At 62.8% G+C, this 57,441-nt stretch carries 50 protein-coding genes and 1 pseudogene (2 of these 51 cut by a window edge); 26 read left to right on the top strand and 25 right to left on the bottom strand.

Annotation, left to right across the window (positions count from 1 at the left end; genetic code table 11):
* Together C9I57_RS01730 and C9I57_RS01725 are read right to left on the bottom strand one after the other, a co-directional pair.
* Positions 1-192, bottom strand: partial view of a hypothetical protein gene (locus C9I57_RS01730; RefSeq protein WP_146166157.1) — the 5' portion only. The gene continues 180 nt to the left of window position 1, outside the view; only the first 192 of its 372 coding nucleotides appear in the window; the start codon lies at positions 190-192; the stop codon falls past the left edge of the window.
* Positions 193-308: 116 nt separating this feature from the next.
* Positions 309-2,327 carry an NPCBM/NEW2 domain-containing protein gene (locus tag C9I57_RS01725; protein WP_181321689.1) on the bottom strand — a complete coding sequence of 673 codons (2,019 nt, stop codon included), beginning with the start codon at positions 2,325-2,327 and terminating at the stop codon, positions 309-311.
* A 210-nt stretch (positions 2,328-2,537) separates the two neighbouring features.
* Here C9I57_RS01725 and C9I57_RS01720 point away from each other — a divergent pair, with 210 nt between their 5' ends.
* Positions 2,538-3,287 carry a hypothetical protein gene (locus C9I57_RS01720; protein WP_107148908.1) on the top strand — a complete coding sequence of 250 codons (750 nt, stop codon included), beginning with the start codon at positions 2,538-2,540 and terminating at the stop codon, positions 3,285-3,287.
* 124 nt (positions 3,288-3,411) lie between these two features.
* Here the strand turns inward: C9I57_RS01720 and C9I57_RS01715 are convergent, their stop codons facing one another.
* Positions 3,412-4,323 (bottom strand): AraC family transcriptional regulator, encoded by a 912-nt coding sequence (locus C9I57_RS01715; RefSeq protein ID WP_107148907.1) that lies wholly within the window; start codon positions 4,321-4,323, stop codon positions 3,412-3,414.
* 165 nt (positions 4,324-4,488) lie between these two features.
* On the opposite strand from C9I57_RS01715, the gene C9I57_RS01710 reads away from it, so the two are divergent.
* Together C9I57_RS01710 and C9I57_RS01705 are read left to right on the top strand one after the other, a co-directional pair.
* Positions 4,489-5,322 carry an oxidoreductase gene (locus C9I57_RS01710; protein WP_107148906.1) on the top strand — a complete coding sequence of 278 codons (834 nt, stop codon included), beginning with the start codon at positions 4,489-4,491 and terminating at the stop codon, positions 5,320-5,322.
* 129 nt (positions 5,323-5,451) lie between these two features.
* Positions 5,452-6,120, top strand: coding sequence for a VC0807 family protein (locus tag C9I57_RS01705; protein ID WP_107148905.1), 669 nt, complete (start codon positions 5,452-5,454; stop codon positions 6,118-6,120).
* Positions 6,121-6,127: 7 nt separating this feature from the next.
* Here the strand turns inward: C9I57_RS01705 and C9I57_RS01700 are convergent, their stop codons facing one another.
* The 3 genes from C9I57_RS01700 to C9I57_RS01685 all read right to left on the bottom strand — a co-directional run bounded on the left by C9I57_RS01700 (position 6,128) and on the right by C9I57_RS01685 (position 10,048).
* Positions 6,128-8,131 carry an SMP-30/gluconolactonase/LRE family protein gene (locus C9I57_RS01700; RefSeq protein WP_181321688.1) on the bottom strand — a complete coding sequence of 668 codons (2,004 nt, stop codon included), beginning with the start codon at positions 8,129-8,131 and terminating at the stop codon, positions 6,128-6,130.
* Positions 8,132-8,518: 387 nt separating this feature from the next.
* On the bottom strand, positions 8,519-9,112 hold the full coding sequence (locus C9I57_RS01690; RefSeq protein WP_107148904.1) for a DUF1326 domain-containing protein: 594 nt from the start codon (positions 9,110-9,112) through the stop codon (positions 8,519-8,521).
* 303 nt (positions 9,113-9,415) lie between these two features.
* Positions 9,416-10,048: a DUF1326 domain-containing protein gene (locus C9I57_RS01685; protein WP_107148903.1), complete on the bottom strand. Its 633-nt coding sequence runs from the start codon at positions 10,046-10,048 to the stop codon at positions 9,416-9,418.
* 414 nt (positions 10,049-10,462) lie between these two features.
* Between C9I57_RS01685 and C9I57_RS01680 the strand changes: the two genes are divergently transcribed.
* Positions 10,463-10,774 carry a DUF4148 domain-containing protein gene (locus C9I57_RS01680; protein WP_020566564.1) on the top strand — a complete coding sequence of 104 codons (312 nt, stop codon included), beginning with the start codon at positions 10,463-10,465 and terminating at the stop codon, positions 10,772-10,774.
* Between the two features lie 87 nt (positions 10,775-10,861).
* On the opposite strand, the gene C9I57_RS01675 is transcribed toward C9I57_RS01680, so the two are convergent.
* Positions 10,862-11,833 (bottom strand): helix-turn-helix domain-containing protein, encoded by a 972-nt coding sequence (locus C9I57_RS01675; protein WP_107148902.1) that lies wholly within the window; start codon positions 11,831-11,833, stop codon positions 10,862-10,864.
* Positions 11,834-11,931: 98 nt separating this feature from the next.
* On the opposite strand from C9I57_RS01675, the gene C9I57_RS01670 reads away from it, so the two are divergent.
* On the top strand, positions 11,932-13,173 hold the full coding sequence (locus C9I57_RS01670) for a DUF1479 domain-containing protein (RefSeq protein ID WP_107148901.1): 1,242 nt from the start codon (positions 11,932-11,934) through the stop codon (positions 13,171-13,173).
* Between the two features lie 120 nt (positions 13,174-13,293).
* Here C9I57_RS01670 and C9I57_RS01665 read toward each other — a convergent pair whose 3' ends face one another.
* Positions 13,294-13,701, bottom strand: coding sequence for a DoxX family protein (locus tag C9I57_RS01665; protein ID WP_107148900.1), 408 nt, complete (start codon positions 13,699-13,701; stop codon positions 13,294-13,296).
* A 190-nt stretch (positions 13,702-13,891) separates the two neighbouring features.
* Here C9I57_RS01665 and C9I57_RS01660 point away from each other — a divergent pair, with 190 nt between their 5' ends.
* The 4 genes from C9I57_RS01660 to C9I57_RS01645 all read left to right on the top strand — a co-directional run bounded on the left by C9I57_RS01660 (position 13,892) and on the right by C9I57_RS01645 (position 20,677).
* On the top strand, positions 13,892-14,785 hold the full coding sequence (locus tag C9I57_RS01660; protein WP_107148899.1) for a LysR family transcriptional regulator: 894 nt from the start codon (positions 13,892-13,894) through the stop codon (positions 14,783-14,785).
* Positions 14,786-14,956: 171 nt separating this feature from the next.
* On the top strand, positions 14,957-16,045 hold the full coding sequence (locus C9I57_RS01655; protein ID WP_107148898.1) for a porin: 1,089 nt from the start codon (positions 14,957-14,959) through the stop codon (positions 16,043-16,045).
* 286 nt (positions 16,046-16,331) lie between these two features.
* On the top strand, positions 16,332-19,853 hold the full coding sequence (locus C9I57_RS01650) for a bifunctional diguanylate cyclase/phosphodiesterase (RefSeq protein WP_107148897.1): 3,522 nt from the start codon (positions 16,332-16,334) through the stop codon (positions 19,851-19,853).
* Between the two features lie 14 nt (positions 19,854-19,867).
* A complete protein-coding gene (locus C9I57_RS01645) occupies positions 19,868-20,677 on the top strand; it encodes a glycine-rich domain-containing protein (RefSeq protein ID WP_258187447.1) in 810 nt (269 codons plus the stop codon).
* Here the strand turns inward: C9I57_RS01645 and C9I57_RS01640 are convergent.
* From C9I57_RS01640 to C9I57_RS01615, 6 genes are all read right to left on the bottom strand, one after another.
* Positions 20,674-21,084: a response regulator gene (locus C9I57_RS01640; RefSeq protein WP_107148896.1), complete on the bottom strand. Its 411-nt coding sequence runs from the start codon at positions 21,082-21,084 to the stop codon at positions 20,674-20,676. The two genes, C9I57_RS01645 and C9I57_RS01640, sit on opposite strands and share 4 nt — an antisense overlap.
* 158 nt (positions 21,085-21,242) lie before the next feature.
* Positions 21,243-21,893 (bottom strand): response regulator, encoded by a 651-nt coding sequence (locus C9I57_RS01635; protein WP_107148895.1) that lies wholly within the window; start codon positions 21,891-21,893, stop codon positions 21,243-21,245.
* The gene (locus tag C9I57_RS01630; RefSeq protein WP_107149237.1) at positions 21,890-24,037 is read right to left on the bottom strand and encodes a sensor histidine kinase; all 2,148 of its coding nucleotides are present in this window, start codon (positions 24,035-24,037) and stop codon (positions 21,890-21,892) included. The genes C9I57_RS01635 and C9I57_RS01630 overlap by 4 nt, the downstream gene beginning before the upstream one ends.
* 217 nt (positions 24,038-24,254) lie before the next feature.
* Positions 24,255-25,505, bottom strand: coding sequence for a phosphatidylserine decarboxylase family protein (locus tag C9I57_RS01625; RefSeq protein ID WP_107148894.1), 1,251 nt, complete (start codon positions 25,503-25,505; stop codon positions 24,255-24,257).
* 67 nt (positions 25,506-25,572) lie between these two features.
* Positions 25,573-25,977, bottom strand: coding sequence for a response regulator (locus C9I57_RS01620; RefSeq protein WP_107148893.1), 405 nt, complete (start codon positions 25,975-25,977; stop codon positions 25,573-25,575).
* 100 nt (positions 25,978-26,077) lie between these two features.
* The gene (locus tag C9I57_RS01615) at positions 26,078-26,926 is read right to left on the bottom strand and encodes a MipA/OmpV family protein (protein ID WP_107148892.1); all 849 of its coding nucleotides are present in this window, start codon (positions 26,924-26,926) and stop codon (positions 26,078-26,080) included.
* Positions 26,927-27,108: 182 nt separating this feature from the next.
* Between C9I57_RS01615 and C9I57_RS01610 the strand changes: the two genes are divergently transcribed.
* Both C9I57_RS01610 and C9I57_RS01605 read left to right on the top strand, forming a co-directional pair.
* On the top strand, positions 27,109-27,564 hold the full coding sequence (locus C9I57_RS01610; protein ID WP_258187446.1) for a response regulator: 456 nt from the start codon (positions 27,109-27,111) through the stop codon (positions 27,562-27,564).
* Between the two features lie 133 nt (positions 27,565-27,697).
* Positions 27,698-28,246 (top strand): hypothetical protein, encoded by a 549-nt coding sequence (locus C9I57_RS01605; protein WP_107148890.1) that lies wholly within the window; start codon positions 27,698-27,700, stop codon positions 28,244-28,246.
* 21 nt (positions 28,247-28,267) lie between these two features.
* Here C9I57_RS01605 and C9I57_RS01600 read toward each other — a convergent pair whose 3' ends face one another.
* Both C9I57_RS01600 and C9I57_RS01595 read right to left on the bottom strand, forming a co-directional pair.
* Positions 28,268-29,602 (bottom strand): cation:proton antiporter, encoded by a 1,335-nt coding sequence (locus C9I57_RS01600; RefSeq protein ID WP_107148889.1) that lies wholly within the window; start codon positions 29,600-29,602, stop codon positions 28,268-28,270.
* A 24-nt stretch (positions 29,603-29,626) separates the two neighbouring features.
* The gene (locus C9I57_RS01595; RefSeq protein WP_107149236.1) at positions 29,627-30,019 is read right to left on the bottom strand and encodes a DUF3175 domain-containing protein; all 393 of its coding nucleotides are present in this window, start codon (positions 30,017-30,019) and stop codon (positions 29,627-29,629) included.
* Positions 30,020-30,238: 219 nt separating this feature from the next.
* Between C9I57_RS01595 and C9I57_RS01590 the strand changes: the two genes are divergently transcribed.
* From C9I57_RS01590 to C9I57_RS01560, 7 genes and pseudogenes are all read left to right on the top strand, one after another.
* Positions 30,239-30,796, top strand: coding sequence for a ferritin-like domain-containing protein (locus C9I57_RS01590; RefSeq protein WP_107148888.1), 558 nt, complete (start codon positions 30,239-30,241; stop codon positions 30,794-30,796).
* Between the two features lie 111 nt (positions 30,797-30,907).
* A complete protein-coding gene (locus C9I57_RS01585) occupies positions 30,908-31,462 on the top strand; it encodes a type 1 glutamine amidotransferase domain-containing protein (protein ID WP_107148887.1) in 555 nt (184 codons plus the stop codon).
* Positions 31,463-31,534: 72 nt separating this feature from the next.
* On the top strand, positions 31,535-32,146 hold the full coding sequence (locus C9I57_RS01580) for a hypothetical protein (protein ID WP_107148886.1): 612 nt from the start codon (positions 31,535-31,537) through the stop codon (positions 32,144-32,146).
* Between the two features lie 195 nt (positions 32,147-32,341).
* Positions 32,342-32,500, top strand: coding sequence for a DUF1328 domain-containing protein (locus C9I57_RS01575; protein ID WP_107148885.1), 159 nt, complete (start codon positions 32,342-32,344; stop codon positions 32,498-32,500).
* A 160-nt stretch (positions 32,501-32,660) separates the two neighbouring features.
* Positions 32,661-33,476, top strand: a pseudogene (gene ku / locus C9I57_RS01570) (non-homologous end joining protein Ku); the annotation flags it as partial.
* A 40-nt stretch (positions 33,477-33,516) separates the two neighbouring features.
* Positions 33,517-36,288: a DNA ligase D gene (gene ligD, locus C9I57_RS01565; protein WP_107148883.1), complete on the top strand. Its 2,772-nt coding sequence runs from the start codon at positions 33,517-33,519 to the stop codon at positions 36,286-36,288.
* A 123-nt stretch (positions 36,289-36,411) separates the two neighbouring features.
* Positions 36,412-38,208: a thiamine pyrophosphate-requiring protein gene (locus C9I57_RS01560; protein WP_107148882.1), complete on the top strand. Its 1,797-nt coding sequence runs from the start codon at positions 36,412-36,414 to the stop codon at positions 38,206-38,208.
* Here C9I57_RS01560 and C9I57_RS01555 read toward each other — a convergent pair.
* On the bottom strand, positions 38,203-39,210 hold the full coding sequence (locus tag C9I57_RS01555) for an SDR family oxidoreductase (protein ID WP_107148881.1): 1,008 nt from the start codon (positions 39,208-39,210) through the stop codon (positions 38,203-38,205). The genes C9I57_RS01560 and C9I57_RS01555 overlap by 6 nt on opposite strands.
* A 249-nt stretch (positions 39,211-39,459) precedes the next feature.
* Between C9I57_RS01555 and C9I57_RS01550 the strand changes: the two genes are divergently transcribed.
* Positions 39,460-40,899 (top strand): cytochrome ubiquinol oxidase subunit I, encoded by a 1,440-nt coding sequence (locus C9I57_RS01550; RefSeq protein ID WP_440130167.1) that lies wholly within the window; start codon positions 39,460-39,462, stop codon positions 40,897-40,899.
* Positions 40,886-41,899, top strand: coding sequence for a cytochrome d ubiquinol oxidase subunit II (gene cydB / locus C9I57_RS01545; RefSeq protein ID WP_107148880.1), 1,014 nt, complete (start codon positions 40,886-40,888; stop codon positions 41,897-41,899). Before C9I57_RS01550 ends, cydB begins: the two co-directional genes overlap by 14 nt.
* Before the next feature lie 70 nt (positions 41,900-41,969).
* On the opposite strand, the gene C9I57_RS01540 is transcribed toward cydB, so the two are convergent.
* From C9I57_RS01540 to C9I57_RS01505, 8 genes are all read right to left on the bottom strand, one after another.
* The gene (locus C9I57_RS01540) at positions 41,970-42,557 is read right to left on the bottom strand and encodes a DUF3005 domain-containing protein (RefSeq protein WP_107148879.1); all 588 of its coding nucleotides are present in this window, start codon (positions 42,555-42,557) and stop codon (positions 41,970-41,972) included.
* Between the two features lie 80 nt (positions 42,558-42,637).
* Positions 42,638-44,284 (bottom strand): GMC family oxidoreductase, encoded by a 1,647-nt coding sequence (locus tag C9I57_RS01535; protein ID WP_107148878.1) that lies wholly within the window; start codon positions 44,282-44,284, stop codon positions 42,638-42,640.
* A complete protein-coding gene (locus tag C9I57_RS01530) occupies positions 44,274-44,960 on the bottom strand; it encodes a gluconate 2-dehydrogenase subunit 3 family protein (protein ID WP_107148877.1) in 687 nt (228 codons plus the stop codon). The genes C9I57_RS01535 and C9I57_RS01530 overlap by 11 nt, the downstream gene beginning before the upstream one ends.
* Positions 44,957-45,973, bottom strand: coding sequence for a hypothetical protein (locus C9I57_RS01525; RefSeq protein ID WP_107148876.1), 1,017 nt, complete (start codon positions 45,971-45,973; stop codon positions 44,957-44,959). Before C9I57_RS01525 ends, C9I57_RS01530 begins: the two co-directional genes overlap by 4 nt.
* A gap of 16 nt (positions 45,974-45,989) precedes the next feature.
* Positions 45,990-47,168: an enolase C-terminal domain-like protein gene (locus C9I57_RS01520; protein WP_258187445.1), complete on the bottom strand. Its 1,179-nt coding sequence runs from the start codon at positions 47,166-47,168 to the stop codon at positions 45,990-45,992.
* 74 nt (positions 47,169-47,242) lie between these two features.
* Positions 47,243-48,832: an efflux transporter outer membrane subunit gene (locus C9I57_RS01515; protein ID WP_107148875.1), complete on the bottom strand. Its 1,590-nt coding sequence runs from the start codon at positions 48,830-48,832 to the stop codon at positions 47,243-47,245.
* A gap of 3 nt (positions 48,833-48,835) precedes the next feature.
* The gene (locus C9I57_RS01510) at positions 48,836-50,398 is read right to left on the bottom strand and encodes a DHA2 family efflux MFS transporter permease subunit (protein ID WP_107148874.1); all 1,563 of its coding nucleotides are present in this window, start codon (positions 50,396-50,398) and stop codon (positions 48,836-48,838) included.
* Between the two features lie 30 nt (positions 50,399-50,428).
* Complete coding sequence (locus tag C9I57_RS01505; protein ID WP_107148873.1) at positions 50,429-51,592, bottom strand: HlyD family secretion protein; 1,164 nt, start codon at positions 51,590-51,592, stop codon at positions 50,429-50,431.
* A gap of 274 nt (positions 51,593-51,866) precedes the next feature.
* Between C9I57_RS01505 and C9I57_RS01500 the strand changes: the two genes are divergently transcribed.
* The 6 genes in view from C9I57_RS01500 to C9I57_RS01475 are tightly spaced (at most 41 nt apart) and all read left to right on the top strand, a layout consistent with a single transcriptional unit that may run on beyond the window.
* Positions 51,867-52,115 carry a hypothetical protein gene (locus C9I57_RS01500; protein ID WP_107148872.1) on the top strand — a complete coding sequence of 83 codons (249 nt, stop codon included), beginning with the start codon at positions 51,867-51,869 and terminating at the stop codon, positions 52,113-52,115.
* Positions 52,112-53,065: a cytochrome c oxidase subunit II gene (gene coxB, locus C9I57_RS01495; RefSeq protein WP_107148871.1), complete on the top strand. Its 954-nt coding sequence runs from the start codon at positions 52,112-52,114 to the stop codon at positions 53,063-53,065. The genes C9I57_RS01500 and coxB overlap by 4 nt, the downstream gene beginning before the upstream one ends.
* A gap of 15 nt (positions 53,066-53,080) precedes the next feature.
* Positions 53,081-55,087, top strand: coding sequence for a cytochrome c oxidase subunit I (gene ctaD, locus C9I57_RS01490; RefSeq protein ID WP_107148870.1), 2,007 nt, complete (start codon positions 53,081-53,083; stop codon positions 55,085-55,087).
* A gap of 2 nt (positions 55,088-55,089) precedes the next feature.
* Positions 55,090-55,710: a cytochrome c oxidase subunit 3 gene (locus tag C9I57_RS01485; RefSeq protein ID WP_107148869.1), complete on the top strand. Its 621-nt coding sequence runs from the start codon at positions 55,090-55,092 to the stop codon at positions 55,708-55,710.
* A gap of 41 nt (positions 55,711-55,751) precedes the next feature.
* The gene (locus tag C9I57_RS01480) at positions 55,752-56,162 is read left to right on the top strand and encodes a hypothetical protein (RefSeq protein ID WP_107148868.1); all 411 of its coding nucleotides are present in this window, start codon (positions 55,752-55,754) and stop codon (positions 56,160-56,162) included.
* 26 nt (positions 56,163-56,188) lie between these two features.
* A protein-coding gene (locus C9I57_RS01475) for a c-type cytochrome (RefSeq protein ID WP_107149233.1) crosses the window boundary here: on the top strand, positions 56,189-57,441 show its 5' portion. It continues 115 nt past the right edge of the window; only the first 1,253 of its 1,368 coding nucleotides appear in the window; its start codon is at positions 56,189-56,191; its stop codon lies beyond the right edge, outside the window.

The following is a 57,441-nucleotide window of genomic DNA, read 5'->3' as shown; positions in this document are numbered from 1 at the left end:
ATAAACGATCAGGGCGGGAACGCTACACATCAGTACCTGGACCGGACCGTCGCAATCGATTCCGCCTGATCCCATCGCCTCATATTCGTTGGGGAATGACAGCATTCCAAGCAGGGCAAGGGGCGCGAATACGACGATTAGAACGAGGACGAGCCATTCGCGACGGGTCGGCCTAAATGAAGAGCTGGTCATAATCAGCTGAGCCGGAGTGGCACCATCGGATCTCCCTCTTTACGACGTATGCACAACGCTGAGCGCAAATAGCGCTGATCGACGGCAAGCAGGCCAAGCGGGAGCACTGGCCAAAGTCACCGACAGAGCAGCCGTGGTGATGCCCAGTCCGCCGTATCAAATGCACTTTGCCCTCCCGAACGACCGGTCTGGTTCTGAATCTGTCCGCCCGTGCGGCCGAGGACGATCAGGCGCAGCATTCCCACATTGCTTACGTCAACGGAGACGCTTTGTGCTGGCGAGCCCTGTTGCATGATACCGCTGTCAAATAACATCTCGCCATCTCCCCAGACCTGAAAGCTTACCGCGCCAGGCACGGGGCCGCTGTCGTCGACTCCGGTCTTGGCCGTGAATTTCGAGCATCGCCTGTCGAGGTGGTAAGCAATTTGCGCGGGAGCGCCGAGTATGCCGAAGCCTTCCGCGTAACTGGCGCCGGCGATTTTTAGCGGACCCGATAAGGGTGGCGCATGCAGATCGTTTGCGACGACGGCATCCGTGGAGACGGGCGCAGAATAAACGGTCGCGCGTGAGGGCGGTGGCGCAGCGTCGAGCGCGATGTTCGACGTGTAGGGTGAAGTGTCGATCCGGTTGAACGCCGCATACGCCCAGTGGAGCGCACCAAGGCGTACCGAGCCAGACAACGCCGGCTCTTGTCCCTGGATCACCAGCAGACTCGTTCCGTGCGGCGCAACCGTCGCCTCATAGGAAGACGAGAAGACGCCCAGGTCTTTGTGTGCCCAGACATCCCGGACGGAGGCGGGACTTTTCGCGAGGCCTAGATCGGCGAATTTCACTTTGATTCTGGCCTCGATATCGCCCTCGTTCAGGAGCGCGACAGCACGAGAGCCGGTGCGGCTTAGCGGTTTCGCCAGTACGTGTGTGTCGCCTTGGGGGCCAGGCCTCAACGCAATTTCGGATGCGGCGAAATGCAAAGGGTCCTGATCGATTGCAATCACCTCTCGATTGGTAAGTAGTCCGAGCGCTCCGTTATCGAGCGTCAGGTCATTCCCGGCGATGAGCGGCGCCGACATCATGGCCCAGATCGACATATGGGTTTGTGCCTCGGCGGGCGTGAGAGAGCCGTTGCCGATTTCGAGCGAATCCATATCGATGACAAAACCGGGCTCGACATACGCCGGCGCCAGAACTCGGGCGATGTCGATGTTGTGTCGGATGCTGGCCCAATTCGCCCGCACATCAGAAGCGATGCGCGCGGAATCGCCAATGTCCATTGCGGCCCAGCTATCAGGTGTGTGGATGAATTGATCAAGTCGGGTAACGTAGGGGACGCTGAGATAGACCGTCTTGCCGGAATCGCGCGCGAAGGAGTCGAGGGCGTTACGAATCGCGTCGAAACTTCCCGAAGTGCCATCACAGTCGTCGTATTTGATCAGATCGACGCCCCACGACGTAACGGTTCTTACGTCCTGAGCCTCATGCCCCAAACTGCCCGTGTACAATACGCCACCGCCACCACGGCCGATACAGGTGACCGTGTAATTGGCAAGGTAAATGCCGAGCTTCAGGCCCTTGGCGTGAATGTAATCGGCGAGGGCCTTCATTCCATCCGGAAACTTCCGCGGATCAGCCTGAATGTTGCCCTGCGGATCGCGGCCTTTCATCCAGCCGTCGTCGATGTTCACATACTGGTAGCCGGCGTCTTTCATTCCGTTCGAGACCATCGCATCGGCGATTGCCTTGACTAGACTCTGATTGACTTCCCCGCCATACCTGTTCCAGCTGCTCCACCCCATTGGAGCAGCGTTGAACCGGATTCGACCAGCCATGCCCTTGGGGGCGTTGTCCAGTTGCATGGGAGAGTTCGAGGAATCGAGCGGCTGCTCGATGAGAGAGGCATCTCTGGTATTAGCGACGTTTTCAGGCTTGTGCGTGAAAGCCGCGGGTGGGCGAAATACCGGGGATGCGCATGCTGTCATCAGGAGTGCGGCGAACACCCAAGCAATGAAATATGCCTTCGGAAGGTCGGCCGGTGGAGCGGTGCCGGCAAGTCGCGCGCCGATCGCGTCCATTTGGATCGTCTGCAGCGATGAAAATTTTCGATGCATTGAGGTATCCACCGTTTCTCGCCATGACATCGAGCACGCCTTCGCCGTCCGGTCAATCGCGCTGATCGCTTGGAGCCCCAGACTATAAGCATCATGCGGCCCGCAATGGGCTTCATTATTGCCGAATGCGCGCATCCCACCGCATACTAATTAACTTGCTCGCCGCTGCTTGCGAATGTCGCCATCGAAATCACAGGACAGTAGTCGATCGAGGGGCCAAAAATGACCACACGGAGTTTCATGCGGACGCTCAGAGTTGACGAATCGCCGGTGCAGCTTCAAGGACAAGACGTGATCATCCGCCCGGAGCCTTGGCTGAATGTCGCCCGCGCAGCTACGAGGCGCTTGGCTGCGCTTGCCCGCATCCGGTATTCATTTCTCATGCGCTTCGAGATCGCCGCATTAGGTCTGCTCCTGCTGCTCATACCGTTCTCAGCCCGCGCAGCGGACGTCGAGATCGTCAGTGGCTCGTACGATGGCGGCATGCTAATCGGTTTCGACCGGGCCACAGGCGTCGTCACCGGCTACTTCAGCGAACAAACCGGCGAAGGGCAGTTTAGCTGCATCTTCTACCTGACCGGCAAATTGCGGGGTTCGGAAGCCCCAATTTCGACCTATTTTCCGGAAGCCCCGACCGAGGATTTAATCAAAGGTCAACTGGTACTGGGTACACGCGGAGAGTTTCAGGTCCGACTGCCATCCGAGCACGGCGGCTGTTGGAACGTGGAGCATTTCGCCGACGCAAGCCAACCGGCCGATTTCACACTTGATGCCGCATACCCATGGATCGCCGTCGCCGTCGTGAAGCGCGACAGAGCCTATTTCTTCGATACGCCGGCCAGCGCCGTCCATCGCAAGGGATATGTCGTAAAAGGCGACGGCGTTGGCGTGCGCGCCACTCAGCCAGGGTGGCTGCAGGTCGATTTCGTCGGCAATGGCAAGCCGGTCTCGGGTTGGATCAGGCAATCAGACGTCTATCCGACTCGCTAGGTTGGTGAGCGACTTAGTTCGCTCGTACCCGATCTCTCGGAAAATGTTCCGCCTGCCATTTGGTATCCGATCGGGTACGGCGTGCGCTCGTGGAAGCAGCTCTCGCACGAGGGGCTGGCCGCCTTCAATGCGACGAGACGTAATCCGGGCTTCCATGCGCTGGAGGTATCGCAAAACTCTCCTGCATCCGTTTCGTCTCCGCCGCCGGCGGCAGGCCAAAAAGCCGCTTGAATTCACGATTGAATTGCGACGCGCTCGCATAGCCTACTGCATGGCAGGCTGCCTCCGCAGTCATGTCCTGACGCACCATCAGCAAACGCGCTTGGTGGAGTCGTATGGACTTCACATACTGCATTGGCGATGTCCGCGTAATCGCCTTGAAGTGGGCGTGAAATGTAGGCACGCTCATGCCCGCCTCTTCGGCCAACTGTGAGAGATCGAGTGGCTCTGCGTAACCGGCGTGAATCCGGCGCAGCGCCTTGCCGATCTTGCCGAACTGTCCTTGCATCGCCAAGGCCGCGCGCATCGCATGGCCTTGCGCGCCCGTCAACACGCGGAAATATAACTCGCGCACGAGCGCAGGCCCGAGAATCGCGGCGTCGAGAGGGTGATTCATCGCTTCCAGGAAGCGCAACACGGACGTACGCAGTGCGGAATCCATCGGACTCGACATCATGCTCTGCGGCTGGTCCGTTCGCACGGAGATGTCATGGCGATCCAGCTCGATCATCAACTCCGCGGCCGCCTGAAAGTTCAGATGCATGTAGATGGCCAGGAGTGGGCGGTCCGGCGTCGCGTCGGTTTCCATTGTGAAGGGCACCGGTACAGCGACTGCCAGATAGTGCTGCTCGTCGTACAGATAGAGCTGGTCGCCGAAATAGCCCCGTTTGCTTCCCTGACAGACGATCACAATGCCGGGATCGTAGAGCACCGGCGTGCGCGACAACGCGTGGTCCGAGCGGAGGATGCGCACGTCGGGCACCGCGGTGAGGTTGTATCCCTCGTCGGGTGCCAGCTTCCGAAGCAGCTCCACCATGCGCTGCCGGTCACTCGAGGACGAGTTCGAGTCGTGGGTCCTCTTTTTCATCGCGTGCTGGCTCGTCTCATAGGAATAGGCAATACGAACAGAATATTCGACGTAAAAACACTCCGGCTGAAAGAATACTATGCAAACTTCCTTGATTGCTCTGGAGTGACTCGCATGCCATCCCCCAAAATTCTGCTCATCACCGGCGTCAGCAGCGGCTTTGGCCGAGCGCTGGCCCGTGAAGCGCTCGCCGATGGCCATCGTGTGGTCGGCACGGTCCGCAGCGAAGACGCCAAGAAGGACTTCGAAGCACTCGATCCGGCCAAGGCCGTGGGTCGCCTGCTCGATGTGACAGACTTCGATGCCATCGATCGCGTCGTCGCCGAAATCGAGGCGTCGGTCGGTCCACTGGATGTCGTCGTCAATAACGCCGGATATGGCCATGAGGGAGTAATGGAGGAGTCCCCGCTCGCGGAAATGCGGCGGCAGTTCGACGTCAACGTATTTGGAGCGGTCGCCGTGATGAAGGCCGTGTTGCCTTACATGCGAGCACGCCGGCGCGGGCACATACTCAACATCACTTCCATGGGTGGCTTCATCACGATGCCGGGCATCGCCTACTATTGCGGCAGCAAGTTCGCGCTCGAAGGCATCTCCGAGGCGCTCGGCAAGGAGGTCGAACCGTTCGGCATCGCTGTTACCGCGGTTGCGCCCGGTTCATTCCGCACCGATTGGGCGGGCCGATCGATGACGCGCACGCCTCGCTCCATTCCCGACTATGACGCGATCTTCGATCCTATCCGCAAGGCCCGCGAGGAAAAGAGCGGCAGGCAGTTGGGCGATCCGGTAAAAGCCGCGCGCGCGATGCTGGCTGTCATCGACAGTGAGGCGCCGCCGCCGCACCTACTCCTCGGGAGCGACGCTCTCGCACTCGTACGGGAAAAGCTCTCGGCGCTCGCTGGTGAGATCGAGACGTGGGAGGCGCTCACGCGCACGACTGACGGATAAGAGGAGGCAAGCCATTCGGATGGCGACGGGTTTCAAGAGAGACCAAAGGCCGGCGAGTGCGCGATCTTCTATACTTCGGTTGACTTCGTCCCTGTTGTGAAGGACGCAACGAACCGTTCCCCGCTCGTCATGAAAATCAAGGCTGCCGGCTTAGCGCTCGAACTTGCCGTCAATCTCTTGCTGCCCTGGCTAATGTATCGCCTGGCGCTGCCTTATGTCGGCCGCACCGGCGCTCTCTATGCATCGGCGGTGCCGCCGCTCGTCTGGAGCCTCGCAGGATTTGCAAGATCCAGGCGCGTCGACGCGCTTAGCGTCCTCGTCTTGGTGGGGATTGCGCTGTCTATCGCGATGATGGCGCTCGGGGGGAGTCCGCGGATCCTTCTCGTTCGTGAATCGCTCGTTTCAGGCGTGATCGGCGTCGTCTTCCTGCTCTCGCTCCTCCTCGATCGGCCTCTCACTTTCTATCTCGCTCGCGCCACCGTCGCTCGCGAGAACGGAAGCGGCGCAGCACGCTTCGAGACACTCTGGTGCGAACGTCCTCCCCTTCGCGCGTCGATCCGCCTGATGACGCTGGTGTGGGGCGCGGGGCTCACTGCAGAGGCTTTGTTGCGCTGCTGGCTAGCATGGCAGTGGCCCGTCGAGCGCTGTCTCGTCGTGTTGCCATTTGTCAGTTACTCGATCTATGGCGGTCTGATGCTCTGGACCTTCTGGTTCCGAGGCCGATTGAGAGAGCGCGAACGGTCGTCGAGTGGCAGTGTGGCGGGGCACCCTGACGGGACGTCGATACCCCGCGGTTAGCGCGTCGTTATAAGTGAAAACGATAGACGACGATACTCGAGTCGTTGAAATTATCCTTGGTCACCACATACTCCCCGGTTCCTTCACTGAAGTAGGACCTGAGGCTGTACATCGAATCGACGTCACCGCCGACGCTCACGGCATTCGGATTCGAGTTGTTCAGCGTGGCGTCTAGTGTGCCCGTGGTGAGATTGAACGCATCGATGTCTTGGAGCACGTCGCGGTTCGGCACCGATTGCCCCGAGTACACGTATCCGACGAAGAGATAGTTGGCCGACGCGGTGATCGACCGCGGCGTTGCACGGGTGATGTTAATGACTGGATTCGGCGAGGACGTATTGCCTGCTCGCCAGCCGTGATACACCTCGATCCTCGTTCCCATCTGCGACCAGTCCGCGCTACCGGCCACACCTTGCGCGAGGATCATCGTATCGCTCTCGGGCAGGTAGATGATTCTGGTCAACGGTTGTACGGACGTCGGCACGGCTGTCGGAACGCCTGCTCCCCAAATCGGCGTGCCGTCAGCTTTGAAGCCGGTCAGCGAGTAGTGCCAGATCTGGTTCGTGCCATCCAGGCCGGCCCAAACGTCCCCGTTGGAGTCCAGGCAGAATCCTCCGGTGACCAGCGCTGTCGTCTTGAAGGTGTTGAAAGCGCCTGTATTCGGGAGTGCGCCATCGGGTATGGCGATATAACCGTTCGCTTTGTTGAAGTGATAAAAGAAGAAGTGGGCTGGGCTTTGGCCGGATGCCACGAGAATGCGATTGAGCGGTTTGCCAGGGCGGCCGATAAATGCCATCTGCGCGAAGTTCTCGTCGCGGTCGCCCGTCGTGCTGGTGAGGCGGGGATCCGATGGGTAAGCAATCGGATCGACCATGTTCGCTACGAATGTGCCTCCGGCCGTGCCGGTGTAGATGTTGCTGCTCGAGTAGAAATATTGCCCGTAGGTGATCGCGTCCGGGACAGGGTCGGGACTCGGGCCTGGTACGCCGTTCACTTCGAATCCGAGCGATTGAAGCTTCCATATCGGGTTGCCGGATGGGTCGAACGCGTGAAGGTCGGTGCCGCCGTGGCGCGCGAGGTCCCAGGTTCCCCCCCATGGATTAGTGAGCACGTATAGATTGCCAGTGGAGTCTTTGCCGATGCCGACTACGCGCGTGAAGCGCTTGTCGCCAACCTGGCCTTTGACGCCGTCCCTCGTATCGAGGTAGCCGCCTCGAACGCCGAACGTGCCCGCCAGGGTTGGCCTGTGCGTGATGTGGTAGTACTTGATGTTCATGTCGGGCCCTTCGTCGCCCACCCACAGATCTTGAGTCGGTGCGTCGTAGTAGAGCGCGGACGGTCGGGACGTGGATGCCATCCTGATGGTGTCGAGGAGCGCACCGGTCGGACTGAATTTTCTGATCATGCCTCTGTCCTTCTGCGCGACCCAGAGATTGCCTGCCCCATCGACGGCGAGGGCGCCGGGGCTCGACACAGGAATGTCGAGCTGCGACGCTCCATCGAGCGTATAGACCCGAACGCGGTTTCCAGGGAAATCGCTCGCGTAAAGGAGCGAGCCCGAAGTCGCGAGTCCAGTGACGACATCCGCCCGCTGTTCGGACGTATCGGCACTCACCGGAATGACCAGATCGCGTGTTTGCGTGCTGCGGTTGAAGCGTCCCACGAATCCGCTACCGCCGATCGCGCTGTTGAATTGCAGCGCGGCGAAGACAAAAGTGGCATTGCCTGTAATGGCACTGCCCTGAAACTCGTTATGAAGCCCGATAGAGCCTTTGTTTTCTCCGCCCTGATAGATCGCAACGCCACCTTCGCGCTCGTCCCACATCGACGCCGTATAGATCGTCCCCTCGGGGGCGACCCACATAGACCGCGCTGCGTTGCCGACATGGGCGGCGTCGGTTCCGAACGTATTGGCCACCCAGTCGGTCGTGTATTGCGTTTGCGCCAGGCAGGGGGACGCGTTCGCCGCGGTCAACACTGCCGCGACAAGTAGGGCATGAATTGTCTTCATTGGGCACCGGGAGCAGGCTGTGGGGAGGGCTGCTGTCCGCCAAGTCGGCATCAAGCTGAATCAGCTTAATTAACCGTTACGCATAAAAAAAGAAAATATATTGCCAACCCCACTGCTTGACGGCGCCCGTCCCTGAGCCGATGCTCGAGCCGTCGGACATTGAGCAGATGGCCGCGCCTCTGTTGCATTGCGTGCTAGCGGCGCAATGGAATAATGACGTTCACAATTCGGCTTCGATTGCCGCCTTGTCGATGACCGACCATACCTGTGTAATGTTTCCGTCACGAAACGCGTAAACACGACTGCGGACGCGCACATGATGACGCGTCCGCAGTTTTGCATCGGTAGGAACGCCGCTACTATGCGGTTGGCTCGGTTCGGTCGCCGTTATGAGCTCCAGTCGAACTCGGTAATCTCCGCATGGCCCAGGCTTTCCCATTGCCGCATGTCGGGATCACGCCAGGAACTGCCTTTGCCGTTCGCGAGCCCGATATCATCGCGGAATGCGGCTGCGCCGTGTAGCAGGCGCGTTATCTCGCCAGTGGCACCGCGCAACGGTTTGGCGATCGCCACGCCGATTTTTCCCACTGTGATTCGCGTTTCATCCTGGCTGCTCTGGATGTCGATCGGCGCATCCACGGTCGGCAGCCATTCCTTGACGAGTTGCCCGACTACTTCATAGACGCCGCCCCGCTCGCCCTTGAACAGTGGCTCGAGCGCGGCCCGCTGCGCGGCCGAAACCGAGGAATCGAAGTAGATGCGTCCAACGCCCTCACCGCCGAGGAAACCTTTCGGCCAATCGGCAACCCACGCCAGTTTGGCGCCGCTCACGTCGACGCCGTCGACATCTCCACTGCCAATGTCGACCCACTGGCCGCCAGAGCACCAGACCTGATCGCCCTCCAACTCACCTAGCACGCAAGGACATCCCACCTTGCAACTGCATGGCGCATAGTAAGTTCCGACAATATGCCAGGCCATAGCATGCCTCCTTTTGTTCGCTGGTTATCGAACGCGACACAGCACCCGTTCTCGTGCCATATCGCCGCCGCCGCTTCCGGCTACGGAACGCTGTCGAGCCAAGGCATCGCCAGTATCGCGAGGCCGCCCGCTAGAGAACAGCGCCCAGAAAGGGCTCTCCCGCTTGGCCAGGATTGCCCATACGACCCAGCCGATCGGAAGGACACCTCGACATGGCGTTCTCTTCGTCGTCGCTTATGCGGGCATCGATGGCTGGGGCACACCTGCAGGCGATTTCAGGGATTCGGGTGTCGCACTGGAGCCTCAGGCATTACTCCAGTCGAACTCATTGAGCTGAGCGTAGGTGTTCTTGTGGCGCATGGCGAGCGGCTCCGGTGCCGTTACCTCCAGGCGCGCCACGCTGGCCATCTCCGCCTTCTTGTACTCGAAGCCGTTCGGCAGTTCGATGCGTGCGCGATGTTCCTCGCCGGTGACCGGATTCTTGATCGGTTCGATATCGCACTCGGCGAGCCCGGAAATGCGGAGCGCGCCGGTGCGGCGTTCGCGATCGACCTGCAGCTCGATCGTGGCGAATGCCGGCTCGAGCGTGTGTGGGCACACGCTCGCGAGGATCTCAAAGTATGTTCCGCCTTCTTCACCACTCTGGATGGCCGCCAGCGCTTGCCGCTGCTCGGGAGATGCCTGCTCGTCGATGATCCATTGACGGGTGCCGTTACCTTCATGGATCGCGCCGGGCCAACGCACGATCTGAGCGAAGCGCAGGCCGTCGAGACGAGTGGCGCCGTACTCGCCCGCACGGATTTCGTAACCGATGACCGCCTCGCAATGACCCGTGGTAGGCAGCGCGTTGAACTGACATGGACAGCCCCATGCGCAGTTGCAGCTCGCCACTTCTTCACCGGCCATGCGCCAATTCACCTTGGTCGAGCTCTCCATGGTTCATTCCCCTACCAGTACTATCTTCAGTCGATCGCCAGGGCCGATCCGCCGGGCGATCGTCGACAGTAGGACGCCTTGATCGTTTAGCTGACTCGAGGATTAGTAATTAAGTCGTTATAGCGAGTCCGCCGGAGTCCATCTTTCATTTGGTAAAGGTTAGATGCCGCGCGATGCGAAATCTAGCCGATTGTGCGCTCTGGTGACTTGCCGAAACCAACGTGACGCCTACCCTTGCGACAGCGAGACCGGAACAACGCTTGCTGTGTGCCTAAGGCATCAAAGCGACGAGCGGTGCTGAGGCGTAAGCACACGCTCGGCAAAAAGGGACGCAGGGCTTGACGCGGAGATGCCTGTCGCGGTTAGACGCCAGTGGCCGTGGCTGGCGCGATAGAAGCGAAGCACACACGTACTATGAGAAGGCCGTCTGGAACACAGCCGATACTTGCCGCTTTGGCGATTTTGCTCGCTGGGTGTGCCGCCGGCGGCATGCCGTATACGGGGCGGCACCTGACTCCAACGGAGTGCCGTGACCTGGCGGCGCTGAAGACCAACGCGCCGCCTACAATGGCGCAACACCATAGCGAACTCACTGCGCTGAGGAAAGCCGGCTATGACCCATCGCCCTGGTATGACGATCCGTACTACCCGGACGATCTACAGGCGGCACAGCGCCTTGTCGACTATTGGTTCCAAACGGAGTGCCAGCAATCTCAACCCCGCTGAAGAGCCCGTTCGACGTTGCACTGCATAGCGCGCCACGGGCGACAGTCGGAGCGATGTCAGGCCCGCTGGCTCGCATCAGACAGCGCATCATGAAGCGAGCGCTTTTGCGTTAGACCGAGTACTGCTTGCCGCCTTCCGCTTGACTTCGAGAGATGGCGAGCGCTCCGTAAGTGGCGGTGATGAATCGAACCGCGAGCCTTTGAACTGCTGCCGGTATGCCGCGGGTGTCATCTCCTTCGTCGCTTTGAACTGCCTGTTGAAGTTGGCTACGCTGTGAAAACCTGACCGAGCGGCGACAACGGATATCGGCATCTCCGTATCGGTCAACATGCGGCAGGCGTGACCGATTCGGACGCGGGCGATGTACTGCCCGACGCTTTCGCCCAAGTGCCGCGTGAAGTGTCTCGTCAGCGTGCGTTCCGACAATCCCGCCGCCTTCGCGAGTGCGGAGAGTTTCAATGGCCGCGCGAACTGGGTGTCGATCAATGAAAGGACTCGGTTGAGCTGTTCCGGCTCGTAACCGCGAACAGTACCGACGCGCGTTTCGAAAGCGCTCGGCGACGCCAGAGGTTCGGCGGGCAAGTCCGACAACCAGACGAGGATGTCCAGCACTGCCGCCAGCCTCTCTCGCGCATCGGTGGAAAGCAGCCGATCGAGTTGCGTGCGCATCCGGGTACCGGCACCTTCGGGGAAGACCAAGCCGCATGCGGCTCGTCGCAGCAGGTTGCGCAGGTCTGCGTATTCCGGGCACAAATCAGCCAGTCGCCGCACCCATGAGCCGCCAAACCATACGACGATGGCGACTTGCGGCTCCGCCGGATCGATAGAGCGATTCGACGACCAAGTATGTGGGAGATCCGGTGGAACCAGCACCAGGTCGTCATCGCCGTAGCCCGCGACGGAATCGCCTATGTAACGCTTCCCACGGCTGTTCATCGTCAGGGTTAGCTCGTACTCCGGGTGGTGATGCCACTCGAACGGAATCCGCGTCAGGCGCCGATGGTAAACCCTGACCGAACAGCTTTCGCCGAATTGGACGTGCTCGTAGGCGGCTTTCATGTCCGGAATTGCAAAAGGATTGGCTCGATCGTATCACTATCCGAGGCATCGCCGTCGTACGCTTTTCGGGTCAGCAATCACGATATGGAGACGATGCGATGGCCCTGCAAATCGACGACCTCTCGGCTGCAATCAGGCGGACGAAGCGCGAACTGCGTGAGCAGTTACCCAACTTTAAAGAAGTCTTCGCAGACATCGAGGCGGCGATGATCGATGAGGCCGAGCGCATTGCGACACTTCGCGATGAAGGTGAAGCCGTCATTCCCGAAATCCGGTTCGACGACATCGTTCACAATCGCGTAACCGCGGACGAGATCGCGCTTGTCAAGGCGCGGGGCGCCTGCGTTATTCGCAATGTCTTCGACCGCTCGCTCGTCGAGCAGTGGGACGACGACATCGCCCGATATGTCGAGCAAAACAATCTCGATGCGAAGCTGCTCAACCGAGCAGAGGACAGGTATTTCGGTCAGCTGGCGTCGAGCAAGCCGCAGATTTACGGCGTGTATTGGTCGAAACCGCAAGTGATGGCACGCCAGTCCGAGGCGCTCACTCTGGCGCGCGTGTTCCTGAACAGGTTATGGAAGGCGGAAAGTGAAGACCGCGTTCACTTCGACCCGAATCATGTTCCCGTTTACGCCGACCGGTTGCGCCGCCGGCCGCCGGGCTCGGAATCGCTCGGGCTCTCCGCGCATTGCGACGGCGGTTCGGTCGAGCGCTGGATCGAGCCCAATTTCCGCAAGGTCTACCGGCACGTGTTCTCCGGCAACTGGCGCGACTACGACCCGTTCGACGCGGCATGGCGAACCGAGGTCGAAGAGATTCCTTCGCCGGCGGTCTGCTCGATGTTCCGGACTTTCCAGGGATGGACCGCACTCACTCCGCAAGGCCCTGGCGACGGCACGCTTCAACTGGTGCCTATCGCGAACTCGATGGTCTACATTCTCATGCGCGCGCTGCAAGACGACGTCGCCGATGACGACCTGTGCGGCGCGATGCCGGGCAGGGCGCTCTCTCTCAAGGAGGAATATCACGCTCCGTTGTTTCGCGCCCTCTCGTCCATTCCCCCGATGCAGGCGGGCGACACCGTCTTCTGGCACAGTGACGTCATCCATGCCGTCGAAGATGCGCATCGCGGCAAAGGCTACAGCAATGTCATGTACATCGCTTCGCTGCCGTCGTGCGCTAAAAACGACGCATACCTCGAGCGCCAATTGCCGAGCTTCCTTGAAGGGAAGAGTCCGCCCGACTTTCCGGCCGACCATTTCGAAACCGACTTCGTCGGTCGCGCAACGGCCGAGGACCTAACTGCCTTGGGCCGCTCGCAAATGGGCTTGGACTGAGTCGGCCTCATCCGCGCCAGATGCAAGGCGAGCGGCTGCAATCCGAAATGTTCTTTGCGGCGCTCAAAAGAACGATTGGGGCGTCGTGACGTAGAAGCTGATGTACACCCCGCCGGTACGCTACCCCTTGCTCGGAGCCGGCCGCAGCGCATAAGCGCCATCGCCGAGCAGGAAAAGCACGACGAGCGCGACGGCCCAAAATGCCGGATATTCCCATCCGCCGCCCTTGTTCGTGAAGAGCCACCCATTCGCGCCGTGCACCATCACGATGGTGCCGAGCATTTCAGCCGCGAGCGGCAGCGCGATCCACGACGCATAAATACCGAGAATCAAGGCGATGCCGCCGACGACCTCGAGCACGATCGTCAAGTAAGCCGCAATCGCGGGCAAGCCCAGCGATGCGAAGAAGCCGACGAAACCGGGGATCGAGAACACGAACAGCTTCAGGCCGACGTGTGCGAGGAAGAGGATGCCGAGGCTCACGCGCAATAGCAGCGAGGCGAACGGTGCGGTCTTTGGGTTGATCATGGCGATACCGACGCTTGAAGCAATGGAGTTCGAGAAAGACGACGGCACCGAATCGCGTCATAAGCAGAAAAACACTAAGGACACCGAATAAAACGCATGCCGTCGAAGCCAGCGCAAACGATACGGTCGCCGGAATGATCAATCAACTCGGCTATGATTGATCCATCATTTACTGCTGGTTGACGATTGGATGGATACCCTCACGAGCATGCAGGTGTTTCGTCTCGCGGTCGAGCTGAAGAGCTTTGCCGCCGCGGCCCGCAGGCTCGACATGTCGCCGGCGATGGCCAGCAAGCACGTCATGCATCTCGAGCAGCGCCTCGGCACGCTGCTGCTCAATCGGACGAGCCGGCACCTGAGCCTCACTGAGCCGGGCGCCGTCTATTTCGAGCATGCGCGACAAATGCTCGATGATCTGGAGGACATCGAATCGGCCGTGGCGAAGGCAAGCGCCGCGCCGCGCGGCACGTTGCGCGTCAGCGCGCCGGTCTGGATGGCGAATCCGGGCTTCATAGGCATCCTGAACGAGTATCGCCAGCGTTACCCCGGCGTGCGGCTCGACGTCGATCTGTCCGGTCGGTTTGTGAACTTGGTCGAGGAGGGCGTCGATCTGGCACTGCGTGCGACGAACCCGGGCTCTTTGAGCCAGACGCTCATTGCGCGGCCGATCGCACCGGTCACCTTCCATGTCGTTGCGGCGCCCGACTATCTGCGCCGGGCGGGACGCCCCACGCGCGCCACGGAGCTCGGCGATCACGCGGTGCTCTCGTATTCGCTGCTGCCGGCCGGCAACGGCTTCGACGTGGAAGGTCCTGACGGTGTGGAAACGGTCAAATTCGAGCCGGTCCTCCAAAGCAACAACGAATCGCTGCTGAGACTCGCCGCCCTCGAAGGCATGGGTGTCGCGTTCTTGCCTAAGTGCCTCGTCGCGCGCGACCTCGAGGCGGGCCGCCTGGAGGTGCTGATGCCCGACTATCGGCTCTTCGGCACCCAGCTATATGGCGTCTACCAGAATCGAAAATACTTGTCGTCGAAAGTCAGAACCTTCCTCGATTTCATTTGCGATAAGCCTTCCATAGCATAGGCGTGTGAACTGGAACTGATTCCTGCTGACTCGTGAGGCAGGCTTTTTTTTTTGACAATTGTCAATTTCAGCACGGGTGAGAATCGCCTATGCTTAACGCCAAGCGTGCGTGACGTCCGGCTGCAATGGCGCCGCTCGAAAACGAACAACAGCACGACTTGGGGGTCGGTCATGAAGCAGTGGACGATCTGTGCCATGCTTTGCGCGTCGACAAGCTATGCTCACGCCGAGGATTTGCTTCAGATTTACGGCATTGTCGACGGCGGTGTTGCTTATGCCACGAACATAGCCGGTGCTCATAGCTGGTTTCAGACGAGTGGTGTCGCGCAGTCGGACCGCTGGGGCTTACGCGGTTCGGAAGAACTCGGAGGCGGAAACCGCGCGATATTCCGGCTTGAAAACGGTTTCACTCTCAATGATGGCCGATTTTCACAAGGCGGACTCGAATTCGGCCGGCAGGCGTTCGTGGGGATCGCAAGCGATCGCTTCGGAACGTTGACACTCGGCCGGCAGTACGATTTTATGACAACCAACCTGACGGTTTTTTCGTCGGGAACGTTGACGCCGTCCGTCTTCGCGTTTCATCTGGGCGATCTCGATCGTCTAGGTGCGGAGCGTATCGATAACGCCGTCCGATATGTCACGCCGGAATTTGCCGGCTTTCAGCTCGGCGCACTCTACGCATTGGGCGGACAGCCCGGTAATTTCTCCTCGCATAGCGCGGCCGCTTTCGGCGCATCCTATGTCATGGGCGCATTCAGAGCCGGCGCAGCTTATACCGAAATTCACGACTACACGGCGGTATTCGGAATCGGCACGACGGTGCTCGGGGCGCCGCTCGTCGGAACGTCGTCGCAAGGATTGCTTCGGCGTTTCCAGACGTTCGACAAGCTGACGGGATCGGGTATCGGCGCCAGTTATCAACTCGGGCCGGCCCTCGTTCACGCGCTCTATACGATGGTCGATCTGCGCCAAAACGGTGCAAGCGCAACGCTGCGAACGGCCGAAGGCGGTGTCAGATATTCGATCAATTACGCGCTCTCGCTTGCGGGAAGCTATGCGCACTCCACACTGGCAGGCAAAGGATGGAACCAGTTCGTGGGCGGCGCCGACTATTTGCTCTCGAAGCGAACGGATATTTATCTGAACGCAGTCTATTTACACGCGAGTTCAGGGGTGCAGGCCGAGCTGTTCGGGGTGCCCGCCTCGTCGTCGAACAGCCAGACGGTCGTTACGCTGGGGATGAGGCACGCGTTTTAGCGGCGTTGCAGCACGGCAGTCGAATTGGATATCCGCGACTTTTTTGATCTAGGTTAACTTTCAAATCCGATTGATACGATATTTTCGGGTTTGCGTTGATAGGGTTTTGCTAGGTTGAAAGGGTACGCGAAAACGTTATCCTCAGAACATACGGATTTGGTTGCTTTTCGAGCTCTCCGGCGCATCATGTGCGGCGAGTCGAGGGGGGTTTGTTGTAAAAAATACGCGCAATTATTTTTGCTGAAACCGGTTTTTTTCATGCCGGATTTCAAATGATGGGCCGAAAATGGTTTCCTGGGCAAACGAGCATCTGCTGCGCGGTATCGAGCGATTTGGCTCAGTGCACACTTTTATGACGACCGATTCCGGTCGTCGCTTCGCGGCGCGATGGCATCGCGTGCAGACTGGAGTGCGCGCGAGCATCGACCTAATTCGACGTTTGCTCGGCCAATACTACGCGGGTGGGTTGGCATTGGCCGCTCTGCTGCTCGGTCTTGCCGCGACGCTGACGGTTCATTCGCTGCTTGGCGGATTCGTCGAGCGTGAGGCGCGGCTTCGTTTTGAAAACGATTCGCGCAGCGTCGAGCAGCAGATTGCGACGCGTGTTCGACTTTATTCGGACGTGCTCGTGACGATGCGTGCATTGATGAGCGCCGACAACGAGGTGAAAAGGAGCGAATTCCGCGACTTCGTGTCTGGGCTCGATTTGCCGGGGCGGTATCCGGGCTTTCAGACGCTCAATTGCGCGTTCTATCTGCGCGACACCGATCTGGACGCATTTGTCGCGCGGCAGCGTATCGATCCAGCGTTGCAAAGCGCGGGAGTCGAATTCACCGTGCATCCGCGCGCTCAGCGCGCGATGCACGAAATACTGACTTACGTCGAGCCGCTCGACCGTAACACGGCGTCGCTCGGGGTCGATCTGGATGCACTGCCGGATCGCGGCAACGCTTTACAAACATTGCGCGATACGGGTGAAGCGGTCAGCAGCGGTCGCTTGATCTACGCCGAGCGCGGCGCCGAGTACGTCGGTCTTGCGATGCGTCTGCCCGTCTACCGCAGGGGGATGCCGACGGCAACGGTGGACGAGCGTCGCCGCGCCTATGTCGGCTCGGTCGGTGCCGGCATCAGAGTGAACGACATGATGGCTGGGCTCTTGAGCGCCGAGACGTTACTCGCGCTGAGATACCGCATTTACGATGCAGGAAGCGTCTACGGCCGCCAGGTCGAACCTTCGAATTCCCGCATGCTTTACGACAGCGTCGGCGGAGTATCGGTGAGCTCTGCTGCCGCGGCGAGCGGAGGCGAAACACACGTCGATTCCGAGAGGCGCAACGGCAATGGTGGGCGGCGTGCAGCCGTTCGCGGTGCATCGACGAGCCCACCGTTCACACGCAGCACGATGCAGCAATTCGCGGGGCGGCGCTGGGTCATCGTATTTTCAGCGCAGCCTGCGGCATTGATGGGCTCGCAGCGCTATCTGCCGAACGTCGCTCTGCTCTCCGGGCTGGTCATTAGTCTGCTGTTGGCGAGTCTCGCGTACGCGCTGTCCAGCTCGCGCTCGCGTGCGCTGAAAGTGGCCGCCGATATGACGGCCGGTTTGCGTGAAAGCGAAAGGGCGCGAGCCGAAGCGCAACGGATCGCGCATTTGGGAGACTGGCGTGTCAATCTAGGCAACGGCGCCGCACATGTTTCCAACGAGATGGCGCGCCTCGTCGGTTTGAGACGCGGGTCACCCACCGTGAAGATGCTGGCACGGGCGATCGAATGCGTCGATCGCCCCGCGCTACTGAGTCACCTCAAGCGGACACTCGAGACGCGGGAGCCGTTCGAGCTCGAATGCCGCTACCGGTCGTTACGCGGCAGGCGCGGGTGGCTGCGCATCATCGGTCATGCGTGCGGCGAGCCGGGCAGCGGTTGGCTGCGCGGCACCGCCCTGGAGGTAACGAAGCAGAAATCGATCGACCGCGCTCGCGAGCTGGAGCACGCGTTCACGCTTCAACTCGCCACCGCCACCAACGACACGGACGTATTCGCCGGGCTCGTCACGTTGTTGACGAGCGGCATGAATTGGGACGCGGGCGGGTTCTGGCCGACGCAGGGGGGCCGTCAGCAGTTGCTCCATCCCGTGTACTCGACATCCGTCGCTGCGCTCGAACAGCGTCTGCGCGCGCAGAGCCTCAAGCCGCTGATCGACGACGCGCCCATCGCTCCGCGCTGGTCCACGTCACGCGCCACTTCGCCGCGGCTTCCCGCGTCCGGGATTGTCACGACGTTCTCGTTCCCGCTGCATACGGGCAAGGAACTGCTCGGCGTGGCGGAATTCTATTCGCGCGAACGGCGCCACGTCGAGCCTCAGGCGCTTGCGATGGCAAGCTCCATCGCAAGCCAGATGAGCCATTTCCTGCAACGCCGCATGGCCGAATGCAATCTGCAGTTTCTCGCCAACCATGACGCGCTCACGGGATTGCCCAACAGGCTGATGTTCAAGTCGCACCTCGAGGATTCACTGTCGCGCGCTCATGCGGAAAAGACGGCGCTTCACGTGCTCTTCATCGACCTCGACCGCTTCAAGGACATCAACGACTCGCTAGGCCACAACATCGGCGATCAGATGCTGCGCGCCGTCGCCGAGCGTCTCGGCGAGCGCGTGCCGGAAGCCAATATGATCGCGCGCCTCGGCGGCGACGAATTCATCGTGCTCCTCGAGGACCGTGGCGATGGCGCGGCGCATTTGCGGCAGACCATCGACGTCATTCAGGCCGCGCTGGCGGACCCGTTCTCCGTATGCGGGATGCAGTTGCAGGCGAGTGCAAGCATCGGCGTGAGTTCGTTCCCGGAGGATGGCAGCGATGCGCAGACGCTGCTGAAGAACGCCGATCTCGCGATGTACGGCGCGAAACAGCGGGGCAAGAACACGTTCCAGAGGTACGCGCGCCAAATGAGCATGTCGCTGCAGCAACGCGTCGAAATGGAGTCGTGTCTGCGGCAGGCTGTCGAGAACCACGAGTTCACGCTGTTCTATCAGCCACGCGTGGATTTGCGCACGAATCACTGCACCGGCGCGGAAGCGCTCATTCGCTGGAACAGTCCGAAGCTGGGACTCGTCATGCCGGCCGATTTCATTCCGCTCGCCGAAGAGACCGGAGACATCGTATCGATCGGCGCATGGGTGCTGCGCGAAGCGTGCCGCCAGGCGGCGGAATGGCGAGCAGGCGGGCTCGGCGACATTCACGTGGCCGTCAATCTTTCGGCCCGGCAGTTCGCCGATACGCGCCTGCGCGAGACTATTCTCGAAGCGCTCGAAGACGCGCGGCTGCCGGGCCACCTGCTCGAGCTCGAGCTGACCGAGAGCGTGATTATGCGCCATCCCGAGCAGGCGGTTCACTTGCTCTCCGCGATCAAGAAGACGGGCGGGCGCCTTTCGATCGACGACTTCGGCACCGGTTACTCGTCCCTCGCGTACTTGAACCGATTCCCGATCGATATCGTGAAGATCGATCGCTCGTTCATTCGGCATCTGCCCGAAAGCCATAGCGATGCGCAGATCACGAGCGCTGTCATTGCACTGGGACACAGCCTCGGGCTGACAGTCATTGCTGAAGGCGCCGAAACACAGTCGCATATCGACTTCCTTCGCAAGGAGGGGTGCGATGAGGTACAGGGGTACTTTTTCAGCCGCCCCTTATCCGCCGGCGATATGAGGATCTTCCTCGATCGACCGGTTCAACCGGGGCGCGGCGCGGCGTCGCTGCCTCATTGCACGGATGTGCGGGGTTCGGGCTCCGGACATTCGATTCATAGCTGAGACGGAGACGGACCATGCAGGAAAGAAAAAACGACACGACGGCCATGTGGAATGCCATCGAGGAACTGGACTTCGAGAGGATCAAATCGAAGCTGCTCCACAAGCATCGCGGGGCGGTGACGGAACACGACATCGCGCGTGCCGAGGCGGGCTATCGACAATTTCTGAAGATCATCGCCAAATATCCCGACGCGCCGGTCGTTCCGAGCGAGGCCGTCGACGAATTCTGGCATATGCATATCCTCGATACGCAGCGCTATGGCGCCGACTGTGAGCGAATCTTCGGCTATATGGTGCATCACGACCCGTATATCGGGATCGACGGGCCGCAAGACGAAGCGCGTCTTGCGGACGCGGCGCGGAGCAGCCATGCGCTTTTCATGCGTGAGTTCGGTACGGCCGCCGAGGCGCCCGCATATTGCATTCGGTCCGCGGAAGGCGCGACGGCCGCCTACTGCATTCGCGCCGAGGAGAACGGCGCGTCGGCGGCATATTGCATTCGACAAACGGTGGATGCGGCCTCGGCGGCCTATTGCATCAAGCAAGCGGCGGATATGTCGTCCGCGGCATATTGCATCAAGCAAACGGCGGATGCGTCCTCGGCGGGGTATTGCATCAAGCAAACAGCGGATATGTCGTCTGCAGCGTATTGCATCAAGCAAATGGCGGATATGTCGGCAGCGGCCTATTGCATCAAGCAGACGACGGATATGTCGTCAGCCGCATATTGCATCAGGCAAGCGGTTGGGCCATCGCCAGCGGCCTACTGCATTCGATCCGGACGGCCTGCGCCGACGGCCGCCGCGTATTGCATTCGAGCCTAACCGGGCTCTCCTTCGCGCTTTTCGCGCGCAAGGCGGGCGATCGTCTCCATCGCGAGATCGAATTCGGTTGTTTTATCGAAGAAATAATCGGCGCCCGCCGAGAAGCTCGCCTTGCGGAACACAGCGGTCGCGTAGTTCGTGAGCACGATCGTGACGATCGAATCGGTCCGGTCGCGCAGCGCATGGAGCAGGTCGATGCCGTGGCAGCCCGTAAGCCGCAAGTCGACGATGACCACCTCAGGTTCGCTGGCCTCGATGCCACGCAATGCCGTTTCGACGTCTTCCGCTTCGCCGACGACGAGCGCTTCGCCCGCCGGCGGTTCGATGCGGGCGGCAAGGCGCTGGCGGACGAGCGTGGAATCGTCGACGACGAAAACCCTCAACAGGGACGAGATGGGCGAACTCATGCGCTGAGTATCATCATCGCCCGGCTTCGTGAATATCGGACCGCACACGAAAATTACGTAGGCGTTGGAGAAGCGCCTTGTAGGGCGTTTCCTACAGCCTCCAGGCGCTCAGCGCCGGGCGGTCCTGGGCCTGGACGAGTGATACGCCGCCGTCCCGTCTAGACCTGATCGCCGTCGTCGAAGAGCTTATGCTGGATCGCATAGCGGACCAGCGCCGCCTCATGTGGCATCTGCATCTTTTCGAGAATCCGCGTTTTGTATGTGCTTACCGTTTTGGCGCTCACGCAGAGCTCGTTCGCGATTTCCGTAATCGTCTGGCCGGAGGCGATGCGCCGGAACACTTCGAACTCGCGATCGGACAACCGCTGATGCGGCGCCATATCGGTCGGCTCATTGAGGCTTTGAGCAAGCCGCTCGGCCATCGACAGGCTGACGTACACGCCACCCGCCGCGACCTTTGTTACGGCGGAGACCAGCTCGGTGCTCGCGCTTTCCTTTGTCAAATATCCCGATGCCCCCGCCTTGAACGCGCGCACGGCATATTGCTGTTCGGCATGCATCGTGAGGACGAGAATCCGTAATGTGGGGATCTCGTCCTTGATCTGCTTGAGGAGCTCGACGCCGTTGCGCGGTCCCGGCATCGAAAGATCGAGCACGAGCACGTCCGCCGGCGTGCCTCGCACGAGCGCGACCGTGCTTGGTCCGTCGTGGGCTTCCCCGGCGACCTCGAAGCCGCTCGTGCCTTGCAGGATGTGCCGCAGACCATCGCGCACGAGCGTGTGGTCGTCAGCCAATAGCACTTTGGTCATGGCAAGGCCTCTTCCTGTTGTATTGCCGCAAGCGGCAGCGTGACGGTGAGGATGAAACCGCGGTGGGCGGCCGTTTCGATCGATACCGTGCCGCCCAATAAGTGAACCCGTTCCCGAATGCCAAGGAGTCCGAAGGAATTTCCCGCGCGTCCTTCGACTTCCTCCGTCGTTGCGCCGCGCCCGTCGTCCGCCACCCGCAATAAGCATCGGTCGCTTTCGACGGCAAGGGCGACGCTGACGTGCTTCGCTTCCGCATGCAGCGCGACGTTCGTCAGCGCTTCCTGGACGATGCGAAAGAGCGCCGTCGCGCCCTCGCGCGAAAAGTCGACGGCGGCCGGCTCGATCCGGCGCTCGACTTCGATACCGTAGCGTGTCGTGAAATCGTTGATCAACCATTCGATCGCGGGGCGCAGTCCGAGATCGTCGAGCATGACCGGCCGCAAATCGGCGGCAATTCGACGGGCAGACGCGACCGTGGAATCGATGAGCCGGCGCATGCTCTGCAGCTGAGCGAGGGCGGATGGCGCGACGCCGGGCGTGCCCTCGAGCGTTTGCTGCGCCGAGGAGAGGTCCATTTTCAACGCGGTGAGCTGTTGCCCGAGATCGTCGTGCAGTTCGCGGGCGATGCGCGTCTTTTCGTCCTCGCGCACGGTTTGCAAGTTCGCCGAAAGCTTGCGCAGCGCCTCGCGCGATTCCTTGAGCTCGTTTTCGGCTTCGACGCGCGCCGTCGCATCATGCAGCATGACCGTATAGAACTTGCGCCCCTCGCCATCGGCGAACTGCGTGATCGACGCCTCGATCGGAAACTCCTCGCCATCGGCGCGCAAGCCGGTCAACACGCGGTGCCGGCCCATTCGTCGATCGCCCGCCCCCGTCGCTCCGAATTGCTCGATATGCGCTTTGTGCGCTTCACGAAAGCGCTCAGGGATGAAGCGCTCGATCGGCCCGCCGATCGCCTCCGTCGCCGCGCAGCGGAAAAGTTGTTCGGCCATCGGATTGAAGAGAACGATTCGCTGCGCTTCGTCGATCGTGATGATGGCTTCCGGCGACGACCGGACGATGGCCATGAGCCGCGCTTCGATTGGCGTCGAGCTCGAGCGCCTCGTGCGCGCGCCGGCGTCGGCGAACGGCGCGACGCGGCGGCGCCCGAACAGAAATACTCCGGCGCCCGCCGCGAGTGCCGCGGCGCAACCCGACGCAACGAATGCGTTCGTGCCGAACTCGGCGGCCGCCGTCAGCGACGGGTCGCGCGTCGCATAAGTGAGCGCGAAGGTCTCGCCGCCGAAGCGCAACGCGTCCGTGCGGCGAAAAGAAGGTGCCGGCAGCGGCAAATTGGCGGGCGTCTCCGCGGGGGGATAGAGAACCCATGCCGGCGAGCCTGACACGACTGCCAAGTCCGTGCGCGGCGTGCGCGCGGCCACGCTCGCGAAGAGGTACTCGGTATCGAGTCGCGCGACGATGAAGCCGGCCAGCGAGGCGCGCCGCTCGGCGGGCTGCGGTGGAGGCGGCGCGTCGCGATAGACGGGGAAGAATGCGTCGACGCGAGGGCGCGGGACGTCGGACGACGACTCTTCATCGCGCGCCGGGCGCACGGCCAGCGCGATCTGCGCGGTATTGGCGGCGCGCAGCAGCGCATTGCGCGTTTCGGGATCCGTGCCGATGCCATCCGCGCCGGCGCTGGCGTGCAGAGGCCAGAGGAGCGAGAGGCGCGCGATCGGCGTTTGTGGCGGCGCGGCGAACGCATCGCCCGACGCCTGGGCGAAGCCGAGCGTGCGCAGGCAGGGCTGTGCGTCCTCGAGCGCGAGCCGGGCGATGTAGCGATCCCAGGCGTCGGCCGAAGGCGGGGCGCCCGCGAGCGACTGTTGCGATGCGACGAAGCCACTCGCGCCGCGCATCGCTTCGGTGCAAATGACGAGCTCGCGCCGCAGGTCGGCCGTGACGTGCGCGGCTTGAGTCACGAAGCGTTCCTGCGCCGCATCGAGCAGGCGCGCTCGAACGAGCGAAGCAGCAACGGCGGTGATGACGAGGACGACCGCGGCAGTCGCGAGCGCGGCGAGCCACGCGCCGCGATGGGCGGACACGCCGTCCGAAGCGCGGCCGGGCGGCGGTGCGGCAGGCGACGTCGAAGAACCGGCAGCAAGCATTGCGTTTCGGGCGTAGCGCGAATGGGTCTCGGCGGTACGCCGCGACGGCTTCGATGAAATCGGGAGCCGGCGCTTGTCGGAAACAATTGCCGGCCGCATCGCATCAGATTGTGCGCGATCTACGCGGCAATTGCCAATGATCTATGGATTGTGGCCGAGAACGCAGGGGCTGCGGCCTTCCTGGTTCGCTGTACCCACGAAACGGCTGCGCGGCGCGCTATCGCGCCTGTGCGATCGGCGCGTTCACGTGGACCGGTTTCGCCTTGCCGCCGGCGTGCGGCGTGACGAGGAAGCGCTCGATGACGTCCGCCTTGAAGACAAGGCAATACGTCGAGCCGCCGTATTGGAAGAAGCCGAGTTCATCGCCCTTGCGGACATGTTGGCCCGGCATGGCGTCGATGATGCACGACGATACCTCCGCCATGCCGACGAAGACGCAACCGACTTCCCCGATCTCGGGGACGTCGCAATCGATGACGATGACGGCACGCGTGGCGATCGATGTCGTATAGCCTTGCGAATCGTTGAGGCCGTTCGGGTCCGGGCCTTCCGCTTCGAGCGCCGAGTAGTAGCTGCCGTCGACGAGGTATGCCTTCGTAATCGTGCCGCTGACGGGTGCGTGCCAGCGATGGTAGTTGTATGCGCTCAGAAACGCCTGGTAGACCGAGCCTCCGGCGAAGCGCTGCGCGAGCTCGCGTTGGCTCGGCGTGAACATTTCCTGTAGTGAATACGGCTGCGATTTGATCCAAAAGCGGTCGTGGATGTTGGCACCGCCGCTGATCGCGTAGGGCGATGCTTCGCAGGCGCTGACGATGAGCTTCTCGTCCTCCGGGCTAGCGACCGGGCGCGCGCCCGATTTGAACTGCCGCGTGAAAAACGCGTTCCACGAAGCGAAACCCCGGTACGGTTGGTCAGGACTGCATACGAATTGATCGATGCCGACCTTTTCGGCGGCTTCCCGGCTGAACCAGCCGTCCGGCGGGCGCTCATGCAGGTGCATGCGCGAATGAGGCCCGCACAGGAAGCCGCACCATGCGTTGAGGACACGTTTCAGTTGCAGGTTGAGCGCCGGATCGCGAAAGAACGCGTAGCCGCTCGGCATGCACATCGGCCAGTCGAGCACCGCGTTGAGCGGACAATGGACGAGGCTTGAGTCGCTGAACGGTGGCGCGTACGTCATCAGGTAATCGATGATGACGATGAGTTCGTCGATCGTCGAGTAGCCGAGCCGGTAGCCCGCCGCGATCGCTTCGTCGATGGCGCGGACCAGGTTCATCCGCAAGACCGCGTCGTTCTGAATCAGCGTCGCGAGATCTCGCACCACCTGAGCCCGAGGTGCGTCGCGTGCTCGATCGCGCGCGCGGCGGGCCAGGTCCTCCCTGAATGCGCTGACCTGATCTTCGGCTCGCGGCAGCCAGCCGCCGAGTCGCCGCCGTTCGCCAACCGGTGCATCGGTCCCATTTGCCATCTGCAAGCTCCGTTCATGCGCGTCGTTGGCCGCGAACGCGCAAATAGCCTGCCAGGGGACTTCGAGGCTACGCCGGGCGCTTTCCCGCCGCGATCTCGAGAATCGCTTCGCGCAGGCGAAACGCTTCTCCCGCTTTATCGAGCACGTAGCGTGCGCCGAGGTCGAAACAAGCCTGCCGAATCTGCGGATAAACGAGGTTGCTCAATACGACCGCGACCGCGGACGGCGCGCGCTCAGGCAGCGACTCGAGTACGGTGAGCCCGCTCGTGCCCGACCTGAGCTGCAGATCGACGACGACTACATCAGGTTGGGTCGTATCGATCAAAACGAGCGCGTCATCGGGATTGTCGGCGGTGCCGACGATTGTGGCGCCCGGGATCGTCAGCACCAATTGCTCGAGTTGCGCACGGATGGGCGCATAGTCCTCGACAAGGAGCACTTTGACGACGGAAATGGGCGAAGGCGAATTCATGGCACGAGTGTGGTGCAAAGCGCCATGATTTGAAATCGGCGGGGGACGCGATTGCTGTGCGATTTCGTGAGGCGTTGTCGGATACGGCCTACATCAGCGGTCAGAATTCGTATTCGATCGAGAAGTCGAGGGCGGTTTCCCCGGCCTTTTGCGTCAGCGGACTGCGCGCGGCCGATCCGAACAGTTGCTGGAACGCCGCGTTGCCGGTCACATACCAGTGCTTGGCCGGCATCCAGGTCGCCGCGACGCCGAGGCCCGCGGACTTGACGCCCGCGGACGCATGGTACGGCGCGTAGCCCGAGCGCGCCGATTGCGCCGCATTCACGCCGAACCAACTGTTCATGTAGCGGCCGTCGGCGAACTCGACGGTGGGGCCCGCGAACCACGTGAATTTCTCGGAGCTGCCGGGCATCGGAAGGTAGGCGCCAAGGTCGCCCACCCATCCGTCGTCGCCGCCGATGTCGCGCCGCAAGTCCGCCCGCAAGACGAGCGGAAACGATTTCGACACGACATATTCGCCGAACAAGTGGGCGGACGGCGCCGGATTGATGTTGTCCATGCCGTGCAAATGATCGATGTCGTCGGCGGCGCGCCTGCCCAGATCGTAGGAAATCGCGATGCCGGCACGCCAGTTCGGCCCCCTCAGCACGTTGACGCCGAGACCCTCTCCGGTCGAGAGAAAAAAGAGGTCGCGGTAGCGAATGTCGATGGTCGGGCCGGCGACCACGACGTAGCTGTCCGCGCCGTCATAGCGCGGCTGGAAACTCACGGATGGCCCGATTCTGATGCGCCACTTCGGAAAGTCCGGCTCGAACATCTGTTCCAGGGTTATGCCAGCCGAGTACTGCCATTGAGCGAGCGGCGAGGGCGTCTGCGCGTGCACCGGCGCTAGTGTTGCGCCCAGCAGGCCGGCGAGGGCGACGCGCGCTACCGTGGTTGAGGTCGGCATGAGCTTTCCTTCTTCGATTTTGCGTGGATAACCGGGTCACTGAAATCGGCCGTTCGGTTCCGACATCAATCGTGCCAGAACCGACAGCAATGCGCATGCCGTTTCGGTTCCGGATCGCGCGGGTTCGTATTTTGCATTGCAATATACCCGTGCCTCACAGACCCTGCACCGTGGAGCTCCTTTTGGACAACTCTCCTGACGGCGAACCGAATCAAGACGTCGTATTGTGGCGGACGTTCCGGCCGGCGATGGTCGATCATCGTCGCGTGCTCGTCGTGGACGACTATCGCGATGCGGCCGAGGCGTTGCAACTTTTGCTCGATGCGGACGGCTTCGAATGCCGGGCGACGAGCGACCCGCTCGACGCATGCGCGATCGCGCGAGAATGGCAGCCGTTTGCGGCGTTGCTCGACATCGCGATGCCGGGGCTCGACGGGCTCGAGCTCGCGCGCCGGCTGCGTGCCGATCCGGCCACGGCGCAAATCGTCCTCATCGCCTGCAGCGGCTATGCGTCCTCGCACGACCGGCGGCGTGCCCGCGAGGCCGGCTTCGACGCGCATTGCGCCAAGCCGCTGACGCCAGAGCTGATCCTGCGTGTCCTGGAGTTCGCGACCCAGGGGGGCGCCGATCGCCATTAAGCCCGGTTGCCAAAAGCGCGACGAGCGTGATCAAATCGGGCGGGATCGAGCAGCGCGAATCATGAGGCTTTGAGTGGCTGTCCCGCAAGTTCCTAGCCGCTCGCGCGACTCGCCGTTCCGGGGGCCGACACCGATGAGTCCAACAACGCCGAAGAGCCGCCGCCGCATTGGGTTCGCGTTTGCGCTGCTGTCGTTGCTTGCATGGGGTTGCCCACGAGCCGAAGACCAGCGAGTCAATCGCGGGGGCGATCCTTTCTTTCAGATTTCGCACGCGCTTGGCCGTTGTCCGGCGCCGCTCGGGCCGCTCGAGACGGAGGCGGAGTGGGTTGCCCAGAGTCACTACCGGATCGAGCGCGGCAACAGCTGTTGGTGGGAAGGCCGATGCCGGCTGTCCAACAGCTATCTTTACGACAAGGAAATCGCCGATTCGGTCAAAAGGCGGCTTTCCTTCATCGAGCGTTCGACGCACTGGAAAGACGGAACGACGCTCTGGCTCACGCTGCAGCGCCGTTTCATCGTCGTTCAAGGGTGCGTGACTCCCGGCTTCGACAAACAAGCGTTCCTCGCCGAGCTCGCGAAAACGGCGGACGTGGAGCGCGTGATCGACGAAACGACGAGCGATCCGAAGGCACCTCCGCCCTACGGCACGTTGGCGAATCCGACGGCGCCCGTGAATGAATGATCGAAGGTCTGCGCTCGACGTTCAGTCGCGCTTCACCTTTTCCTCGTGCATGCGGTAACGGCGATACCGCCGCATCAGCGGCGTGGCCGATACACCGTGCACGAGCACCGATGCCGTCACGATGGCGAGCGCGATTGGGGCGAGCGCTTTGACATCGCTGCTTTGGTTCTGCTCGAGCGCATCGGCGAGATAGTAGACGGTGCCTACGCCGCGAATCCCGAACCAGCTCATCAGTCCGCGCTCTTTGCGCGAAGCGTGAGACCCGAGCAGCGACAACTCGACGGTGACGGGCCGCACCACGAGAAACAATACGAGGAAGAGCGCGACGTTGCTCCAGGTCAAAAGCGATCCGTTCAGCGTGGCGAGGAGACTGCCCACTACGATCATCATGGCCATCTCGACTATCCGCTCCACTTCGACCGTGAAGCGGAGCACCGTCTCCGCCATGTAAGCGTGCGCGCTTTCGGGGTGCGCCGCGGTGGCGGCCACGTCGGCCGGATCGATCGAGCCGATCGCGGCTTGCGGCGATCGCTCGCCCGTCGCTCGATGCTCGACTCGGCGCATCGCCACGCCGGCCGCAAATGCCGCGAGGAACCCGTACGCATGCGCGAGCTGCGCGGCCCCATACGACAATTCGATCAGCCCCAGCGCAAAGAATCCTTCGAGGCCGAGCGCTTGCGAGTGCTTCGTGCGCAGCCAGGTCACCGCATGTGTCGTGGCGAAGCCAAAAATGCCGCCGATCGCGATGCCACCCAAGAGACCCCAGAGCGTTTCGCCGGCGAGCGCGAACACCTGTCCCCCGCTCGGATGGGCGAGCGAGCCCGCGCAGAGCATCAGTGCGATGATCGTAAAGGGCTGAGCGATTCCATCGTTGAGGCCGCCTTCGCCCGATAGCGCGAAGCGGACGGTATCGAGATCGTTCGCGTCGCGCACCTGCACATCATGAGCGAGCACGGGGTCGGTGGGCGACAGCATGGCCGCGAGCAGCAGGGCAAGCGGCCACGAGAGACCGAGCACCCAGACGCCGGCGAGGACGATCATCGGAATCGTGATCGCCATGCCGAGCAGACCGAGCCGCAGCGGGAGCGTCCAGAGCCTATCGAAGAGCGGCAGGCGCAGACGCAAGCCGATGGCGAACAACGATGCGAGCAGTGCGATTTCGCTGAGCACGCGCACGAGATGCGCATCGCGAACGATGTCGAGCGAGAGCATGCCGGCCCCGGCGGGCCCGAGGGCGAACCCCGCGGCCAGATAGAGCATCGCGCCCGTCAGCGGCAACCGCTTGACGAACGAGCTCGCGATGCCCATCGCGACGCACATCCCGCCGACGACGAGGAACCAGATGGCTTCGTGCATGCGGTATGTCGCGCGGGCCCCGAGTTACTTGGGACGGCCGAATGCTTCGCGCAACTTGCCCTTGGCGCTTTCGAGCACCTTGCGCTGAGACTTCGGCAAATTTCTCCCCGCGCGATTGACGTAGAAATTCAGCATCGACATGGCCGACTGAAACGGCGTGCCTCGGCGCCTTCGGCTCGCGAGCGACGAGCGCTTGAGCGATTGTGCGATTTCGTCGGCGCTGCCCGATTTGAAGATGCCCGGCTCGAGATCGAGCGCGTCGCTCTTTTGCATGACCTCGTGCGACCAGCGACGTGGCTTGTCGCCGCTCTTCGTCGATCCTTTGTTCTTGCTCGCACTGGCCTGTTCATGGCGTTGGCGCGGCGGCCGGCCCGAGCGATGGCGCGTCGACGCGTGCGGTGTGGAGGTGCGAGTCATCGGTATCCCTTTCTGACAACGGAATGAATGAGTGCGTGTAGCAATGAATGGAATCATCGACGCAACGTCCATGCCCAGGACCGCCGTAGCGGCGCCTGGCTCGTTGGCGCGGACTGGCACGGTAGATGCCTGGACCCATTGATGGTGCGGCGCACGCGCGCGTGCCGCGCCCGAGGCTGCCGGTGTTTTACTTTCCGTATGCAAACCGATGGAGGGATCATGGCTCATCAACAACCGTTCTTGACCGACGTCAAGGAGATCCGCAAGCGGGCCCGCGAGCATATCGACGAGGGCGCGGTGACGGCTGGCTACAAGGCGGACCGCGACACCGTCGTGAAGCTGCTCAACGATGCGTTGGCTACCGAGATCGTCTGCACGCTGCGCTATCGGCGCCACTATTTCATGGCCAAGGGCATCGATTCGAAGAGCGTCGCCGACGAATTCTTGGAGCATGCGAACGAGGAGCTCGAGCATTCCGATTTGCTCGCCGAACGAATCGTGCAATTGGGCGGCGAGCCGAACTTCTCGCCGGATGGGCTGCTGACGCGCAGCCACGCTGAATACGTCGAAGGCACCTCGCTCGCCGACATGATCAAGGAAGACCTCGTGGCCGAGCGCGTGGCGATCGATAGCTACCGAGAGATCGTCGAGTATCTCGGCGACAGAGATCCGACGTCGCGCCGCGTGATGGAGACGATCCTCGCGCAGGAAGAGGAGCATGCCGACGATATGGCCGATCTGCTCGCCGGATTGCCGGCGGAGCGCAAGGCGAAATGACGAACGAGGCAGAGGCCGCGGGGGGCGCCAGGCTGGGCACCACGCTTGCTGACAGGGTTTGGAGGACGAGCATGAATCAGTATTTCGTCACTTGTTCGAGGAGTTCGACTCATGACTAAGAAGTTGGAAGGGTGCAAGATCGCGATCCTGGCGACGGACGGTTTCGAGGAAGCGGAACTCGTCGAGCCGAAGCGGGCGTTGACGGAAGCCGGCGCGATGGTGCACGTGATATCGAAAAAGCCCGGCCAGATCCAGGGCTTTCGCCATACGGACCGTGGCGGCATGGTGACCGTCGACGCGACGTTCGACCAGGTGCGACCGGACGACTATGACGCGGTCGTGCTGCCGGGCGGCGTAGTGAACGGCGACGCGATGCGCACCATACCCGAAGCGCAAGCGTTCGTGCGCGAGATCGATGCCGCGCACAAGACGGTTGCCGTGATTTGCCATGGCGGCTGGTTGCCGATTTCGGCCGGCATCGTGAAGGGCCATACGATGACGAGTTGGCCGAGCTTGCAAGACGACCTGCGCAACGCGGGCGCGAGCTGGGTCGACGAAGAAGTCGTTCAGGACGACAATCTCATCACGAGCCGCAAGCCCTCCGATATTCCCGCGTTCAACAGGAAGATCATCGAGTGCCTGGAGCAGCGAGGACACGCGGGTTGAGCGAACCCATGCCCGCCCGGCGCTTCCTGGCAGCAGTGTGAAACCGACGAGCAAAAAGCAGGAGGACATGTCATGTCGCTGATCGTGGCCGGCCGGTTCACGACGTTCGCCGACGCGCAAGCGGCGGCCCGGCGCATGTTCGAGAACGGCTTCATCGAAGAGGACGTCACGCTCTTTTTCGTCAATCCGCGCGGCCAGCATGCGCGGTATCCGGTCGGCGGCGACGAGTATGCCGACCCGCAGGCCGCGCGCGCCTCCGTCGGTGCGGGCAAGGGCGGGCTCATCGGCGGCGTGTTGGGCGCCATCATCGGGGTCGCGCTGTTCGGCGTGATGTCGGCGCCGTTTCTGGTGCTTGCCGTGGCGGCCGGAATAGGAGCCTATGTCGGTTCGCTGATCGGTGCGATGACGCATACGGCCGGTGGCGGAAAGGTGCCCGATCAGGCGGTGCCGCACGAGTCGCGCGATTCAGGCGTGCTGCTCGCTGTACACGTGAATCCGGACAACCAGCAGACCGCGGCGCGCGTGCTTCGTGAGGCCGGAAGCCTCGAGATCGAACGCGCGCATGGGCGCTGGCAGGACGGCCGTTGGGCCGATTTCGATCCGACGAAGGATATCGAGCCGATCGACGCCGCGGGCAGTGGCGCCGCCCCCGAACCGCGGCAAGCGCCGCACGCGAATCGGTAGCTCCGTTCGCCTGATCGCGTGCGGCGCGAGAAGGCCGCGATAGATTCGCCGCCGAGTGAAGGCGCGTCCCCGAATCCCACGGGCACGGGCCTTGCAGACCTGATGGGTGTTGCTGCCGAAAATGCCGCCAGTCGGTTGCGCCATCCATGAAGCAGCAACGCTACTGGCGCGCCGCACTTCAACCCAGGAGGAAACATGCTTCGATATGCCGTCATCTTTTTCATTGTCGCGATCATCGCCGCCGTATTCGGCTTTACGGGCATTGCCGCCGGCGCCGCCGAGATCGCGAAGATACTGTTCTTCATTTTCCTGGTCATTTTCCTCGCGACGCTGTTGATTGGCGTCTTCCGATGACGTTCGGGCCACGGCCGGCCGCGCGGGTGAAAGCGGCTGGCCCATCGCTGGATGCGTCGATTGAATCGTGCGCGCTCAACCGTTCCATGCACTGGCGCATTTGATGCATTAACCTTCAGTTGCCTGTTGCGTGAACAGGTACCGATGAGAAGGAGCCGCCATGTCACGCATTATCTGGAAAGGGGCGATCAGTTTCGGCCTCGTCAACGTGCCGGTGCAATTGCATCCCGCAACGCGCCCCGAGCGCACGAGCTTCAATCTGATCGACAAGGAAACGACCGACCCGATCGGCTATAAGCAGATCAATAAGCGCACTGGAAAAGAGGTGAAGCGCGAGAACATCGTGCGTGGCTTCGAGTACGAGAAAGGCCACTACGTCTTGCTTGCCGACGAGGAAATCCGCGCGGCGAGCCCTGAATCGACTCAGACGATCGATATCCTTTCGTTCGTCGAGGCGTATACGGTCTCATTTCTCTACCTGGACACCCCTTATTACCTGGTGCCCGAGCGCCAGGGCAAGAAAGCCTATGCGCTGTTGCGCGAAGCACTGGCGCAATCGGGGAAGATCGGCATCGCCAATGTGGTGCTGCACAACAAGCAGCATCTGGCCGCGCTGATTCCGGCGGGGCCCATTCTTGCGTTGAACACGCTGCGGTGGGGAGGCGAGGTGCTGCCCATCGAAGATCTCTCGGTGCCGCCCGAAGACGCCAAGACGGCGGGCGTATCCGAGCGTGAGATCGACATGGCGAAAAAGCTCATCGAGGACATGACTGAAACGTGGAATCCGTCCGAATACCATGACACGTTTCGAGAGGATATTCTGGCCCTCGTCGACAAGAAGGTGCGAGAGGGTAAGACCAGCGAAATCAGCGAGGGCGCCAAGGCGCCGGCACGCACGCGCGCCACGGCCGACGTCGTCGATTTGTCGGAACTGCTCAAGCGCAGCCTCGGGCGCGGCAAGGGCAAGCATGCTGCCTGAGCACGGGTAAGCCAATTGAATGGCGGGAGCGGCGAGGATGTCGGACAAACTCGAAACCTACCGGAAAAAGCGGCGCTTCGACGACACGCCGGAGCCATCGGGCGCGCGCTCCGCGCGGCGCGGCCGAGCGGGCTCCGCACCGAAGCATGCCGCCGGCGCGCTTTCTTACGTGATTCAGGAGCACCACGCGAGGCGCCTGCATTACGATTTTCGGCTGGAACTGGATGGCACCCTGCGATCGTGGGCCATCCCTAAGGGGCCGAGTCTCGACCCGTCGGTGAAACGGCTCGCGGTCCATGTCGAAGACCACCCCCTCGAGTACGGCTCGTTCGAAGGCGAGATACCGCAGGGCAATTACGGCGCAGGTACCGTGATCGTCTGGGATCGCGGTACATGGGAGCCTGTCGGCGGTGTGGAGCAGGCGCGCAAGGACTATGAAGCCGGCAAGCTGAAATTCTGGCTTGACGGCAACAAGCTCCACGGCGGCTGGGCGCTCGTAAGGAGCGGCATGCGAGGCGGCGGCGACAAAGAGCAATGGCTGCTGATCAAAGAGCGCGACGAAGAAGCGCGTGGCGAGGCGGAATTCGACGTCGTTGCCGAGCGCCCCGGCAGCGTTTTGGGGCAGCCGCGTCCGCGCGCGGCGCATGACGGAAAGGCCGTGACGACCCGCGCAGCGAGAGGCGCTTCCGGGCGGCTTGCGGTGCCCGCCAAAGCACCCCATGCGGGCGAGGCGAGCAGCTCACGCCCCGACATCGTCGCGACGCGCAGCACTGAGTCGCTCCGCGAGCTCGCGGAGAATCCGGCGATCGAAGGCGCCGTCGAGGCGCCGTTGCCGTCCGAGTTGAAGCCCCAGCTTGCCACGCTGGTCGATTCGCCGCCCCATGGCGACGATTGGACGTACGAGATCAAGTTCGACGGCTACCGGATGCTTGCGCGCATCGATCGGCGCGACAAGAAAAAGCCAGTGCGGATCTTCACGCGCAACGGACTCGACTGGACGTCGAAATTCGGTAAGCAGTCCGAAGCGCTGGCCGCCGTCGGTGTCGATACGGCGTGGATCGATGGGGAGGCCACCGTCCTCGACGAGCGCGGCGTGCCGAATTTTCAGGCGTTGCAGAATGCGTTCGATGCGAGAAAACCTCAGGAGATCTCGTTCTTTCTTTTCGACCTGCCCTATCTAAACGGTTATGACTTGCGCAACGTTCCGCTCGTGCAGCGGCGCGCGCTGCTGCGCGCGTTGATGGAGAGCGTCGAGAGCGATACCGTGCGCTTCTCCGAAGACTTCGCGCTCGACGCCGGCGACATGCTGCAGAGCGCATGCGACATGGGACTCGAAGGCATCATCGGCAAGCAGCGCGACAGTCACTATGTGTCGAGGCGCAGCGGCAGTTGGGTGAAGCTGCGCTGCCGCCGTCGGCAAGAGTTCGTCATCGGCGGATATAGCGAGCCGTCGGGAAGCCGTTCCGGCTTCGGTGCGTTGCTGCTCGGCGTCTACGACAAACAGGGAAACCTGAGATATGCCGGGCGCGTCGGCACCGGGTTCGACACATCCACGCTTGGCGCGGTAAAGAAGGAGCTCGATGCCCGGGAGGTGAAGAAAATGCCGTTCGCCGAAGTACCGCGTGAGCGCAGCCGAACCCGCGTTCATTGGGTGCGGCCCGAACTCGTGGCCGAGTGCAATTTCTCGGAATGGACGAGCGAGGGCGTCGTGCGCCAAGCCTCGTTCATCAGTTTGCGCAGCGACAAGCCCGCGCATGAGATCGTGCATGAAAGCCCGCGCAAAGGGGACGAGATGAACGGACAAGCGAACGGTCAAGCCGCGAACGATCAGGCGTCGTCGGCGCCGTCGGGCCGCAAGTCTGCGTCGACTCGCCGCAAGGAAGAGGGCGGTGGCGCGCGCAAAAAGGCCGCAGCCGAAGAAACGATTGCCGGCGTGCGGATCTCGCATCCCGATCGAGTCATGGACAAATCGACGGACTTTCGCAAGATCGACCTCGTCCACTACTTCGAATCGGTTGCGCAATGGATCCTTCCGCATTTGAAGGACCGCCCGCTCGCGTTGGTGCGCGCGCCCGAGGGCATCGAAGGCGAGCTGTTCTTCCAGAAGCACACGAGCCGGCTCGAAATTCCGTTCGTCACGCAGCACGAAGGACTCGATCCGGGACATCCGCCGCTCTTGACGATCGACAACGTGCAAGCGCTGATCGGCGTGGCGCAGATGGGGACCGTCGAGCTTCATACCTGGAATGGCGTGGCGTCGAATCTCGAGAAGCCCGACCGAATCGTCTTCGACCTCGACCCCGATCCCGCGCTCGGTTGGGACCGCATGATCGAGGCGGCGTTGCTGACGCGATCGCTGCTCGAGGAACTCGGTCTTCGGTCGTGGTGCAAGACGAGCGGCGGTAAAGGGTTTCACGTCGTCGTGCCGATCGCCAAACAGGCCGGCTGGGATGAAGTGAAGGCCTTCGCGCAAGCCGCGGCGCAGCATATGGCATCGACGCTGCCCGATCGGTTCAGCGCGAAGATGGGCGCGCAGAACCGGCGTCGCCGGATCTTCATCGACTATCTGCGCAACAACCGCGGCTCGAGCACCGTCGTCGCTTATTCGCCGCGCGCAAGGGCCGGAATGGGGGTCTCCGTGCCGCTCGGCTGGGACGAGGTAGAGCAAACGACGGGTGGCGCGCAATGGAACGTCGCGAACGTCCATGAGCGGCTAGACGCGCTAAAGGAAGATCCGTGGAAAGACTATGCGCGCGTCAGGCAGCGCATTACGCGCGAGATGAGGGACAGGCTGGGAATGGAATCGTAGCCTTGGGCTGCCGGCTCTGACGCAGGGGCCGACGGACCGCGGCGGCGCTCGCGCGTTTCGCGGTTCAGGCTCGCTCCTTGCACGCCTCGCATTGCTAGGGCTCATCGCAATGTGGAGGCACAGATGGCGCAAACGGTAGGCGATTTCATCGTTGAAAGACTGCATCAATGGGGCGTGCGCAGGATGTACGGCTACCCCGGGGACGGCATCAACGGGTTGTTCGGCGCGCTCAATCGAGCCGAAGGAAAGATCGAGTTCATTCAGGCCCGCCACGAAGAAATGGCGGCGTTCATGGCAAGCGCCCATGCGAAGTTCACGGGCGAGCTCGGCGTATGTATCGCCACCTCGGGACCGGGCGCGGCTCACCTCGTCACCGGGCTCTACGATGCCCGGCTCGACCATATGCCGGTTCTCGCCATCTGCGGACAGCAGGCACGCGCCGGGCTCGGAGCGCACTATCAGCAGGAGATCGATATCGCCGCGATGCTGAAGGATGTCGCGGGCTCGTACGTGCAGCAGGCCAGCGTGCCCGCGCAAGTGCGGCATATGGTGGACCGGGCGGTGCGAATCGCGCTCGGCGAACGCCGCGTCACCGCCATCGTGCTGCCGAACGATTTGCAGGAGCTCGAATTTTCGCCGCCGCCGCGCAAGCACGGCACGGCGCATTCTGGGGTGGGCTACGCGCGTCCGCGTGTCGTGCCGCAGCCCGCCGAGCTCGCACGCGCCGCCGATGTGCTCAACGCCGGTAGTCGCGTCGCCATGCTCGTCGGCGCCGGCGCGTTGCACGCGACCGACGAGGTCATCGCGGTTGCCGAGAAGCTCGGCGCCGGCGTCGCGAAGGCGCTGCTCGGCAAGGCCGCGGTTCCCGACGAGTACCCTTGGGTGACGGGATCCATCGGCTTGCTCGGCACGAAGCCGAGCTGGGAACTCATGACGAGCTGCGACACGTTCTTCATGATCGGCTCCGGCTTCCCTTACTCCGAATTCCTGCCGAAGGAAGGCGAAGCGCGTGGCGTACAGATCGACATCGACCCTGGCATGCTGAGCCTGCGCTATCCGATGGAGGTGAATCTCGTCGGAGACACGGCGGAAACGCTGCGTGCGTTGCTGCCGCTGCTCGATCAGAAGACCGACGATAGCTGGCGCAAGCGAATAGGCGGCTGGACCGACGAATGGTGGAAGACGCTCGACAAGCGCGCGCACCAGGCGGCGAAGGTCGGCGTCAATCCACAACTGCCGTTTACGACGCTCTCTCCGCGCTTGCCGCATGACGTGATTCTGACGAGCGATTCCGGTTCGTGCGCGAACTGGTATGCGCGCGACCTCAAGGTGCAGCGCGGCATGATGTGCTCGCTTTCAGGCGGGCTCGCGTCGATGGGCGCGGCGGTGCCGTACGCGATCGCCGCGAAATTTGCTCATCAGGGCCGGCCCGTCGTTGCGATGGTCGGTGACGGGGCCATGCAGATGAACAACATGGCCGAGCTCATCACTGTGGCCAAATACTGGAAGCGCTGGGCCGATCCGCGTTGGATCTGCATGGTGCTCAACAACGAAGACCTCAATCAGGTGACGTGGGAGCAACGCGTGATGGAGGGTGATCCGAAGTTCGAGGCTTCTCAGGAAATTCCGAACGTGCCGTTTCACCGCTTCGCCGAGTTGATCGGCTTGAAAGGCATCTACGTCGATAGCGCTCAGCGAATCGAGTCGGCTTGGGACGAGGCGTTGGCCGCGCGCCAGCCGGTGGTGCTCGAAGTGAAGACCGATCCCGAGGTTCCGCCGCTGCCGCCTCACGTTACGCTGCAGCAGGCGCGTCACTTTGCTCGGACGCTCATGCATGGCGACCCGCAAGAGCGCCACATCATCGCCGACACGGCCAAGCAAGTAATGGCTTCCGTGCTGCCGGGCAAGAAGGAGTCATAACCGGCGCGTCGCCCAACGCCTCGCCATGAGTGCGACGAGTGCGAGGCCGAGCGCCGTTCCGATCGCGCCGCGATGCATGTCGAGTTGCAGCGACGCGCACGTCTCTTTCGCCTCGGCGTCGAAGCGACCACGTATGCGGTGTGCGCCGTGGACCGGCTGCCACAGATCGACGGGCCGCCCGGGGGCGGGCGGCGCGTCGCGCTCCTGCGCGGCGTAAGCCTTTCGCGCGAGATAGCGGTCGATGAGACCGGGGGCAAGCTTCGTCGCGAGGATGGCCTTGATCGAAGAAAGCCCGACGAACATTTCGCGGCGCCGGTGCAGCGCGGCCCAGACGATCGCGCGCGCCGCGACCTCGGGCTGATAGACGGGCGCGACGGGCCGCGGCGCGCCCGGCGTGCGACATAGGGCCCAGTCGAACTGCGGCGTGTTCAACGCAGGCATCTGCACCATCGTCACGTGTATACCGCTTTTCTCATGCTCCAATTCACATCGCAGCGCATCGGTAAAGCCGCGAATGGCGAACTTGGCGCCGCAGTAAGCCGATTGTAGGGGGATGGCTCGATAGGCGAGCGCCGAACCGACCTGGACGATGACCCCGCGATTGCGCGGGGTCATCCGCTTGAGGGCCGCCATCGTCCCCCAGACGTAGCCGAGATAGGTCACGTCCGTTACACGCTCGAACTCGGCCGGCGCGATGCGTGCGACTGGCGAGAATACGGTTACCATGGCGTTGTTGACCCAGACGTCGATCGGGCCGAGCGACGCTTCGACTTGCTCGGCCGCTGCATCCACGGCATCGGCCTGGCTGACGTCGATTGCAATCGGCAGCGCCTTCACTCCCAGTGCGCGTGCAGCCTGGGCGGTGTCCTCGAGCGCGTGCGCGTCGCGAGCGATCAGCGCCACATCGGCGCCCTCGCGTGCGAAGGCGAGCGCCGCGGCACGGCCGACGCCGGCGCTCGCGCCGGTCACGACGACGACTTTCGGCAAGGGGGAGTGCGGCATGGCAAGTCTCCTTGAAGTCGAACTTCTCCGCGACGGATGCGGCAAACCTGCGGCGTCCGCGTCTTTTTGCATCCGTCTTCGCCTTCTCTTGCATGACGCATGCCGCGCATGCCTTCGATCGACGAAGTCGTGCGCGCGGCGCGTAGCCGCCGTTTCATTGCCGGAGGTGATGCGCGCGCACAAGCGGCATTCGCTTTGCTGCAACCCGCCGAGTGCTTTCCCTTTCGTTGTTACAACGGTCCCATTGTCATGAGCGCACTTGTCCTTTCCCGCCTGCAGTTCGCCTGGGTCATCGCGCTTCATATCCTTTTGCCCGCATTCACCGTCGGCCTTTCGTGCTATATCGCGACGCTCGAAGTGCTGTGGTGGGCGACCGGACGCGATGTCTACCGCCGGCTTTCGGTCTTCTGGCTTCGCATCTTTGCCGTGTCGTTCGGCATGGGCGTGGTATCGGGAATCGTCATGCCGTTTCAGTTCGGAACGAACTGGAGTCGCTTCTCGGCTGCGGCTTCGAGTGCCATCGGCGCGCAGATGACTTACGAGGTGCTGACGGCGTTTTTTCTCGAATCCGCGTTCCTCGGCGTCTTGTTGTTCGGCCGCAAGCTCGTGCCACAGTGGGCACATGCGTTCTCGGCAATCTTCGTCGCGCTCGGCACGCTCATGTCCTCGTTCTGGATTCTGGCCGTCAATAGCTGGATGCAAACGCCACGCGGCTTTCACATGGTCGACGGCAAGTTCGTTCCCGACAGCATGCTCGCCGTGATCTTCACGCCGTCGTTCCCTTACCGGCTCGCTCATACCGTGACTGCGTTTCTCGTGACGACGGCCTTCGTCATATTGGGCACGGGCGCGCACTATCTGCTCAAGCGGCGTGCTGCGGAAGAAAGTCGCGTCATGGTCAACATGGCGCTCTTTTTCCTGACTGTGATGGTTCCGTTGCAAATCGCGTTAGGCGATGCGCACGGCCTCAACACGCTCAAGTATCAACCGGTGAAAATCGCCGCAATGGAAGGCCTATGGGACACGGGCCGGCGCATACCGGCGAATCTATTCTCGATTCCGGACGACGAAGAAGAGACGAACCACTTCGAAATCTCCATTCCCGTGCTTGGCAGCATCTATCTGACGCACGATCCGAACGGGCTCGTGCACGGCTTGAAGGACTGGCCGCGCGAGGACCGGCCTGTCGTGCCGATCGTCTTCTTCGCCTTTCATATCATGGTGCTGATAGCGATATTGATGCTCGTCGTGGTGGTGTGGGGCCTGGCGCTCTGGCGCGGACGAAGGCTCTACGAGAATCGGACGTGGCTCGCGCTCGCGCGCATTGCCATGCCGATCGGATTCATCGCGGTGATCGCCGGGTGGACGACCACCGAGGCCGGCCGTCAACCCTGGACGGTTTATGGATTGATGCGAACGGCCGATTCGGTGACGCCTTCGCTCACGACCGGCGATGTCGCGTTATCGCTTGCGCTTTATGTCATCTGCTACATCGTGATTTTCGGCTCCGGGCTCGTCTTGATGAAGCGGCTGGTCCATATCGGCCCGACCGTACCCGAGGAGCCGCCCGCAATCAAGCCCGAAAAGCGCGCGGCCAGGCCGCTGTCGGCCGTGGGGCGCTCCTCCAATTCGACGCGGAACGAAGCCGCGTCCGTTCCTGGCACGGGAGGCGACGATGCATCCGCTTGATCTCGTACCGCTTTGGGCGGCCATTCTCGGTTTCGGCGTGCTGATGTATATCCTGCTCGACGGGTTCGATCTCGGGGTGGGAATTCTGTTCTTGCTGCGCAAGTCCGAGGCGGATCGCGACCTCATGATCGAATCCGTTTCTCCCGTCTGGGATTTCAACGAGACTTGGCTCGTGCTGGGCGGCACGGCGCTGCTCGCCGCGTTCCCGGGCGCGTTCGCGATCGTCGTGCCGGCCGTCTACTTTCCGGTACTCATCATGTTGCTCGGCCTCGTCTTTCGCGGCGTGGCGTTCGAGTTTCGCGGGGTGCCCGAAGCGAACAAGGCGCTATGGAACGTCGCCTTCTGCATCGGTTCGCTGATTGCCACCTTTGCGCAAGGCGTGGTGCTCGGTATGTTCGTCGAGGGATTTCCGCAATCGAACGGTCAATACATTGGGACGAGTTGGAGCTGGATCAGGCCGTTTCCGATTTTCACGGGCTTAGGGCTCATCGCCGGCTACACCCTCCAAGGGGCCACCTGGCTCATCATGAAGACCGAGCACGATTTGCAGCAGTGGGCGCGGCACGTCGCGCAGCGCGTCATGGTGCTCGTTTTCATCTTCATCGCGGCGGTGAGCCTCTGGACGCCGCTGATGAGCGCGCGCATCGAAGCGCGTTGGTTCAGCTGGCCCAACATCGCGTTCTTCTCGCCGGTGCCGATCGTGACGGCGGCGCTCGCCGCGCTGCTCGTCTGGGGCGCGCGCGGCAAGCGCGAAGTGCTGCCTTTCGTCTGTTCGGTGGGACTTTTCTTCGTTTCGTTCACGGGGCTCGTGATCAGCCTTTGGCCCTATATTGCGCCGCCCTCGATGACGCTATGGGACGCGGCATCGTCCACTGTCACGCACGAGTTTCTCATGATCGGCACGGCGTTCGTGTTGCCTATCCTCATCATGTATGTGGTCTGGTCGTACTGGGTGTTTCGAGGAAAGGCGCGCGGCCATACCGGGTATGGGCACGAATGACGGTTGAACTATGACGGGATCGGTGGTGAAAGGCTGGGACTGATACTTCGCCGTCTGCCTCTCGCGCTGACTATTTTTTCTCGTCGCCTTCGCCTTCACCGTCGCCCACGCGCTCGAGCGAAAACACTTGCTCGCCGCGCACGCCGTTGACGCTATCGATGTCGACTACGCCACGCCGCTCGATGCGCCACCCTTCGCGCGTCGAGATCACGGGCATCGTGCCGCCGGCGCGTGTATCGAGCGTGACGAGACCTTCGTCCGGGATCGGCACGTAGTTCTCGGTCGTCGCGTTCGAGTAGACGATGTTGTCCTGCCACTGCGATTCCTCACGCCGGGCCTCGAGGCCCTTGCCGTCGGTATCCACGGTGTTGCCGGACGCTGCCATGCCCTTATTGTCCACGGAGGCGATCCGCGCATTGGCGCGTTCGACCGGGTCGCCGCTGTCATCCCCCGACGTTCCGTGTTCGATCGGCGGTAACGGCGCCGGATTCTTCGCGGCGACAGACTGGGGCGACGTGGAAACTTTCGTTTTCCCGAATTCGCGCGCCTGCGTCTTCGCATCGGGCGTCTCGGTGCCGGCCGCCGGCGTCTTGGCGGGGCTCTTCGCCGCTATGTCGTTTTGTTGAGCTTGGGTCGGGTTTTGCTCTGCGTTTTGCACGATGGTTCCCCCAACAATCGAATTGTGCTGCTTTGATTTGCCGCAACGCGCATGCCAGGGACAGTCCTATCATCAGGGCTTTACAACTCGCCACGTGCCCGCATCGCTGCGATACGGTCCGCCGTTCGGCAGGCGATTGCCTGAATGGTCAACGAAGGGTTGACCCCGCCCACGGTAGGGAACACCGAGCCATCGCAAATCCAGAGGTTGGGAATATCCCAGCTTCGGCAATCGGCGTTGACGACGCTAGTGCGTGGATCGTCGCCCATGCGTGCCGTGCCGTTCAGATGGCAGGTGTCGTCGGTTTGAAGCCATATTTCGCGGGCCCCCGCGGCCGCCAGCGCTTTGCTCATGAAGTCGAGCGCGTGATCGATGAGCCGCTTGTCGTTGTCGCAGAACGAATGCGTCACGCGCGCGATCGGAAGGCCGAGCGAATCCTTTTCCTCCGCGAGCGTGACTCGATTCGTCTCCCGCGGCATCGTTTCGCCGACCATCTTCAGTCCTGCCTGATGGTTGTACTTCGCCATCTCATCATGGAGCGGCTGCCCCCAAAGGCCACGCCCGTTTTGCACGGCAACCCAGGCGTTCGGCAACGGGCCCTGGCTCATATAGCAATAGCCACCGAAGAAGTCCTTGCCTTCGTCGGTATAGTTCCAGTGTTCGGTCATCGCGAGCGAAGGCGGTCCCTTGTACCAGCGCACCTCTTCGCTCATGATTCCCCACGCCGCCTGGTTGGCCTGCACCATCAGGTTCTTGCCCACGAGGCCTGACGAGCGGTTCGCGAGTCCTTCGGGAAAGCGCGACGTCGCCGACATCAGCAAGAGGCGCGGCGTTTCGATCGCGTAGCCGGCAACGACGACATGGCGAGCGCGCTGAAATTGCCAGCGACCCTCGCGGAAATATTCGATTCCCGTGCATCGATCATTCGAATCGACATCGATGCGGCCTACCATCGCAAGGTCGCGGATTTCCGCTCCGGCCCGGAGCGCACGCGGTATCCATGTAACGAGCGCGCTTTGCTTCGCATTCGTCGAACAGCCGGCCACGCAGAATCCGCGATAAACACACGGATGGGCGCGGCCGCGTGGAGCGGAGAGCGTCGCGAGCGGCGTCGGGCACCAGCGGATGCCGAGCGCTTCGGCGCCGCGCGCAAGCACGAGTGCCGCTTCGTTGAGCTCGTGGGCGCGGTAGGGGTAGCGGGGCCTCGCGGGTCCCCAAGGATAGCGCACGGGGCCGGATATCTTCAGCGCATCCTCGACGTAGGTGTAATAGCGCCACATTTCGCGCCAATCGACGGGCCAGTCGGCGCCATAGCCGAGCATGCTGCGCGACTTGAACCATTCGGGGCGAAAGCGCAGCGAGACCATCGCGAAGTGCACCATGCTGCCGCCCACCGCGCGGCCGCTGTTGTTGCTGCCGAGCTTCAGCGGCCAGTCGCCGTCGCAAATGCGTTCATCGGTCCAGTAGAGCTTCGCTTGATGCGTCTCGTCCGACGCGAATTCCTCGAGCGGGCGCCACCATGCGCCGGCATCGAAAGCGACGACCGAAAACCCTTGCTCGGCGAGCCGGCAAGCAAGCGTGCCGCCGCCTGCGCCCGTGCCGACGATCGCGAAATCGACAGTCTCGTCGCAAGGGTACTCGCGCATCGGCACCCAGCCGCCGATCGTGAAGACATCGGGAGCGCGGCCATTCTTGCCGCGCGGCGTATGCATCGCGTCATCGAGCACGGGCGTTCCCCTTTGCGGCTTGTGCCTCCCGGCCAGGACGCGCTTCGACGGCTTCCCAAGGGTCGCGTCGATTGGCCTGCATGCGGACATAGCCGCGCGGATTGGCCGGGCCGCCGAAGCCGATCTCGCTCCACGCGTGAGGATGCGAGTAGTAGGCGGAGCCGATGTCGTGCAGCAGTCGAAGACTGAAAAAAACGTCGCACGGCATGTCCCGCCATGACGGATGATCGAGCTCGCCGCGTTGCATGCGGGAAAGCAGATCGCGTTGGGCGTCTTCGCTCAGATCCGCGAAAGCCGCGTGATGACGTGCGCGGCTTTCCTCATCGATCGCGGCGAGACCGGTTCGCCAGGCTTCTCGCAACGGCGGCAGGCGCGCGTCGCGGTAGCCGTCGCGGGCATCGTCGGCGAGCTTCGTATCGACGAGTCCTGCCACCGGTACGCGCGGCGGCGCGAAGCGTCTCTGTTCGGCGTCGACAGACTCATCGAGCGATTGCGGCACGATGACGGCCGCGAGTGCGCAAAGCGCGCGCCATTCGGTGTCGGTGCAAAAGCGCGGCGCATTCGGCTGCGCGAGACGTTTCTCGATGACGGCGCGCGTGGCATCGTCCCACGAGGGCGTATCGCGCTTAGCCAGCACGTCGTAGCCCGGATAGCGCGACCGAGCGGGTTCGTTCATGGTTGGCGGCCTCCCCGTTCATGCAACTCCGTTTCGCGCAATCGCAATGCCGCGAGCCCGGCCGTGGCGAGTGCGGTGAAGCTCGGCGGCGCGGGAAGCGGCGGCCCGTTCAGCACGTTCTGCGACCAGTTGCGCCAGCCGCCTTGTTGCCGAGCGACACCGCGTGTGTGGAACGCGACGCCAATTGCGCCGAGCGCGGCCGTGACGCGCAGCCATAGACGTGTCCACCAGCGCTCGCGCGGTCTGCCGAGCGCCGCGCGCACGAGCAACGCGGCCGCGACCGGCGGCACGGCGACGGGCGCATACATGGCGCGGTGCTGAAATGCGCCGCGGAAATGCAGGAGGCCCACTTCGCCGACGGTGCCGATTAGTCCCGCCGCCGTCAGCAGTGCGAGCGCTTTGCCGGCCGGCATCCCGAAGAGGCACGGATCGTCGGCGGGCTCGTCGCGCAGCCTCTCGCCGACCGCGCCGAGCGTGCCCGATAAGAACAGTGCCATCGGCGCGCCGAGCGGCGCCCCGTAAAAAAGGTTGTGCCAGCTCCAACCCCCGGGCCGTTTCAGCACGTTGTAGAGGTGAAAGCCCGTGCCGGCGATGCCCACGCCGGCGGCGGCCATGTAGACCGCGCGGCGCACGCTGTGGGTGCTCTCGAGGCGGTCGGCGCCGCCGTGGATGCCCGCGATCAGTGACAGTGCACCCGCTGCAAGCGGCACGTACATGCCCGGATTCATATACGAGCCGCGGTAGTGCTCGATGGCGGAATCGGTGAGAGCCGACCACGCGAGCAGCGCCGAGCTGCGGTTGAAAACGCGCGCCGCCGCGATATGCGTGGCGATTTCCGCTGAAGGGCGCGCTCGAGCGTGCTCGATGATTGCCGGCACGGCCGCTTTGCATCCGCGCCGCGAGAGGGCTGCGCGGCGCGCCGGTCTCGTGAATGCTCTGGCGGCGGCGATTCCGCCAGCGATGCCCGCTGCAATGCCCAGCCCCGTGAGCAGTCCGTCGTATGATCGGCTCATCGTGACGTCCGCGCGCTCATATCGCGTAGCGCTCGGCGTCTCGGCGCTTGAGCTCGAGACCGCAGCCGGGACGTGAGAGGTCGGGCACGATCGCGCCGTCCCGCGGACGCGGCGCGCCGTCGAACAGCATCGACTCGATGCGAACGTGGTCGTGGAACCATTCCTGGTGGCGCAGGCGCGGCGCCGCCGCGGCAACGTGCAGATGCAACGCCGGCGCGCAATGCGCGGAAAGCGGAATGTGCCAGGCATCGCAAAGGTCAGCCGCTTGCAGAAAACCCGTCACGCCGCCGCAGCGAGTCAGATCCGCCTGCATGACGTCGACCGCTTCGGCTTCGAGCATGTGGCGAAAATCATCGGCCGTATAACCATATTCGCCGGCCGCGATGTCCATCGACGCAGGCGCGGCGCACCGCACTGCATTGAGTCCGGCGAGGTCGTCGGATGAGACAGGTTCTTCGAACCAGGAAACGCCGTGCTGCGCGAAACGCTCGGCACAGTCGAGTGCTTGCTTGACGGTGAGCGCGCCATTTGCATCGACGAAGAGCTCGCGCTCGCCGATGGCGTCGCGCGCCGCTTTCACGCGCTGCGGATCGCGCGCGGGATCGCTGCCGACTTTCATCTTCACCGCCCGGCAGCCGTCGTTGTCGACCCAACGCACGAATTGCTCACGCAGTTGTGCATCGGTATAGCTCGTGAAGCCGCCGCTCCCATAGATTGGCACGCACTCGCGCGCCCTGCCGCCGAGCAGGCGCACGAGTGGAACTTCGAGCAGCCGTGCGTTGAGGTCCCAGAGCGCACAGTCGATGGCCGAGATGGCGGTCGCCGCGAGCCCCGAGCGGCCAAGGTTGCGCACGCGCCGCCAGAGCCTCAGTGAAAGCGCGCGGATGCGCCGCGCGTCCGCATGCAGGAGCTCAGGAGCGAGCGTATCGCGGATGAGGCTCGCCGCGCTGGCATCGGTATAGGTGTAGCCGAGCCCGGTGCAGCCGCCCGCCTCGATTTCGACGACGATCATCGTCGTCGCTTTCCATTCGAACGTGCCATCCGCTTCGGGCAGGTCGGTCGGAATTTTATAGGCCCGCGCGCGCACCGCGGCGATCGGCGTGGTATCGATCGAGGCGTGAGCGTCGTCGGAGGCGTCTTTAATCGGCGTGGCGCCGGGTGCTGCGTTGGCCGGTAAATCCTGATGTGCGTTCATCGTCGTTCGGCGAAGGGAATGCTTACGAACGTGAACCGATCAGCAAGCGGCATGCCGCAGGCCGGCCCTATTCCTCATGTTTCCTGCCATCCGCCGCCGAGCGCTTTGTAGAGCGCGACGAGATCGGTCGCGACTTGAGTCGTCGCCTGCACGTATTGCTGTTTCGCCTGCGCAAGGCGAGTTTGAGCATCGAGGACCTGAATGAACGTGCTGAACCCCTTCGCATAGCGTTCGCGCGCAAGATCGAATGCCGATTGGTCGGCATCGACGCTGCGCCCGAGCGCATCGCGGTGAGCCAGATCGCTGCGGTAGACGGCGAGCGCGTTGTCGACGTCGCGCAGCGCGACGAGCACCGTCTTGCGATAGTTGAGCGCCGCCTCGGCTTCCCGCGCGTTGCTGAGCTTGAGATTCGCGCGTAGTGCGCCGCCAGAAAAAATCGGCAGGGAAATGGCGGGCCCGAACGAATAGAAAAGATGAGACCAGCGGGCAAGGTCGGAGGAGTACTGCGCACGCGTGCCGATTTGCCCCGTCAGCGAGATGTCGGGAAAGAACTGCGCGACGGCCACGCCGACGTTCGCCGTCGCCGCATGCAGTTGCGCCTCCGCCTGGCGAATATCCGGTCTGCGCCGCGCAAGCGTCGCGGGAAGGCCGATCGACACGCTCGGAGGCACCGGCGGGACCGCTTCGTGCCGCTCCAGCTCCGCGTCGAGCGAACCGGGCGGTGCGCCCACGAGCAGCGCGAGCCCGTTCTCGGCTTGGACGATCTGACCTTCGTAGGGCGGTAGCTGTGCCTCGGTGTCGGCAACTTGGGCGGCGGCTTGCTTCGCATCGAGCGCGCTCGCGAGACCGACCGACGCCTGACTTTGCGTGAGCCGCAGCGTTTGCTGGGCATCGTCGACGAGTTGCTTCGCGAGGTCGTATCCCGCTTGCGCCCCGCGCAGTTGCAAATAGGTTTGGGCCACCTCGGCCTCGAGCGAGAGCAGCGCGTCGTTGCGGCTTTCGCCGGCCGCCTGAACCTGAGCCTGCGCCGATTCGACCGAACGGCGCACGCGGCCGAAAAAGTCGAGCTCCCACGAAGCATCGAAGCCGGCCTGCCAGAGATTGATGGGCGAACTCAGGTTATCGAGTGCGTTTTTTAGGCCGTTGCCGGCGGCGGCTCCGGCACCCGGGGAGATTTTGTCGATAGGCGAACCTGGCTGCGCGAGTCTGTTCGCATCGTCGTAGAGGCCATTCTCCTGGAGAAGCCCTTTGAGCCCGAGTTGTTCGCGCTGATAGCGGGCGCTCGCGCGCAGGTTCGGCAGCCCTTGCGCCGCCGTCGATTGCACCTGGAGACGAGCCTCGGCGATACGCAGGACCGCTTGCTGCAAGTCGAGATTGCCGGCCCGCGCGCGCTCGATCAGCCGGTCCAACATCGGGTCGTGAAACGCATGCCACCAGCGAGGATCCGGGTCGGCATCGACGACGACGGGCGATTCGTGCCGCGCCGGCCCCGCCGTTGCCGTCTCATCGTTGCGCTGCAGGTCGCGCCACCCGGCGGGCGCGTGCGCATCCGGCGGGCGGAAGTCGGGGCCGACCGTGCACGCGGCCAGCGTGGCGGCAACAGTGAGGAGCAGGCCGAGCCGGCAACGAAACGAGCGTGGGGGGCGTCTCTTCCTCGTCGTCATCGCTCAATGCCCCCCGCCGCCGGCCGCCTTTCCGGGCGAAAAGAAGAACATGAAGGGCACGCAGACTGCGCACAGGATCGTCAGCATCGCGAAGACGTCGATATAGGCGAGCGTCGATGCCTGCTCGATATACGTCTGATACATCATTCCGTTGGCTGTTTGCGCGGCCAGCGCGGGAGGCTGACCGACGAAGCTCGTGATGGCCGCGGCGCGCTCGTGCGTCGCATCGACGAAGTTCTGCGAGAGCGTCGACATATGCGGAGACAAGTGCGCCATGCGTGCCTGAGCACGCTCCCGCACGAGCGCGGTCGAGACGGAAATGCCCACCGATCCGAAGACGTTGCGGAACATCGTAAACAGTGCCGAGGCATCGTTGTTGAGATCGGGCGGTATGCTCACATAGGCGATCGACGTGATCGGCACGAAGAGGCAGCCGATGGCGACGGATTGCGCGAGGCGCATCTTGACGAGCGTCTCGTAATCGATGTCGGGTGCGAGCGTGTGCGTGTACGCGAGCGCGGCCGCCAGCACCGCGAAGCCGAAAGCGATGATGAAGCGCGTTTCGATATGCGGCATCAGGCGGCTCACGATCGGGATCTCCATCGTGATCAGCACGGCTCCGGGGGACAGCACGAGGCCCGCCAACGTTGCGGTGTATCCGAGGTGCTGCTGGGCCAGTTGCGGGATCAGTACTGCGCTGCCGTAAAGGATCATCGCGAACGCCGACATGGCGACGCAGCCGAGCGCAAAGTTTCGGTCTTTCATCACGTCGAGCCGCACGACCGGGTGCTTCGCATAGCTGAGCCAAACCGAAGCGCCGACGATCCCGATTGCCGCCAGCGCCGCGAACGTGCAAATGAAGCCGGAGCCGAACCAGTCTTCGTCCTCGCCCCGATCGAGCATGACCTGGAGACAGCCGAGGCCCACGGCCAAAAGCGCGATGCCGATATAGTCGATCGACAGCTTTTCGCCGCTTTTGCGGGCCCAAGGCGGGTCTTCGACGAGCGCCTGCACGCCGAGCGTCGTGACGATGCCGACGGGCACGTTGAGCAGAAACACCCAGCGCCAGCTGAAGTGGTCCGTGATCCAGCCGCCGAGCGTCGGCCCGAGTACCGGTGCGACGACGATCGCCACGGCCGAAATCGAAAACGCGCGGCTTCGCTGGGCGGGGGGAAACGTATCGAGAATGATCGACTGCTGATTCGGTTGCAAGCCGCCGCCGAAGAACCCTTGCAGCACGCGAAATACGATAAGTTCTCCTAAATTCGTCGCGATACCGCAGAGAAACGAGCAGACGGTGAACGAGACGATGCAGAGCATGAAGTAGCGTTTGCGGCCGATGAGCCGCGCGAGGAAGGCCGAGATCGGCAGCACGATGCCGTTCGCGACGAGATACGAAGTCAGCGTCCATGTTGCCTGATCGTAGCTCGACGACATCGTCCCCGCGATGTGCGGCAACGCGACGTTGACGATCGTCGTATCGAGGATCTCCATGAACGCCGCCAACGTTACGACGACGGCGATGAGCCACGGGTTCGCTGAGGGGCGCCATTGCTCGGTCGGCATTTCGTCAACTCGTCGCTCGGGTCATATCGGTCACTTGAAATAAACGGTCGGCTCGACCGAGAGTCCGAACGGTAACGGATGATCCTTCGGCATTCCGCTGTCGATGACGATTTTCACCGGCACCCGCTGGACGATTTTCACGAAATTGCCCGTCGCGTTCTCGGCAGGGAAGGCGGAAAAGCGCGAGCCGCTGCCCTGCTGGACGCTGTCGACATGGCCATGCAGTTCGAGGCTCGGGTACGCGTCCACGTCGATCTTGACCTTGTCGCCCGGGCGCATCCGATCGAGCTGAGATTCCTTGTAATTCGCCACGACCCAGACGGGCGGCGTCACGAGCGAAAAGAGCGTCGTGCCGGCCTGTAGATAGCTGCCGAGCTGCACGTTGCGACGGGTCACCCAGCCGTCCGCCGGCGCGCGAATCTCGCACCAGCCGAGGTTGAGCTCGGCCTGAGCCAGTTGCGCATGGGCCTGAGAGACGGACTCGCGGCGCTCCTCGACGGCGACGGTCGCCTGGCGGATCTGATCGGGCACGAGCGCCGCCGTGGCGAGGCGCGCGTCGGCTTGCCTGACGTTGGCGCGCGCGGTCGCGGCGCGCGCGTCGGCCGCGTCGACGTTTTGCTGCGTCGTTGCGCGCAGGTCGACGCCGTGCTCGCGCGCATAGTCCTTCTCGGCTTGCCGCAGGTCCGCGCGAGCCGATTCCGTTTCCGCCTGAGCCTGCCGATAGGCGGCCGGATACTGCACGCGCGCGATGTCGAGCTGCACTTCGGCCGCATGTAATTGGGCATCGGCGAGGCCGAGTTGGGCTCGTGCTTCGTCGACGCGCGCCTGGTAGTCGCGCTTGTCGATGACGAGCAGCAGGTCGCCTTTGTGGACGTAGACGTTGTCGTTGATCGCAAGACTGACGACATAGCCCGAGACCTTCGGCGCGATTGCTATCGCGTTGCCGTCGGTATAGGCATCATCGGTCGATTCCTGGTTGCGTGTGGAGAACCACCAGAAGAACGCACCAATTCCGATTGCCACGACGGCTACCGCGAGAATGACGAGCGGCAGCTTTTTGCGGGGCTTGCGCGTGTTTCCTGTGCCTTCGGACTCTTTCTGATCGGGGCGATCGTCGCCGTTCGAGCGGTCTTCGCTTTTGCCCGGCTCTTCTTGATGGCCTGCTTGCGTGGAGGATTCTTCTCCTTCGTTCATGGGGTCATGGCGGCAATGGATTGACAAAAGAAAGCAGACAAACAAACGTGCACGAACGTCCGCAATCGCTATGCCCGGCGCGTGTGCTGGCACGCACCGTGCGCGCGGCTCCCGACAAAGGGCTTCGGCCGCATCGAAGCGTGCGCTGGCCAGAGAATTCAGGGAAGCTTTTACACGGCGATGCGAGTGGTCGTGGAGCGGTTGCTCGGCCTGAACCAGGCATAAGGCTTGCGGCTCGCGGGACGTTCGATGCATCAACGAAAGGCAGAGCATCATGGGCGACAAAGACAAGGAAGTCCGGCAAGCGCAGCATCAACGTCATACCGATGAACATGACGAAGAGCGCATCGACCGAGGCGTCGAGGATACGTTCCCGGCCAGCGATCCGACGGCAGTCGGGGGCGCGACGCGAATCGAACCCGAGCGCGAGGCCAACGGCGAGGGCAAGCCGAGCGAAGACGACGGAGCGCCCGGTAGCGCGCCCGGCAAGCAGCGGGACGACGGTTCTTCCAGCGGACAATGAAAACGGCGCCGCTCGAGTATCTCGCCCATGCGGCGGGACCGGCGAGCGAGCCGACGCAGCAGCTCGAGTGGGCGCTCATCGCGTTGGTCTCGGCGGTCGTCATCATCATCGCCGTCCTGCTCCTGGGAGCGATCGCACGCAGGCGGCCGGGCGGGCGGTCCGACCGCGTCGGGGCGGAATCGGTCGGTGTACGGTGGATCTATGTCGGAACGGGAATATCGACCGTCGCGCTGTTCGCGGCGCTCATTTATACGATGGTGACGCTTGAAACGGTCGCGTCGCCGCATCGCGAGCCCGGACTGACGATCGACGTCACCGCGTACGACTGGTGGTGGAAAGTCGAATACCCGGATGCGGACAATCCTTCGCAGAGCTTCGCGACGGCGAACGAAATTCATATTCCCGTTGGCGTGCCGGTACAGGTGAAGCTGCGCAGCGCCGATGTGATTCACGCATTCTGGGTGCCGCAACTCGCGGGCAAGACCGAGACGATTCCCGGCCAGATCAACGAGCAGTGGATCGAAGCCGATGCGCCGGGTATCTATCGCGGGCAGTGTTCGCAGTTTTGCGGTGCGCAGCATGCGCACATGGCGTTCGAAGTCGTCGCGGAGCCGGCCGCGCAGTTCGATGCATGGCGACGTTTGCAGGAGCAAGGTGCCGCGGCGCCGACGGCGCCCGACGCAATCGCCGGCAAGCGAATTTTCAACGATCGTTGCGCGGGTTGTCATAGCGTGCGCGGAGGCGGAGCGGCGGGCATGCAAGGGCCCGACCTCACTCATCTCGCGTCGCGGCGGCTCATCGCGGCGGGCCAGCTCACGAATACGCCGGAAAACCGGCTCGACTGGATCGAGCACGCGCAGCAATTGAAGCGCGATTCGTTGATGCCTTCGATGCCCTTGTCGGCATCCGATGCAACTGCCTTGTCCGCCTATCTCGCCACGCTGCAATAACAAAGGAGCTTGTCGATGTCCGATACGCCCGCATCGTCACCGTCCCTTCCCGGCGAATCGCAGAACTCCTTGCGGCTGTCGCGGCCGCTCGTGCGCGGAAGCATCGACGCCGAAGGCGAGGCGCGCCTTCGCGAGATGTGGGAGACACGGCCCGGCTGGCGGGGATGGTTTTCGACGGTCGATCATAAGGAAATCGGCCTTCGCTATCTCGTCACTTCGTTCGTCTTTCTGCTGATCGGTGGGCTCGAAGCGCTCGTGATGAGAATTCAGCTTGCGGGGCCGAACGAGACGCTGCTGACGCCCGAAGCATACAACCAGCTTTTCACGATGCACGGGCTGACGATGATCTTCCTCTATGCGTTGCCCGTGCTCTCGGGGTTCTCCAACTATCTCTGGCCGCTCGTTTTCGGCGCGCGCGACATGGCCTTGCCGAGGCTCAACGCGTTTTCGTATTGGGTCTATATCTTTGCCGGCATCTTTCTCTATGCGAGCTTTCCGCTCGGACTGGGCGCCGATGCCGGATGGTTCAATTACGTGCCGCTTTCGGGGCTCGCTTACGATGTCGGCCCCAACATCGATGTCTATGCGCTCGGCATGGTGCTGCTCGGCATCTCGACGACGGTCGGTGCGGTGAACTTCATCGTCACGCTGTTGAGAATGCGCGCGGCAGGCATGTCGCTCGATCGGATACCGGTGCTCGTGTGGGGCACGTTGACGATCTCGGGCGCCAATTTATTTGCCGTGCCGTCCGTCAGCCTCGCTTTCTTCATGCTCTGGCTCGATCGCCGCATCGGCACTCATTTCTTCGATGTGACGGCCGGTGGCCACGCGTTGCTCTGGCAGCACATGTTCTGGATCTTCGCGCATCCGTGGGTCTATGTGGTCGTGCTGCCCGCGATGGGCATCGTCTCCGACGCGCTGCCCGTGTTCTGCCGGCGCCCGCTCGTCGGCTACGGGCCCGTTGCGATTTCAACGGTGGCGACGATGGTGATCGGCTTCGTCGTCTGGATCCACCATATGTTCGCGACGGGGCTACCGCCGCTCGCGCTCTCTTTCTTCGGATCGGCAAGCATGATCATCACGATACCGAGCGCCGTCGCGACGTTTGCCTGGGTGGCGACGATCTGGACCGGCCGGCCCGTGTATCGCGTCCCGTTCTTCTTCTTCGCCGGTTTCGTGCTGCTTTTCGTGATCGGCGGCGTGTCGGGCGTCATGACGGCGGCCGTTCCGCTCGACTGGCAGCTCACCGACACCTACTTCATCGTCGCGCATCTGCATTACGTGCTGATCGGCATCAACGTGTTTCCTGTTGTAGGCGCGATCTACTTCTGGTTTCCCAAATTCACGGGCCGCATGATGAGCGAGCGGCTCGGCCGCATCGTGTTCTGGCTCATGTTCATCGGCTTCAATCTCGGCTTTTTCCCGATGCATATCGCGGGGCTGCTCGGCATGCCGCGGCGGATCTACACCTATGCGCCGAACATGGGCTGGAATACGGTGAACTTGCTCACCACGATCGGATCGTTCGTTTTCGCCGTGGGCGTGCTGCTCTTTCTCGTCGACGTGTTTTATAGCCGCAAGCACGGGCCGATCGCGGGCGACAACCCGTGGGACGGCCATTCACTCGAATGGGCGACATCGTCGCCGCCGCCGCCGTACAACTTCGCCGTGCTGCCGATCGTCGCGAGCCGCCATCCGCTTTGGGAGGGGCGTATCGAAGGCGAGAGCGAAGACGGACCGCGCTCGCGCATCACCGAGGGCTATCTGCTCGACCGGGGACGCGAGGCGCTCGGAACGACCGCCCTCGAAGCCGAGCCGTACGTCATTCTCAAGATGCCCGAGGACTCTTACACGCCATTCTTCCTGGCATTGTTCGGGGCGCTTTTTTTCACCGGGCTCGCCTTTCGTGCCTGGGTCTTTACAGGGCTGATGCTTGCCGCCTGCGCGATATCGCTGATCGTCTGGCTCTGGCCGGAGCGCGCCTTGATCCAGCGCGAGCCGGAACCGGCTTCGGGAGGTTGACCATGGCGAGCGATGCGCAATCGGCAGTCTTGCTCCAGCCCGGCAACACCGTTCCCGTCGGCAGTGCCGGCGAGCGGGCAGCCGGCTGGCTCGCGTGCCTCATGCTGATCGTGACCGAAGGGTCGCTCTTCGGCTATCTGATCTTTTCGTACTTTTACCTCGCCGTGCAGAACACACGGCATTGGCCGCCTGAAGGCCTCCCGAAGCTTCCGCTCGGCTCGATCAATACGCTGATTCTTCTGTCGAGCAGCGGCTTCGTCTGGCTTTGCGAGCGGTTCGTCAAACGCGGGCGTGTGCGGCCCGCCGTCATATCGATGATCGTTGCCATCGTGCTCGGCATCGTCTTCGTGGGAATCCAGCTCCATGAGTGGCATGCGCACCCGTACGGACTGACTTCGAATCTATACGGCTCGCTCTATTTCACGATCACCGGGTTTCACATGGCTCACGTGCTCGTCGGCCTCGTCGTGCTGATCTTGCTCTGCACGTGGACCGCACTCGGTTACTTCGAAGCGCATCGTCACGCCGCATTGACGATCGGTGGGCTCTATTGGCACTTCGTCGATGTGGTGTGGCTCTTCATCTTCACGACGATCTATCTGACGCCGTACTGGATCAGATAACGATTTTGCGCGCGCAGCGTGGGAGAAAAGTGGAAAGGCTCATGGAAATGACACGCAATGCCCAATCGATATCGCCGTGGCGAGTGTTCGTCGCGGTGCTCGCGGCGCCGGCCGCATGGACGATGCAGGTCGCCATCGCCGAAGCCCTCGTCGCGCAAAGCTGCTTTCCCTACGATGCGCCGATGCGAGCCTCGTATGCGGACGCCGCGTTGCGCGCCGTCATCGGCGTGAGCGCGGCGGCACTGCTTGTCGGTATCGCCGGGACCTATTTCTGCTGGCGCTACTGGCGCCGCCTCGCGGCGAAATCGCCGGGCGAGAAGGCCGGCCAGCAGGGAATCCGTCCGAACGGCGAGACGTTCGTCGCGCGCGTGGGATTCCTGTCGAGCGTCGTATTTCTCTTCGCGCTCGTCGCCACCGACATCGCGACGGGGTTGATTTCCTCGTGCGGCTGACGGTGGGACGCGCGGGGGACCGGAGGTTGATCTTGTTTGCACGGTTCGTCTTGTCGGCGCGGCGTTATGCCGGAGCAGCGTTCGCTGTCCTGATCGCATTCGCCGTGGCGGCCATCTTCGTCGTCCGCGTTACACCGGCGCGTTCACAGACATCCGGCGCCGGAGGGGATGTCTCGCCAGCGCTGATCGAGCGCGGCGCCTACCTCGCGAAGCTCGGCGATTGCGCCGGATGTCACACGGCGGCGCCGGCGAGAAACGGCGGCAAGAAGACCGATCCGTTCGCGGGCGGACTGCCGATGGGCTCGCCATTCGGAACGATCTGGACGAGCAACATTACGCCCGATCCGACCTACGGCATCGGCCGCTATAGCTATGGCGACTTCGAGCGGGCCGTGCGCGAGGGCGTTGCGCCCGGCGGCAAGCGGCTCTATCCGGCGATGCCTTATCCCTCGTTCGCGAAGATCAGCGACGACGACATGCATGCGCTTTACGCGTATTTCATGCACGGCGTGAAGCCGGTGGCGAGACCCGCGCCCGAGACGGATCTGCCTTTCCCGTTCAACCAGCGCTGGGCGCTCGTGTTCTGGGACGAGTTCTTCGCTTCGCACGAAAGGTTCTCGCCGCGCGAGGACCGCGGCGTGCAATGGAACCGCGGCGCTTATCTCGTGCAGGGGCTCGGCCATTGCGGCGCCTGCCATACGCCGCGGGGCCCGGCTTATCAGGAGCGCGGGCTCAGCGACGGCGATCCGCTCTATCTCACCGGCGGCACGCTCGATCATTGGTTTGCGCCGAATCTGACGGGAGACCCCGGCTCGGGGCTCGGCCGATTCTCGGCGAACGATATTGCCGAATTCCTGAGATACGGTCACGGTGGCGGCCTTGCGGCATTCGGCAGCATGGTCGAGGTGATCGAGGACAGCGGGCAATACATGAGCGATGCCGACCGCCATGCCATCGCTGCCTATCTCAAGACGTTGCCGCCTCGCGCGAAGAGCGGCCACGCGAACAGCGATCAGGAAAAGAGCGACCGTACTGTCAACGTGCTGCGTACAGGCGCGATCGAAGTGCCCGGCGCGGGCATCTACAGCGCATTTTGTGCGCGCTGCCATAAGGAAGATGGACGGGGAGAGGCGGGCAAATACCCGCGCCTCGCGGGCAACCCGACAGTCATCGCACCCGAGACGACTTCATTGATGCGGCTGCTGATTGAAGGTGGGCGCGCGGCCCAAACCGATGGCGGCCCGAAGCCCGAACGAATGCCGTCGTTCGCCGCCAAGCT

The organism is Trinickia symbiotica (assembly GCF_003028655.1).
Lineage (GTDB): Bacteria > Pseudomonadota > Gammaproteobacteria > Burkholderiales > Burkholderiaceae > Trinickia > Trinickia symbiotica_A.
This window is presented reverse-complemented; position numbering and strand designations above follow the sequence as displayed.

Coding starts and splice junctions, on each gene's coding strand:
- C9I57_RS01725 (WP_181321689.1), bottom strand. CDS start 2,327: ATGTCATGGCGAGAAACGGTGGATACCTCAATGCATCGAAAATTTTCA.
- C9I57_RS01720 (WP_107148908.1), top strand. CDS start 2,538: ATGCGGACGCTCAGAGTTGACGAATCGCCGGTGCAGCTTCAAGGACAA.
- C9I57_RS01715 (WP_107148907.1), bottom strand. CDS start 4,323: ATGGTGGAGCTGCTTCGGAAGCTGGCACCCGACGAGGGATACAACCTC.
- C9I57_RS01710 (WP_107148906.1), top strand. CDS start 4,489: ATGCCATCCCCCAAAATTCTGCTCATCACCGGCGTCAGCAGCGGCTTT.
- C9I57_RS01705 (WP_107148905.1), top strand. CDS start 5,452: ATGAAAATCAAGGCTGCCGGCTTAGCGCTCGAACTTGCCGTCAATCTC.
- C9I57_RS01700 (WP_181321688.1), bottom strand. CDS start 8,131: ATGAAGACAATTCATGCCCTACTTGTCGCGGCAGTGTTGACCGCGGCG.
- C9I57_RS01690 (WP_107148904.1), bottom strand. CDS start 9,112: ATGGCCTGGCATATTGTCGGAACTTACTATGCGCCATGCAGTTGCAAG.
- C9I57_RS01685 (WP_107148903.1), bottom strand. CDS start 10,048: ATGGAGAGCTCGACCAAGGTGAATTGGCGCATGGCCGGTGAAGAAGTG.
- C9I57_RS01680 (WP_020566564.1), top strand. CDS start 10,463: ATGAGAAGGCCGTCTGGAACACAGCCGATACTTGCCGCTTTGGCGATT.
- C9I57_RS01675 (WP_107148902.1), bottom strand. CDS start 11,833: ATGAAAGCCGCCTACGAGCACGTCCAATTCGGCGAAAGCTGTTCGGTC.
- C9I57_RS01670 (WP_107148901.1), top strand. CDS start 11,932: ATGGCCCTGCAAATCGACGACCTCTCGGCTGCAATCAGGCGGACGAAG.
- C9I57_RS01665 (WP_107148900.1), bottom strand. CDS start 13,701: ATGATCAACCCAAAGACCGCACCGTTCGCCTCGCTGCTATTGCGCGTG.
- C9I57_RS01660 (WP_107148899.1), top strand. CDS start 13,892: ATGGATACCCTCACGAGCATGCAGGTGTTTCGTCTCGCGGTCGAGCTG.
- C9I57_RS01655 (WP_107148898.1), top strand. CDS start 14,957: ATGAAGCAGTGGACGATCTGTGCCATGCTTTGCGCGTCGACAAGCTAT.
- C9I57_RS01650 (WP_107148897.1), top strand. CDS start 16,332: ATGGTTTCCTGGGCAAACGAGCATCTGCTGCGCGGTATCGAGCGATTT.
- C9I57_RS01645 (WP_258187447.1), top strand. CDS start 19,868: ATGCAGGAAAGAAAAAACGACACGACGGCCATGTGGAATGCCATCGAG.
- C9I57_RS01640 (WP_107148896.1), bottom strand. CDS start 21,084: ATGAGTTCGCCCATCTCGTCCCTGTTGAGGGTTTTCGTCGTCGACGAT.
- C9I57_RS01635 (WP_107148895.1), bottom strand. CDS start 21,893: ATGACCAAAGTGCTATTGGCTGACGACCACACGCTCGTGCGCGATGGT.
- C9I57_RS01630 (WP_107149237.1), bottom strand. CDS start 24,037: ATGCTTGCTGCCGGTTCTTCGACGTCGCCTGCCGCACCGCCGCCCGGC.
- C9I57_RS01625 (WP_107148894.1), bottom strand. CDS start 25,505: ATGGCAAATGGGACCGATGCACCGGTTGGCGAACGGCGGCGACTCGGC.
- C9I57_RS01620 (WP_107148893.1), bottom strand. CDS start 25,977: ATGAATTCGCCTTCGCCCATTTCCGTCGTCAAAGTGCTCCTTGTCGAG.
- C9I57_RS01615 (WP_107148892.1), bottom strand. CDS start 26,926: ATGCCGACCTCAACCACGGTAGCGCGCGTCGCCCTCGCCGGCCTGCTG.
- C9I57_RS01605 (WP_107148890.1), top strand. CDS start 27,698: ATGAGTCCAACAACGCCGAAGAGCCGCCGCCGCATTGGGTTCGCGTTT.
- C9I57_RS01600 (WP_107148889.1), bottom strand. CDS start 29,602: ATGCACGAAGCCATCTGGTTCCTCGTCGTCGGCGGGATGTGCGTCGCG.
- C9I57_RS01595 (WP_107149236.1), bottom strand. CDS start 30,019: ATGACTCGCACCTCCACACCGCACGCGTCGACGCGCCATCGCTCGGGC.
- C9I57_RS01590 (WP_107148888.1), top strand. CDS start 30,239: ATGGCTCATCAACAACCGTTCTTGACCGACGTCAAGGAGATCCGCAAG.
- C9I57_RS01585 (WP_107148887.1), top strand. CDS start 30,908: ATGACTAAGAAGTTGGAAGGGTGCAAGATCGCGATCCTGGCGACGGAC.
- C9I57_RS01580 (WP_107148886.1), top strand. CDS start 31,535: ATGTCGCTGATCGTGGCCGGCCGGTTCACGACGTTCGCCGACGCGCAA.
- C9I57_RS01575 (WP_107148885.1), top strand. CDS start 32,342: ATGCTTCGATATGCCGTCATCTTTTTCATTGTCGCGATCATCGCCGCC.
- ligD (WP_107148883.1), top strand. CDS start 33,517: ATGTCGGACAAACTCGAAACCTACCGGAAAAAGCGGCGCTTCGACGAC.
- C9I57_RS01560 (WP_107148882.1), top strand. CDS start 36,412: ATGGCGCAAACGGTAGGCGATTTCATCGTTGAAAGACTGCATCAATGG.
- C9I57_RS01555 (WP_107148881.1), bottom strand. CDS start 39,210: ATGCCGCACTCCCCCTTGCCGAAAGTCGTCGTCGTGACCGGCGCGAGC.
- C9I57_RS01550 (WP_440130167.1), top strand. CDS start 39,460: ATGAGCGCACTTGTCCTTTCCCGCCTGCAGTTCGCCTGGGTCATCGCG.
- cydB (WP_107148880.1), top strand. CDS start 40,886: ATGCATCCGCTTGATCTCGTACCGCTTTGGGCGGCCATTCTCGGTTTC.
- C9I57_RS01530 (WP_107148877.1), bottom strand. CDS start 44,960: ATGAACGAACCCGCTCGGTCGCGCTATCCGGGCTACGACGTGCTGGCT.
- C9I57_RS01525 (WP_107148876.1), bottom strand. CDS start 45,973: ATGAGCCGATCATACGACGGACTGCTCACGGGGCTGGGCATTGCAGCG.
- C9I57_RS01520 (WP_258187445.1), bottom strand. CDS start 47,168: ATGAACGCACATCAGGATTTACCGGCCAACGCAGCACCCGGCGCCACG.
- C9I57_RS01515 (WP_107148875.1), bottom strand. CDS start 48,832: ATGACGACGAGGAAGAGACGCCCCCCACGCTCGTTTCGTTGCCGGCTC.
- C9I57_RS01510 (WP_107148874.1), bottom strand. CDS start 50,398: ATGCCGACCGAGCAATGGCGCCCCTCAGCGAACCCGTGGCTCATCGCC.
- C9I57_RS01505 (WP_107148873.1), bottom strand. CDS start 51,592: ATGAACGAAGGAGAAGAATCCTCCACGCAAGCAGGCCATCAAGAAGAG.
- C9I57_RS01500 (WP_107148872.1), top strand. CDS start 51,867: ATGGGCGACAAAGACAAGGAAGTCCGGCAAGCGCAGCATCAACGTCAT.
- coxB (WP_107148871.1), top strand. CDS start 52,112: ATGAAAACGGCGCCGCTCGAGTATCTCGCCCATGCGGCGGGACCGGCG.
- ctaD (WP_107148870.1), top strand. CDS start 53,081: ATGTCCGATACGCCCGCATCGTCACCGTCCCTTCCCGGCGAATCGCAG.
- C9I57_RS01485 (WP_107148869.1), top strand. CDS start 55,090: ATGGCGAGCGATGCGCAATCGGCAGTCTTGCTCCAGCCCGGCAACACC.
- C9I57_RS01480 (WP_107148868.1), top strand. CDS start 55,752: ATGGAAATGACACGCAATGCCCAATCGATATCGCCGTGGCGAGTGTTC.